At 37.8% G+C, this 55269-nt stretch carries 66 protein-coding genes, 1 tRNA gene and 1 rRNA gene (1 of these 68 only partly in view); 41 read left to right on the top strand and 27 right to left on the bottom strand.

The features are described from left to right. Nucleotides 1-199, bottom strand: the 5' end (the start) of a protein-coding gene (locus FB379_RS09050; protein WP_158640178.1) for an SMI1/KNR4 family protein. It extends 311 nt beyond the left edge of the window; the window shows 199 of its 510 coding nt (coding positions 1-199); the start codon lies at nt 197-199; the stop codon falls past the left edge of the window. 471 nt (nt 200-670) lie between these two features. Here FB379_RS09050 and FB379_RS09045 point away from each other — a divergent pair, with 471 nt between their 5' ends. Genes FB379_RS09045 through FB379_RS09035 form a run of 3 tightly spaced genes read left to right on the top strand, consistent with a single transcriptional unit; the run spans nt 671 to nt 3329 of the window. Further along, on the top strand, nt 671-1561 hold the full coding sequence (locus tag FB379_RS09045; RefSeq protein WP_063387097.1) for a DUF72 domain-containing protein: 891 nt from the start codon (nt 671-673) through the stop codon (nt 1559-1561). Then, nucleotides 1554-2963 (top strand): bifunctional metallophosphatase/5'-nucleotidase, encoded by a 1410-nt coding sequence (locus tag FB379_RS09040; protein WP_144597772.1) that lies wholly within the window; start codon nt 1554-1556, stop codon nt 2961-2963. Before FB379_RS09045 ends, FB379_RS09040 begins: the two co-directional genes overlap by 8 nt. A 57-nt stretch (nt 2964-3020) precedes the next feature. Further along, nucleotides 3021-3329, top strand: a complete 309-nt coding sequence (locus tag FB379_RS09035) for a YunC family protein (RefSeq protein WP_063387095.1) — start codon at nt 3021-3023, stop codon at nt 3327-3329. Nucleotides 3330-3581: 252 nt separating this feature from the next. Here the strand turns inward: FB379_RS09035 and FB379_RS09030 are convergent, their stop codons facing one another. Next, complete coding sequence (locus FB379_RS09030; protein WP_130157080.1) at nt 3582-4559, bottom strand: M23 family metallopeptidase; 978 nt, start codon at nt 4557-4559, stop codon at nt 3582-3584. Nucleotides 4560-4755: 196 nt separating this feature from the next. On the opposite strand from FB379_RS09030, the gene lipA reads away from it, so the two are divergent. Continuing rightward, a complete protein-coding gene (lipA, locus tag FB379_RS09025) occupies nt 4756-5652 on the top strand; it encodes a lipoyl synthase (RefSeq protein ID WP_063387093.1) in 897 nt (298 codons plus the stop codon). A gap of 93 nt (nt 5653-5745) precedes the next feature. Here lipA and FB379_RS09020 read toward each other — a convergent pair whose 3' ends face one another. Then, nucleotides 5746-6378 (bottom strand): YhcN/YlaJ family sporulation lipoprotein, encoded by a 633-nt coding sequence (locus FB379_RS09020; RefSeq protein ID WP_094245251.1) that lies wholly within the window; start codon nt 6376-6378, stop codon nt 5746-5748. Between the two features lie 114 nt (nt 6379-6492). Between FB379_RS09020 and FB379_RS09015 the strand changes: the two genes are divergently transcribed. Further along, complete coding sequence (locus FB379_RS09015; protein WP_063387091.1) at nt 6493-6768, top strand: YutD family protein; 276 nt, start codon at nt 6493-6495, stop codon at nt 6766-6768. Nucleotides 6769-6830: 62 nt separating this feature from the next. Here the strand turns inward: FB379_RS09015 and FB379_RS09010 are convergent, their stop codons facing one another. Next, nucleotides 6831-7112: a hypothetical protein gene (locus FB379_RS09010; RefSeq protein ID WP_063387090.1), complete on the bottom strand. Its 282-nt coding sequence runs from the start codon at nt 7110-7112 to the stop codon at nt 6831-6833. 58 nt (nt 7113-7170) lie between these two features. Further along, the gene (locus tag FB379_RS09005) at nt 7171-7437 is read right to left on the bottom strand and encodes a DUF3055 domain-containing protein (protein ID WP_063387089.1); all 267 of its coding nucleotides are present in this window, start codon (nt 7435-7437) and stop codon (nt 7171-7173) included. Nucleotides 7438-8020: 583 nt separating this feature from the next. Here FB379_RS09005 and hepT point away from each other — a divergent pair. Beyond that, the gene (gene hepT / locus FB379_RS09000; protein ID WP_094245252.1) at nt 8021-8458 is read left to right on the top strand and encodes a type VII toxin-antitoxin system HepT family RNase toxin; all 438 of its coding nucleotides are present in this window, start codon (nt 8021-8023) and stop codon (nt 8456-8458) included. 27 nt (nt 8459-8485) lie between these two features. Next, nucleotides 8486-9253, top strand: a complete 768-nt coding sequence (locus FB379_RS08995; protein WP_144597771.1) for a TIGR01457 family HAD-type hydrolase — start codon at nt 8486-8488, stop codon at nt 9251-9253. 50 nt (nt 9254-9303) lie between these two features. Here the strand turns inward: FB379_RS08995 and FB379_RS08990 are convergent, their stop codons facing one another. Further along, nucleotides 9304-9786: a phosphatidylglycerophosphatase A family protein gene (locus tag FB379_RS08990; protein WP_144597770.1), complete on the bottom strand. Its 483-nt coding sequence runs from the start codon at nt 9784-9786 to the stop codon at nt 9304-9306. Between the two features lie 213 nt (nt 9787-9999). Here FB379_RS08990 and yutH point away from each other — a divergent pair, with 213 nt between their 5' ends. From yutH to thrB, 5 genes are all read left to right on the top strand, one after another. Beyond that, nucleotides 10000-10983 carry a spore coat putative kinase YutH gene (gene yutH, locus FB379_RS08985; RefSeq protein WP_066249218.1) on the top strand — a complete coding sequence of 328 codons (984 nt, stop codon included), beginning with the start codon at nt 10000-10002 and terminating at the stop codon, nt 10981-10983. 138 nt (nt 10984-11121) lie between these two features. After that, nucleotides 11122-12081 carry a 2-hydroxyacid dehydrogenase gene (locus tag FB379_RS08980; RefSeq protein WP_066249221.1) on the top strand — a complete coding sequence of 320 codons (960 nt, stop codon included), beginning with the start codon at nt 11122-11124 and terminating at the stop codon, nt 12079-12081. Between the two features lie 147 nt (nt 12082-12228). Next, nucleotides 12229-13527: a homoserine dehydrogenase gene (locus FB379_RS08975; RefSeq protein ID WP_186439305.1), complete on the top strand. Its 1299-nt coding sequence runs from the start codon at nt 12229-12231 to the stop codon at nt 13525-13527. After that, nucleotides 13524-14585, top strand: coding sequence for a threonine synthase (gene thrC / locus FB379_RS08970; protein ID WP_063387082.1), 1062 nt, complete (start codon nt 13524-13526; stop codon nt 14583-14585). Before FB379_RS08975 ends, thrC begins: the two co-directional genes overlap by 4 nt. Then, complete coding sequence (gene thrB / locus FB379_RS08965; protein WP_063387081.1) at nt 14582-15502, top strand: homoserine kinase; 921 nt, start codon at nt 14582-14584, stop codon at nt 15500-15502. Before thrC ends, thrB begins: the two co-directional genes overlap by 4 nt. Nucleotides 15503-15535: 33 nt before the next feature. Here thrB and FB379_RS08960 read toward each other — a convergent pair whose 3' ends face one another. Beyond that, nucleotides 15536-15799: a NifU family protein gene (locus FB379_RS08960; protein ID WP_375338782.1), complete on the bottom strand. Its 264-nt coding sequence runs from the start codon at nt 15797-15799 to the stop codon at nt 15536-15538. A gap of 121 nt (nt 15800-15920) precedes the next feature. Here FB379_RS08960 and FB379_RS08955 point away from each other — a divergent pair, with 121 nt between their 5' ends. Further along, nucleotides 15921-16244 carry a YuzD family protein gene (locus tag FB379_RS08955; protein WP_066249224.1) on the top strand — a complete coding sequence of 108 codons (324 nt, stop codon included), beginning with the start codon at nt 15921-15923 and terminating at the stop codon, nt 16242-16244. Nucleotides 16245-16458: 214 nt separating this feature from the next. On the opposite strand, the gene FB379_RS08950 is transcribed toward FB379_RS08955, so the two are convergent. Further along, complete coding sequence (locus FB379_RS08950; protein WP_063387078.1) at nt 16459-17529, bottom strand: NAD(P)/FAD-dependent oxidoreductase; 1071 nt, start codon at nt 17527-17529, stop codon at nt 16459-16461. Between the two features lie 223 nt (nt 17530-17752). Between FB379_RS08950 and FB379_RS08945 the strand changes: the two genes are divergently transcribed. The 3 genes from FB379_RS08945 to FB379_RS08935 all read left to right on the top strand — a co-directional run bounded on the left by FB379_RS08945 (nt 17753) and on the right by FB379_RS08935 (nt 19639). Further along, nucleotides 17753-17989, top strand: coding sequence for a YuzB family protein (locus tag FB379_RS08945; protein WP_094245256.1), 237 nt, complete (start codon nt 17753-17755; stop codon nt 17987-17989). 351 nt (nt 17990-18340) lie between these two features. Then, nucleotides 18341-19213, top strand: coding sequence for a diaminopimelate epimerase (dapF, locus tag FB379_RS08940; protein WP_066249227.1), 873 nt, complete (start codon nt 18341-18343; stop codon nt 19211-19213). A gap of 63 nt (nt 19214-19276) precedes the next feature. Further along, nucleotides 19277-19639 (top strand): HesB/IscA family protein, encoded by a 363-nt coding sequence (locus FB379_RS08935; protein ID WP_063387075.1) that lies wholly within the window; start codon nt 19277-19279, stop codon nt 19637-19639. 784 nt (nt 19640-20423) lie between these two features. Here the strand turns inward: FB379_RS08935 and FB379_RS08930 are convergent. Then, nucleotides 20424-21416, bottom strand: a complete 993-nt coding sequence (locus tag FB379_RS08930) for an NAD(P)/FAD-dependent oxidoreductase (protein ID WP_063387074.1) — start codon at nt 21414-21416, stop codon at nt 20424-20426. A 284-nt stretch (nt 21417-21700) separates the two neighbouring features. Between FB379_RS08930 and FB379_RS08925 the strand changes: the two genes are divergently transcribed. The 4 genes from FB379_RS08925 (at nt 21701) to FB379_RS08910 (ending at nt 26488) form a co-directional block, all read left to right on the top strand. Further along, nucleotides 21701-22924 carry an NAD(P)/FAD-dependent oxidoreductase gene (locus tag FB379_RS08925; protein ID WP_186439306.1) on the top strand — a complete coding sequence of 408 codons (1224 nt, stop codon included), beginning with the start codon at nt 21701-21703 and terminating at the stop codon, nt 22922-22924. A gap of 826 nt (nt 22925-23750) precedes the next feature. Then, nucleotides 23751-24068: a YuiB family protein gene (locus FB379_RS08920; RefSeq protein WP_063387105.1), complete on the top strand. Its 318-nt coding sequence runs from the start codon at nt 23751-23753 to the stop codon at nt 24066-24068. A 218-nt stretch (nt 24069-24286) separates the two neighbouring features. After that, nucleotides 24287-24904: a 3D domain-containing protein gene (locus FB379_RS08915; RefSeq protein ID WP_063387072.1), complete on the top strand. Its 618-nt coding sequence runs from the start codon at nt 24287-24289 to the stop codon at nt 24902-24904. Between the two features lie 90 nt (nt 24905-24994). Further along, nucleotides 24995-26488, top strand: a complete 1494-nt coding sequence (locus FB379_RS08910; protein WP_063387071.1) for a leucyl aminopeptidase — start codon at nt 24995-24997, stop codon at nt 26486-26488. A 427-nt stretch (nt 26489-26915) separates the two neighbouring features. Here FB379_RS08910 and ald read toward each other — a convergent pair whose 3' ends face one another. Then, nucleotides 26916-28058, bottom strand: coding sequence for an alanine dehydrogenase (gene ald, locus FB379_RS08905; protein WP_063387070.1), 1143 nt, complete (start codon nt 28056-28058; stop codon nt 26916-26918). 277 nt (nt 28059-28335) lie between these two features. Between ald and FB379_RS08900 the strand changes: the two genes are divergently transcribed. The 3 genes from FB379_RS08900 (at nt 28336) to FB379_RS08890 (ending at nt 29475) form a co-directional block, all read left to right on the top strand. Next, a complete protein-coding gene (locus FB379_RS08900; protein WP_063387069.1) occupies nt 28336-28866 on the top strand; it encodes an HD domain-containing protein in 531 nt (176 codons plus the stop codon). Between the two features lie 63 nt (nt 28867-28929). Beyond that, on the top strand, nt 28930-29148 hold the full coding sequence (locus FB379_RS08895; protein WP_144597769.1) for a spore germination protein: 219 nt from the start codon (nt 28930-28932) through the stop codon (nt 29146-29148). Nucleotides 29149-29226: 78 nt separating this feature from the next. After that, entirely contained in the window at nt 29227-29475 is a 249-nt protein-coding gene (locus FB379_RS08890) for a YueH family protein (RefSeq protein WP_066249236.1), read from the top strand. A gap of 49 nt (nt 29476-29524) precedes the next feature. On the opposite strand, the gene FB379_RS08885 is transcribed toward FB379_RS08890, so the two are convergent. Continuing rightward, nucleotides 29525-29764, bottom strand: a complete 240-nt coding sequence (locus tag FB379_RS08885; RefSeq protein ID WP_232515690.1) for a helix-turn-helix domain-containing protein — start codon at nt 29762-29764, stop codon at nt 29525-29527. Nucleotides 29765-30103: 339 nt separating this feature from the next. Between FB379_RS08885 and FB379_RS08880 the strand changes: the two genes are divergently transcribed. The 5 genes from FB379_RS08880 (at nt 30104) to FB379_RS08860 (ending at nt 34529) form a co-directional block, all read left to right on the top strand. Continuing rightward, a complete protein-coding gene (locus FB379_RS08880) occupies nt 30104-30244 on the top strand; it encodes a DegQ family regulator (protein ID WP_063387066.1) in 141 nt (46 codons plus the stop codon). 117 nt (nt 30245-30361) lie between these two features. Then, the gene (locus FB379_RS08875; RefSeq protein WP_082829504.1) at nt 30362-31294 is read left to right on the top strand and encodes a polyprenyl synthetase family protein; all 933 of its coding nucleotides are present in this window, start codon (nt 30362-30364) and stop codon (nt 31292-31294) included. 16 nt (nt 31295-31310) lie between these two features. Beyond that, nucleotides 31311-31478, top strand: a complete 168-nt coding sequence (gene comX, locus FB379_RS08870) for a competence pheromone ComX (protein ID WP_082829505.1) — start codon at nt 31311-31313, stop codon at nt 31476-31478. A gap of 18 nt (nt 31479-31496) precedes the next feature. Next, nucleotides 31497-33824 (top strand): histidine kinase, encoded by a 2328-nt coding sequence (locus FB379_RS08865; protein WP_066249239.1) that lies wholly within the window; start codon nt 31497-31499, stop codon nt 33822-33824. 66 nt (nt 33825-33890) lie between these two features. After that, a complete protein-coding gene (locus FB379_RS08860; RefSeq protein WP_066249242.1) occupies nt 33891-34529 on the top strand; it encodes a response regulator transcription factor in 639 nt (212 codons plus the stop codon). Between the two features lie 43 nt (nt 34530-34572). On the opposite strand, the gene mnhG is transcribed toward FB379_RS08860, so the two are convergent. Genes mnhG through FB379_RS08825 form a run of 7 tightly spaced genes read right to left on the bottom strand, consistent with a single transcriptional unit; the run spans nt 34573 to nt 40336 of the window. Beyond that, nucleotides 34573-34938, bottom strand: coding sequence for a monovalent cation/H(+) antiporter subunit G (gene mnhG / locus FB379_RS08855; RefSeq protein WP_063387064.1), 366 nt, complete (start codon nt 34936-34938; stop codon nt 34573-34575). After that, complete coding sequence (locus FB379_RS08850) at nt 34919-35206, bottom strand: Na(+)/H(+) antiporter subunit F1 (protein WP_066249245.1); 288 nt, start codon at nt 35204-35206, stop codon at nt 34919-34921. The genes mnhG and FB379_RS08850 overlap by 20 nt, the downstream gene beginning before the upstream one ends. After that, entirely contained in the window at nt 35206-35682 is a 477-nt protein-coding gene (locus FB379_RS08845) for a Na+/H+ antiporter subunit E (RefSeq protein ID WP_066249246.1), read from the bottom strand. The genes FB379_RS08850 and FB379_RS08845 overlap by 1 nt, the downstream gene beginning before the upstream one ends. Nucleotides 35683-35687: 5 nt before the next feature. Continuing rightward, the gene (locus FB379_RS08840; RefSeq protein ID WP_130157061.1) at nt 35688-37172 is read right to left on the bottom strand and encodes a Na+/H+ antiporter subunit D; all 1485 of its coding nucleotides are present in this window, start codon (nt 37170-37172) and stop codon (nt 35688-35690) included. Further along, on the bottom strand, nt 37169-37507 hold the full coding sequence (locus tag FB379_RS08835; RefSeq protein ID WP_144597768.1) for a Na(+)/H(+) antiporter subunit C: 339 nt from the start codon (nt 37505-37507) through the stop codon (nt 37169-37171). Before FB379_RS08835 ends, FB379_RS08840 begins: the two co-directional genes overlap by 4 nt. Further along, on the bottom strand, nt 37507-37944 hold the full coding sequence (locus tag FB379_RS08830; protein ID WP_130157063.1) for a Na(+)/H(+) antiporter subunit B: 438 nt from the start codon (nt 37942-37944) through the stop codon (nt 37507-37509). The genes FB379_RS08835 and FB379_RS08830 overlap by 1 nt, the downstream gene beginning before the upstream one ends. Further along, a complete protein-coding gene (locus FB379_RS08825; RefSeq protein ID WP_144597767.1) occupies nt 37916-40336 on the bottom strand; it encodes a Na+/H+ antiporter subunit A in 2421 nt (806 codons plus the stop codon). Before FB379_RS08825 ends, FB379_RS08830 begins: the two co-directional genes overlap by 29 nt. A gap of 173 nt (nt 40337-40509) precedes the next feature. Between FB379_RS08825 and FB379_RS08820 the strand changes: the two genes are divergently transcribed. Beyond that, nucleotides 40510-40707, top strand: a complete 198-nt coding sequence (locus FB379_RS08820) for a hypothetical protein (RefSeq protein ID WP_066249259.1) — start codon at nt 40510-40512, stop codon at nt 40705-40707. Between the two features lie 130 nt (nt 40708-40837). Here FB379_RS08820 and FB379_RS08815 read toward each other — a convergent pair whose 3' ends face one another. Further along, complete coding sequence (locus FB379_RS08815; RefSeq protein WP_144597766.1) at nt 40838-41239, bottom strand: thiol-disulfide oxidoreductase DCC family protein; 402 nt, start codon at nt 41237-41239, stop codon at nt 40838-40840. Nucleotides 41240-41385: 146 nt separating this feature from the next. Between FB379_RS08815 and kapD the strand changes: the two genes are divergently transcribed. Next, nucleotides 41386-42006, top strand: coding sequence for a 3'-5' exonuclease KapD (gene kapD, locus FB379_RS08810; RefSeq protein ID WP_063387101.1), 621 nt, complete (start codon nt 41386-41388; stop codon nt 42004-42006). Between the two features lie 30 nt (nt 42007-42036). Here the strand turns inward: kapD and kapB are convergent, their stop codons facing one another. Further along, nucleotides 42037-42420, bottom strand: a complete 384-nt coding sequence (kapB, locus tag FB379_RS08805; RefSeq protein WP_063387055.1) for a kinase-associated lipoprotein KapB — start codon at nt 42418-42420, stop codon at nt 42037-42039. Between the two features lie 127 nt (nt 42421-42547). On the opposite strand from kapB, the gene FB379_RS08800 reads away from it, so the two are divergent. Then, nucleotides 42548-42745, top strand: a complete 198-nt coding sequence (locus FB379_RS08800; RefSeq protein WP_063387054.1) for a hypothetical protein — start codon at nt 42548-42550, stop codon at nt 42743-42745. A gap of 29 nt (nt 42746-42774) precedes the next feature. On the opposite strand, the gene FB379_RS08795 is transcribed toward FB379_RS08800, so the two are convergent. Continuing rightward, complete coding sequence (locus FB379_RS08795) at nt 42775-43941, bottom strand: MalY/PatB family protein (RefSeq protein WP_144597765.1); 1167 nt, start codon at nt 43939-43941, stop codon at nt 42775-42777. A gap of 75 nt (nt 43942-44016) precedes the next feature. On the opposite strand from FB379_RS08795, the gene FB379_RS08790 reads away from it, so the two are divergent. After that, a complete protein-coding gene (locus tag FB379_RS08790) occupies nt 44017-44280 on the top strand; it encodes a DUF1871 family protein (RefSeq protein WP_144597764.1) in 264 nt (87 codons plus the stop codon). Between the two features lie 14 nt (nt 44281-44294). Here the strand turns inward: FB379_RS08790 and FB379_RS08785 are convergent, their stop codons facing one another. After that, complete coding sequence (locus FB379_RS08785) at nt 44295-45095, bottom strand: alpha/beta fold hydrolase (protein ID WP_063387100.1); 801 nt, start codon at nt 45093-45095, stop codon at nt 44295-44297. Nucleotides 45096-45257: 162 nt separating this feature from the next. Here FB379_RS08785 and FB379_RS08780 point away from each other — a divergent pair, with 162 nt between their 5' ends. From FB379_RS08780 to yugI, 3 genes are all read left to right on the top strand, one after another. Continuing rightward, nucleotides 45258-45758 (top strand): Lrp/AsnC family transcriptional regulator, encoded by a 501-nt coding sequence (locus FB379_RS08780; protein ID WP_063387051.1) that lies wholly within the window; start codon nt 45258-45260, stop codon nt 45756-45758. Then, nucleotides 45755-46924, top strand: coding sequence for an aminotransferase (locus tag FB379_RS08775; protein ID WP_186439307.1), 1170 nt, complete (start codon nt 45755-45757; stop codon nt 46922-46924). The genes FB379_RS08780 and FB379_RS08775 overlap by 4 nt, the downstream gene beginning before the upstream one ends. A 128-nt stretch (nt 46925-47052) precedes the next feature. After that, nucleotides 47053-47418: a S1 domain-containing post-transcriptional regulator GSP13 gene (yugI, locus tag FB379_RS08770; protein ID WP_066249272.1), complete on the top strand. Its 366-nt coding sequence runs from the start codon at nt 47053-47055 to the stop codon at nt 47416-47418. Nucleotides 47419-47756: 338 nt separating this feature from the next. Here yugI and FB379_RS08765 read toward each other — a convergent pair whose 3' ends face one another. Continuing rightward, entirely contained in the window at nt 47757-47990 is a 234-nt protein-coding gene (locus FB379_RS08765) for a DUF378 domain-containing protein (protein WP_063387049.1), read from the bottom strand. Between the two features lie 179 nt (nt 47991-48169). Between FB379_RS08765 and FB379_RS08760 the strand changes: the two genes are divergently transcribed. Then, nucleotides 48170-49519 (top strand): glucose-6-phosphate isomerase, encoded by a 1350-nt coding sequence (locus FB379_RS08760; protein WP_063387048.1) that lies wholly within the window; start codon nt 48170-48172, stop codon nt 49517-49519. A gap of 513 nt (nt 49520-50032) precedes the next feature. After that, the gene (locus FB379_RS08755) at nt 50033-50434 is read left to right on the top strand and encodes a YugN-like family protein (protein WP_144597763.1); all 402 of its coding nucleotides are present in this window, start codon (nt 50033-50035) and stop codon (nt 50432-50434) included. Here the strand turns inward: FB379_RS08755 and FB379_RS08750 are convergent. After that, nucleotides 50431-51426 carry a potassium channel family protein gene (locus FB379_RS08750; protein WP_144597762.1) on the bottom strand — a complete coding sequence of 332 codons (996 nt, stop codon included), beginning with the start codon at nt 51424-51426 and terminating at the stop codon, nt 50431-50433. The two genes, FB379_RS08755 and FB379_RS08750, sit on opposite strands and share 4 nt — an antisense overlap. Beyond that, on the bottom strand, nt 51423-51677 hold the full coding sequence (locus tag FB379_RS08745) for a protein mistic (RefSeq protein ID WP_144597761.1): 255 nt from the start codon (nt 51675-51677) through the stop codon (nt 51423-51425). The genes FB379_RS08750 and FB379_RS08745 overlap by 4 nt, the downstream gene beginning before the upstream one ends. A gap of 263 nt (nt 51678-51940) precedes the next feature. Between FB379_RS08745 and FB379_RS08740 the strand changes: the two genes are divergently transcribed. Both FB379_RS08740 and FB379_RS08735 read left to right on the top strand, forming a co-directional pair. Further along, nucleotides 51941-52624 (top strand): zinc metallopeptidase, encoded by a 684-nt coding sequence (locus FB379_RS08740; RefSeq protein ID WP_144597760.1) that lies wholly within the window; start codon nt 51941-51943, stop codon nt 52622-52624. Nucleotides 52625-52704: 80 nt separating this feature from the next. Next, nucleotides 52705-53106: a secondary thiamine-phosphate synthase enzyme YjbQ gene (locus tag FB379_RS08735; RefSeq protein ID WP_063387043.1), complete on the top strand. Its 402-nt coding sequence runs from the start codon at nt 52705-52707 to the stop codon at nt 53104-53106. 7 nt (nt 53107-53113) lie between these two features. Here the strand turns inward: FB379_RS08735 and FB379_RS08730 are convergent, their stop codons facing one another. Further along, the gene (locus FB379_RS08730) at nt 53114-53917 is read right to left on the bottom strand and encodes a protein-glutamine gamma-glutamyltransferase (RefSeq protein ID WP_144597759.1); all 804 of its coding nucleotides are present in this window, start codon (nt 53915-53917) and stop codon (nt 53114-53116) included. A 204-nt stretch (nt 53918-54121) separates the two neighbouring features. Here FB379_RS08730 and FB379_RS08725 point away from each other — a divergent pair. Then, nucleotides 54122-54194: transfer RNA gene (locus FB379_RS08725), tRNA-Ala, on the top strand. 157 nt (nt 54195-54351) lie between these two features. On the opposite strand, the gene FB379_RS08720 is transcribed toward FB379_RS08725, so the two are convergent. Then, nucleotides 54352-54540 (bottom strand): hypothetical protein, encoded by a 189-nt coding sequence (locus FB379_RS08720; protein WP_144597758.1) that lies wholly within the window; start codon nt 54538-54540, stop codon nt 54352-54354. 656 nt (nt 54541-55196) lie between these two features. Between FB379_RS08720 and FB379_RS08715 the strand changes: the two genes are divergently transcribed. Then, nucleotides 55197-55269 (top strand): 16S ribosomal RNA (locus FB379_RS08715); the annotation flags it as partial.

Here is a 55269-nt window from a genome sequence, read left to right as displayed (position 1 = left end):
CATTACATATTTTCAGAAAGTCTTCATAGTCACTAGGAATATTAAAAGGCAGCTTCTTGATTTCTTCATCTGTTACAGGGGGATTGAAACGAAATTGTAGTTTTCCTAAAAATCCTTCTTCATTTTGAACAACCAGCATATTCTTTTCATCTAGTCTTTTATTCAAAGCATCTAAAGTCATTTTGATTCGTACTGACATGTTGTGGCTATCACTCCTTTTATCATTCATCCAGCAAGGACTAACAATCTTTCTGTGGAAATCCTTTTACAGTTGTATGAGGTTACTAAAATTGTAGAATACGGTGTATTTTATCATTTGGCCAAACTGTGCTCTTATATGTTTATTATACCATTTTCTGTAATTTTTCTATCTGAAGTAGTCCAATTGGCAGCATCAGCTTTTTCAAGTTGTAAATGATGAATCTGTGAATTATTTCCTGATCATAGATCCTTATAACATCTTTACTTTACCTGTTTCTTCGATCAGCAACTGTACAGGATGAGATATTTGAACTTTTTTGTTGCAAAACTCTTTATTTTTATTGTTGTTATAAATACAATGTCCAAAAATACTGCCAGCCTTTTATAACAAAAAAGTGCTTAAATCGTGAATCTTTTTCGATGCTGTATTATGATGAGTATATAAAGACTACATTGATAGGAGTAAGAAATGATTTACATAGGCTTGACAGGTTGGGGAGATCATGATTCTCTCTATCCATCCGGAACATCATCGAATGATAAATTAACGATTTATGCAGGACATTTTCCTGTTGTTGAGGTCGATTCCACTTTTTATTCGATACAGCCTGAGAAAAACGTTCGAAAATGGGTGAACGAGACGCCCAAAAATTTTCAATTCATTGTAAAGGCGTATAAAGGAATGACTGGACACGAAACAGGCTTAGGATCTTTCGAAAGCCGCTCAGAAATGTTCGCTGCTTTTTATAAAATGATTCAGCCCTTTCAAGAAGCGAATAAATTGGCAATGGTTCTTTTTCAATTTCCCCCTTGGTTTCACTGCAAAAGAGAAAATGTTGATTTCTTGCGATGGTGCAAAGAGCAAATGAAGGATGCCCCTTGTGCACTAGAATTTCGCCACCGCTCCTGGTTCCTTCCTACATATTATGAAAAAACGCTTCAATTCATGGAGAAGGAAGGGTGGATTCACACCATTTGTGATGAGCCGCAGGCAGGGGAAAATTCAGTTCCGACCGTATTATATTGCACGAATAGAGAAAAGACCTTGGTAAGATTTCATGGACGAAATGTTCATGGATGGCTGAGGCCAAAAGAAGGGAATTGGCGTGAAGTACGATATTTATATAGATATAATGAACAAGAGCTTGATGAATGGAAAGGACACATAAAAATGCTGAAAAAGCAAACTAAAGATCTCTATCTCATTTTCAACAACAACTCGGGCGGAGACGCGGCGGACAATGGAAAAGAACTGATGAAAAAGTTAGGAATTACATATCATGATTTAGCGCCAAGGCAGCTTGATTTATTTGAGTGTTTTGAAAAGTATCCGACTGAAGGAGAGAGCGACTTTGATTGAGACGGTTCATATATATCATACGAATGATCTGCACAGTCATTTTGAAAATTGGCCGAAAATCGTTCATTATCTAAAAACAAAAAAACATATTCATAAAAGTAAAAACGAAACTGTTTTTTTATTCGATATCGGCGATCACGTCGATCGCTTTCACCCAATTACTGAAGCGACCGGGGGAGTCGCAAATGTTGAGCTGCTGAATCATTTAACTCCAGATGCAATAACGATTGGAAATAATGAAGGAATTACTCTTCCTTTTGAAGCATTGGATCGGCTGTATAATCATGCACAATTCCCTGTCATTGTGTCTAATTTATTTTACTTAGACGGTACTAGACCAAAATGGGCAAAGCCTTATGTGATTAAACATTTACAAAATGGAGTCCGAATCGGTATTTTAGGCGTAACGGTTTGCTTTGAGCAATTTTACCGTCAGTTAGGGTGGATGATAACAGAACCGATGGCAAATATAAAAGAAACATTGGAGGAAATCCGGGGCAAAGCAGATGTTATCATTCTTTTATCACACCTTGGAATATCCGATGATGAATGGATTGCTCAACAATTTCCTGATATCGATGTTATATTAGGAGCCCATACACATCATGTGCTTGATCGTGGAAAGCATGTAGGCAATACGCTTTTGGCGGGAGCAGGAAAGTTTGGACAGTGGCTTGGACATATTGAACTTAAGATCGACTCTGCTCAAAAGAAGCTGGTAAATAAAAAAGCGGAGATTATTGAAACGAAAACGATTGAAAAAGAAGATGTTTTTACCATAAAGTGGCTTGATCAAAAAAAAGCTGAAAGTGCTCAAAAACTTAACGAAGCTGTTGTGGAATTAAAAGAAGAATTACGGATTGATTGGTTTTCAGATTCACCATTTGCAAAGCTGTTGGCTTCCGCTTTAAAAGAATGGTGCGATGGGGAAGTTTCCATGGTGAATGCCGGAGTATTGCTTGAATCGCTTCCGAAAGGACTCGTCACAAAAGGCGATTTGCACCGTATTTGTCCTCATCCGATTAATCCTTGTAAAATCATGGTTCAAGGCGATCAATTAAAAGAAGTTATTTTACAAGCACGGACAAAAGAAATGGAGCAATTGAAGCTTAAAGGATTAGGCTTCAGAGGCAAAGTAATGGGGCGTATGGTTTTTGACGGCATTGAAACGGTCATGGAAACGTTGGAAGATGGCAAGGAACATGTGAAAAAGATCTTTGTAAATGGAAAACATCTTGATCAAAATCATGTGTATGCAGTGGCAACTATTGATATGTTTACATTAGGTCCATTATATCCGCAATTAAGCCGTGTAAAGAATAAAATATACTTCATGCCTGAATTGCTAAGAGATGTACTTGCTTGGAAATTATCGAAACAGTTCCTGCAAATCCATCAATAAATTTTTGTCAACATCACCTTTCCTTTCATAAAGTGAAGTAGGGAAGGAGGGTATTTTATGGTATCTGTATCGCCGGTTAAAATTGGTGATCATCAATTTACCGCCATTACCATTCAGCTGCCAAAAACGAATTTCATGGCTGTTACAGCCGAAAAAGGTTATATTATGTGCGGTGCGCTTGATGTAGCCTTATTGAATGAAAAATTAAAAGAGAGAAAAATTATTGCCGGCCGCGCTGTCGGAGTGAGGACAATTGAGCAGCTTCTTGAAGCCCCATTGGAATCAGTCACAACAGAAGCGGAGGCAATTGGCATTAAAGCAGGGATGACAGGCAAAGAAGCACTATTGAAAATGGTAGAAAAATAAAAAACAACCATTATCTTTTTATAAAAGAATGATTATTGCTCATCTATAGTGTACAGATGAAAGAAGTTTCCAAAACGTACCATCTATGAATTTAAATAAGATGTATTCCTTAATGGATTTTTTTTCAACAGACATGAAAAAGTATTTTCTATCATTTGATCAGCGATATAGTCGCAAGTAATTGCCATTCAGTCGAGTAAAAAACATAAAATTGATTCATAAAGAGCCCGTTCCTGAGTTGGTGCGGGCTCTTTATTTTTTTTCTTTTTGCCATTCAAGCCGTTCCCATAGTTTTAAATGCGGATAAGGGTCAAAAGACCACTCGGTTTTACCGTTGTCTTTATACATCCCATAATGCAAGTGCGGCGGGAATTTGCCAGATGTTCCTGGAGGTCCGTAGCCGCTGCTTCCGACAGAACCGATGATTTGCCCCGGTTTTACGATTTGTCCAACGTGAATGTCTTTGGCAAAGCCGTTTAAATGTGCAAAATAATGGTACGTATTCTGAATGTCCCGAATACCGATTCTCCAGCCTCCATAGCGATTCCAGCCTTTCATTTCAACAATTCCGTAGCAAGTGGAACGAACCGGTACGCCATAATGTGCAAATATATCTGTGCCTTCATGAATTCTCCGGCCGCCCCATCCGCGCGCATCTCCCCATGTGTCACGGTAGCTGTAATCAGTTCTGACGGGAAGAGGAAAAGCATGCTCGTTTAATTGCAGATGCCCGAAATGTTTGAACAATTTCATATGACCTAAAATAATTCCGACCGTTTTATCACGGTGATAATAAGACCATAAACCAATTTTTAAATTTTCTATATCATTACCATATTTTGATAAAAAATGTGCAAAACTATATAAGACATCTTCATCATGATCCATTTGCGCTTTGCCGTCGCCGTTTCCATCCATTCCGATTCCCCCAAATAGCTGAATGCTAACCGGATTTTGGTCGTTCAAATTCGGATTGGCTGTCCCAGCCCATTTATCAGGAGGAATGTAAATGCCAATAACTCCTTTTTGTTTTGGGATATCATTTTTTATTTTTCTGACGTTTCGTTCGTATTGGTCGCACGCAGCCAATACATACCAAGGAATCTGGGTGATGGCTTCCACCTTTTTATACAGGCTCATTCGCAAATGATTTATTTGTTGTTCAGTTAATTGACTGGACGCATTGGCATGGCTGGAAAATAAAGATAAAAGTGCAGCCAATAATAACATTTTTCTGAGAACCACAATTGATAAACTCCTTTCCATCATGTCATGTCTTAGTGTAAGAAAAAAGTAAAGTTTCAATGGCTGGAAATTGAAGGAATATAAAATTCCTTTTTCTTGTCCAATATCTTTCCTTATGTTAAATTGACTATAGTGTATCATCTTTATTTTTTTAATGATTACATATTGGAGATGATGAAAAATGGCTCAAAAAGAAGAAAGTTTACGAAAACCTGAATGGCTTAAAATAAAATTAAATACAAACGAGAATTACACAGGGTTAAAAAAATTGATGCGCGAGCAAAAGCTTCATACGGTTTGTGAAGAAGCGAAATGCCCCAATATTCATGAATGCTGGGCAGTGAGAAGAACGGCAACATTTATGATTTTAGGAAGCGTTTGTACACGCGCATGCCGCTTCTGTGCAGTGAAAACAGGACTGCCAACCGAGCTTGATTGGCAAGAGCCGGAGCGTGTAGCGGATTCCGTCCGCATTATGAACTTAAAGCATGTTGTCATCACTGCAGTTGCCCGTGATGATTTGAAAGATGGCGGAGCAGCCGTTTTTGCTGAAACGGTTCGTGCTGTGCGCAAAAAAAATCCATTTACTACAATAGAAGTTCTTCCATCTGACATGGGCGGAGTGTACGAAAATTTAAAAACATTAATGGATGCTAAACCTGATATTTTAAACCATAATATTGAAACTGTTCGGCGCTTAACCCCAAGGGTTCGCGCTCGTGCAACCTATGAACGTTCTTTGGAGTTTTTGCGGAGAGCAAAAGAAATCAATCCGGATATTCCGACAAAATCAAGCATTATGATCGGGCTTGGGGAAACGAAAGAAGAAATTATCGAAGCGATGGATGACCTTCGTGCAAATCATGTTGACATCATCACAATCGGACAATATTTGCAGCCTACGAAAAAACATTTAAAAGTTCAAAAATTTTACCATCCAGATGAATTTGCAGAATTAAAAGAAATTGCTTTGTCAAAAGGATTCAGCCATTGCGAGGCAGGTCCGTTAGTCCGTTCGTCTTATCATGCTGATGAACAAGTAAATGAGGCAGCCAAACAGCGGCAGGCAAAAGCTTAAAGCCACAGAGCCGTCAAGAATTTCTTGACGGCCCGTTTTAATAAAAATAGGTAAATAACCTCTAAAAAATTCACCTATGCATCAACGTTTATTTCATTGATCTTTTATGTCGTGATCAATACTTTCGTTCATTTCTCCGAATCCTTCGCCATTTGCATTTTCACCAGCATTCAATTTTCTTCCTTGGGGAGACTTTAACATACGCTGAATGGTCTGGTTTAAATTGCGGTTAATATTTGGAGACTCTCCATCAAGAGTGCTGTATGATTCGATTTCTTTAAACAGATTAGGATTATCGGTTACATAAATATGAAAATAACGCGGAACAATGGATGCAGCTGTCTTTTTCACTTGGTCAGCTGTTTCAAATTTGTTGTTTGAATCGGTTTTATACGCTATAAGAACTTCTTCATCTGTTACGAGCGTAGCAGCATCATGAACATTGGGAAGCTGGACGGCAAGCCTTCCGATTACGTCTGCTAATTGTTCCCGATTGATGACAGGAGTTTTTACTGTGGCTTTCTCTATTCCGGCTGTTGGACTTTTTTGATGCCGGACATATCCAAAGCTGTCTGAATCTTTATTGCTGTTATAATTATCATTTCTTTCTGCCACGTTTACCGTATTCCCGTTTTCATTATATAGACCTTTTCCTTCTTGATCATATTGGCACCCGCTGGCTGCAAGCGCAGCTATGATAAAAGGAGTAAAAAGCCTTTTTTTCATTTCAGCACCTCCTTATAATTTTAGGATTGCCGCTTTTAAAAAATTGTTGTCAGGCAATTGATGGAGGGAAATCATTTGTTTATGATAAACATATGGAAGAGGGTGAATTTGTAAATGATCACAATTTTTAATCAAACATACGAGCTTATAAAAGATTTTAAAAATGGTTTTAATGAAGAGGCTTTTAAAGCAAGGTACAGTGAAATTTTAAACAAATATGATTATATTGTCGGCGATTGGGGATATAGCCAATTGCGGCTGAGAGGATTTTTTGATGATCAAAACCAAAAAGCAACACATGATACGAAAATCAGCTCATTAGATGAATATTTGTATGAATATTGCAATTTCGGCTGTGCTTATTTTGTATTAAAGAAAATAAAAAAATAAACGCCAGATGCAAAAACATCTGGGTGTGAAAAAGTAATCAGGACGGCATACAGCCGTCCTGATTACTTTATTTCATACGGGTCTTCTTCATTTTTATCAGGTTCATCATGAGGAGGATGACTGCCCGGAAATTGTCTCGGCAAATTCTGATGCAAGGATTTGAATTCATAGTTAAAACTGCTATATGGACGCTGACCTTCTTCCCAAGGTGTGCTTTTATTCTCCACAGGTTCATCCTTTCCCCGCGGAGCTCCGTAGGCGCCTTCCGGCATATCCTCCGGGATAATATAGTTTCGCATTGTTTCCACTACTGAAAAATCAGTATATTCATTTTGTTTGTCCATTTTGTTCACCTGTCCATGATTTTACCATTATCGTTCCTCATGGAAGGTAATTTATACATTAGACGATCTCATATAAAAACTCCCGAAGCTCTTTTGCGTCTTCATCATTTAATTGATAAACATCTTCTAAATACCCCGGTTCTTTAAGATCATCTTCCCCAATGATCGCAAACCGGTTGCTTTGCAAATTTAGTACAAGATATTTTCCGTAATAGCGGTCCGATTGAATAATGGCTAAATCAAAGCGTTGATTTTCTCCCATAAAGCTAACAAATCTTGTTTTTGTCTCGACGGTTTCATCATACAAAAAAAAGCGTTCGGCCATGGTTCATTACCTCCGTTTCTTATAATTGCATTGTAGCATAAGATGATGCATTCACAACGATTTATCGCAAATTTGTGAGAAAACTTACCTCTGTTTCGATTCGCATAGCGATTTTTCTGTTGAAATAGAAGCAAAATAACACAATTTTTTTATCAGCCCGCACATCTGCTGCCAATCAGCCATGATTTCTGTATTGAATGGAAAGTTAATTGGAGAAACATATCATGAATCGGCACGAAAGTCATATTCAAAATCCTCCTCTGCTTGTCATGAAAAATCGTCATCTGTAAAAGCAATTTTTTGTGCGCGTTTAGGAATTTCTTTATTAAATTGAAAAAATCTAAGCGGATCCTACCCGGCATGCAAGATGTATCAAACCGCGGAAAGCTTACGCCTGCTCAATCACGAAATCCAAATTTTAGAAACATCAGCTCTGTTTGCCAAAATCGATCCGTCTAACGAGAGGATTTTAGTGCTCTGCTTTAAAAAACTCAAAAGTGTGTAAAGTAGTAGGTAGTTCAAATGGTCGAGTATGGTAAAATAAAAAACGGATACAAAAACCTTAAGAAAGGAAAGAAATTATATGTATTTTGTGGACAGAAAAAAGATTGAAGATACTGTAAAATTTGTAGAAGATCTTGTATCCATGTTTGAAGGACATCAACAGTGGGAGTCTGATGTTGAAAAAAAAGCGTTGGAGCGGATTGCCCAATTGTTGATTGAGGCGATTTTAGATATCGGAAACGGAATTATTGACGGTTTTATTATGCGGGACCCGGGAAGCTATGAAGATATTATTGACATTTTAGAAGATGAATCTGTCGTTGACAGCAGGGATGCGGAAGGATTAAAAAAATTAATTTCCTACAGAAAAATGCTCGTTCAAGATTATTTAAACATACGGCATGAAGAACTGTATGATTCAATATCAACCCATTTACAAGTTTTGAGAAATTTTTGCCATCGTGTTCGAACCTACTTGGAAGATGAACTTGGACCAGTTACAGCTTTTAAGCCGTAATGGATTGATTGAAGGAGTGAAAAAAAATTGAAGAAATATAAAGGATATTTCATCGATTTAGACGGCACCATGTATCGGGGTACAGAAAAAATTGAAGAAGCTGAAGAATTTGTTAAAAAACTGAAGGAAAAAGGAATTTCGTACTTATTTATGACAAACAATTCTTCTAAAACTCCGAAGCAAGTAGCTGAAAAACTAATCAGTCTCGGCATTCCGGCGGAAGAGCATCAAATTTTAACTTCAAGCATTGCCACAGCCAATTTTATTTGGGAAAGAAAACAAAATGCTTCTATATATGTAATCGGTGAAGAGGGGCTGCGAAAGGCCTTGGAGGAAAAAGGTTTTCGCTTCGTCGATGAAAATCCGGATTTTGTCGTTGTGGGTATTGATCGAAACATCAATTATGAAAAGCTTGCCAAGGCCTGTTTAGCGGTTCGCGCAGGTGCAACATTTATTTCAACAAACGGGGATACTGCTCTGCCGACTGAGCGAGGACTGCTTCCAGGCAATGGCGCCATTACATCGGTCATTTCAGTATCTACAAATGTTCAGCCGATTTTTATCGGAAAACCTGAAAAAATTATTGTAGAGCAAGGGCTGAAAATGCTGAAAACGAAAAAAGAAGAAACGCTTCTTGTCGGAGATAATTACGAGACGGATATTAAGGCAGGTATCCAATCAGGGATGGACACCCTTCTTGTGCATACAGGCGTAACAACGAAAGAACACTTAAAACACAAAGAAATACAACCGACTTATACAGTGAATAACCTTTTGGAATGGCATGTGCTATGATGAAGCCTTTTTCTTTTCCAGCTGATTTCACAATAGGTGCTCCGCTGCCCCTACTGTGAATCAGTGGATCGATGGGCGAGCCGGCTTGAAGCTGCCGCTGCAATGGCTCCGACAATATCATCTAGAAAAGTATGACACTTACCTGTGCTTTTATCGTTTAAATGAGCAAGTATACCAGGCTTTTGTTTATCGATATAGCCATAGTTCGTAAACCCGATTGATCCGTAAATATTCACAATGGAAAATGCAAGAATTTCATCAATTCCATATAATCCTTCATCCGATTGGATGATCGATTGAAGAGGCTCCTGTAAATCCCCCTTTTCTGCTAGAACATCTAATTGAATTCCGGTTAAAATGGCATTTTGAACCTCTCTTTTCGAAAGAACTCTTTCCACGTTTTGCAAACAGTCTTCTTTTGTTAAGTTTGGATAATATTGCTGCTGTAAAAAATAGACGAGCTCTGCGATGTCATCCGGTGTAACTCCTCTATCTTTCAGCCATTTTCTTGCAGTTTGCTCTATTTTATCCATGTCGTTCACCCTATCTTTTACAAGTATATGAAAGTGCTGAAATCGGCTGTGACGCCGATTTCAATAAATTCTTGCTTAAATTTTCAAAAAGCATCAACATCTTTTTTATATTGTATACACAAAAGCTTTTCTACATGTTATAGTTTATGGCATTTTTTCATTATTTATATTGGGGTGTTTTTTTGAAAAATGGATTTATAGGGGGAATTAGGAATGAAAGAGCTTTTAAAAAAGCATTATGGAATAGATGTACTCGACTTTTTTTCAATTGGGCAATGGCAGGGGTTTAAAACAAAAAGAAATATCGGTTTTATTGCTGCTGTTTCACATATTGACCATAAGGAGCTTTATGAACTGTATGAAATGAGTCGTTATCTCCTTATGACTAACGAGAGAAAAGCTGCTTCGTTTTTATTAACTGTAAATGGGGATCTTACGGCAGAACATAATGGAACGCGCTACGCTGTGTTTCAAATACCTCAACAAACAAAGCGGCTTAATATAACTTCTCTCGGAAAAGAGCTGTCATTTTTTCACGAAGTTGGCAGAAGGCTGCCTTTTACTCCCGTTCATTCGAATCGAATTGGGCAATGGAGAAATTTATGGGCAAGGCGGATCGATCAAATGGAGCAATTTTGGAGTATTCAAATTGCTTCAAAGCCTCATCACGCCTTTGACAAGCTATTTATTGAATCCTTTCCATATTATTTAGGCTTAGGCGAAAATGCCATCCAATATTTAGCGGATACTGAGCTTGATGATCGACCATTGCCGGTTGATTCCGGCACCATATGTCATCAACGTTTTACGAGAGAAACATGGGAAAACGCATTTTCATTGCCTGTTGATTTCGTTTTTGATCATGGAGGAAGAGATATTGCTGAATGTTTAAGGTATGATTTTCTGACAGGAAGGCAAACAATTGATGAGCTTTTTTTGGCAGAATACGACCGAGCGTCTCCGTTATCCTCTTTTTTTTGGCGGTTAGTTTTTAGCAGGCTTTTGTTTCCTGTTCATTATTTTGAATGTGTTGAAAACTATTATCTTGCAGAGGAAGAAGAAAGGGATTCTCTGCAATTTCAAATGGAAAAAATTTTGCAAACATCTTCGCAGTATGAGCAATTTTTATCTTCGTTTTCATCTATGATATATTTGAGGAAAAAGCAAATTGTATTGCCGGCTTTGACATGGTTATAAAAGGTTCAGTCGCATTTTGTTGTGGTATCATAAAAAAGAAAGCAGCTAAAATCTTGCAGCTGTTTCGAACAAAGCATTGATTTTGTCATATCAATTCAAAACAATAGCTATTTATTAGAAGAAGGAGAAGATGAATCAGTGACCCAATATATTTTTGTAACAAGAAAACTGCCAGAAAACCTATTGGATCCTCTTCGTTCCATCGGAGTTGTCGACATGTGGGAGCAGGATTCTCCATGTCCGAGGTCTGTATTATTGGAAAAGGCAAAAAAAGCTGATGCTCTGCTTACAATGCTGTCAGACCGGGTGGATGAAGAACTGCTTCAAAAAGCCAAAAAATTAAAAATCGTTGCTAATTTAGCAGTCGGGTATGACAATATCGATCTCGAAGCGTCGAAAAAGTACGGCGTGACTGTAACTAATACACCGGATGTACTAACAGATACGACTGCCGATTTAACCTTTGCTTTGTTAATGGCAGCGGCAAGAAGATTGGTTGAAGCTGCGGAGTATGTAAAAGAAGGAAAATGGACAGGGTGGTCTCCATTTTTGTTGGCAGGAAGCGATATCCATCATAAAACGATTGGGATCGTTGGGATGGGGAAAATTGGAGAAGCTGTTGCGAGACGGGCAAAAGGATTTGATATGGAAATTTTGTATCATAATCGTTCAAAGAAACCGGAAGTGGAAAAAGAGCTTGGAGCGAAATACTGCACATTTGATGAATTGCTAGAGAAAGCCGATTTTGTCGTTAATTTAACACCATTAACAAATGAAACGAAAAACTTGTTTGACGAGGAAGCCTTTAAAAAAATGAAAACAAGTGCAATATTTGTTAATGCTGGCAGAGGAGCATCTGTTGATGAAAACGCTTTGTATAATGCTCTAAAAACTGGTGAAATCGCTGGTTGTGGATTGGATGTGTTTAAAGAAGAACCGATTGATTCCAATCATCCGCTTTTATCATTGAAACAAGTTGTAGCACTTCCGCATATCGGCAGCGCGAGTCGGGAAACCCGCATAAAAATGATCGAACTTTGCGTCGAAAATATTCAACGTGTGTTAACGGGCGAGAAACCGAAAACAGCCGTTGTTTAAACGCCCAAAAAGCGTTTACATATGCGGATGATGAAAATTTCTCTTGTAAAATCAGTCATTGAAATTTATAATGTCTTATAAAACAGTTAATGTCTTTTTACGGCAGACAATTGTCTATTATAAATAAACATAAGGGAGATGAATTGGTTGGAATCAATCTCAGTAGGACTGCTCGGTTTAGGCACCGTTGGTAGCGGAGTAGTAAAAATCATTGAAGACCACCAGGATAAGCTCATTCATTTAATCGGGTGCCCGGTGAAAGTAAAAAAAATTCTTGTTCAAAATACAAATAAAAAAAGAGACGTTCATGTAGAACCTTCCCAATTAACGACAAATGTTCATGAGGTAATAGAAGATCCGGATATTGACGTCATTATTGAGGTCATGGGGGGAATTGAGCAGACACGGGAATATTTGCTTGAAGCATTAAATCGGAAGAAGCATGTTGTGACGGCAAATAAAGATTTGATGGCAGTGTACGGAACTGAGTTGCTCAAAAAAGCGACGGATAACGGCTGCGATCTTTTTTATGAAGCAAGTGTCGCAGGCGGCATCCCGATTCTGCGTACATTGGTAGATGGATTGGCGTCAGACCGGATTACAAAAATGATGGGGATTGTTAACGGAACGACAAACTTTATTTTAACGAAAATGTCAAAATACGGAACCCCTTATGAAGAAGTGCTGAAGGAAGCGCAAAGATTAGGATATGCAGAAGCTGATCCGACTTCTGATGTAGAAGGCTTGGATGCAGCGAGAAAGATGGCGATTTTGGCAAGACTTGGATTTTCTATGGAAGTAGATTTAGAAGATGTGGAAGTAAAAGGGATAACGGATATTACACAAGAGGATATTGATTACAGTAAACGGCTCGGCTATACGATGAAATTAATCGGCATCGCCCATCGAAGCGGTGATAAAATTGAAGTTAGTGTACAGCCTGCACTGCTGCCCGATCATCATCCGTTAGCTTCCGTCCAAGATGAATATAATGCGGTTTATGTGTACGGCGAAGCAGTAGGGGAAACAATGTTTTACGGTCCTGGCGCAGGAAGCTTGCCAACTGCAACCGCTGTTGTTTCGGATTTAGTAGGCGTATTGAAAAACATGCGTCTAGGTGTAAATGGAAGAAGCGCCGTAGCCCCGCAATATCAGAAACAATTGAAGGCACCTGAAGAAATTTTTGCCCAATACTTTTTACGAATTCACGTAGAAGATCAAGTTGGAGCTTTTTCAAAAATTACATCCCTCTTTTCAGACAGAGGTGTAAGCTTTGAGAAAATTCTCCAATTACCTCTGAAAAATAAAGATTTAGCGGAAATTGTCATCGTTACCCATAAAGCATCGAAAAAAGATTTTGAGGAAATTTTAATGGAGCTCCGAGATTTGCAAGTTGTTAAGGAAGTTAAAAGTACGTATCGAGTAGAAGGGAACGGCTTATTATGAAATGGAATGGACTAATTGCAAAATATAAAGAATTTTTGCCAGTAACGGACAAAACACCGATGCTGACATTGAACGAAGGTAATACTCCTCTCATTCATTTAGAAAAATTATCTGAAAAATTAGGCGTTGAGCTGTATGTGAAAACAGAAGGAGCGAATCCTACCGGTTCATTTAAAGACCGCGGTATGGTGATGGCAGTTGCAAAAGCGGTGGAAGAAGGAAGCACAACTATAATGTGCGCTTCAACTGGAAATACGTCTGCAGCTGCTTCCGCATATGCGGCACGTGCAGGATTGCGTTCCATTGTTGTTATACCGAACGGAAAAATCGCTTTTGGAAAGCTTGCCCAAGCAGTTATGTACGGCGCAGAAATTTTTGCAATTGAAGGAAACTTCGATGATGCCTTAAAAATGGTTCGTGAAATTTGTGAAGAGCTGCCAATTACTCTTGTCAATTCTGTAAATCCTTACCGAATTGAAGGGCAAAAAACAGCGGCGTTTGAAATTTGTGAACAGCTGGGAAAAGCTCCGGATTATTTGGCGATTCCGGTTGGAAATGCTGGAAACATTACAGCATATTGGAAAGGATTTAAAGAGTTTAATGAGCGGCACCAAACAGGGCTTCCAAAAATGCACGGTTTTGAAGCGGAAGGCGCCGCAGCCATTGTAAAAAATCAAGTGATTGAAAATCCGGAAACAGTGGCAACTGCCATTCGAATTGGAAACCCAGCAAGCTGGGAATTTGCTGTCAATGCTGCCAATGAATCAGGCGGAAAGATCGATATGGTAACAGATGAAGAAATTTTGGATGCTTATCAATTAATTGCAAGAACGGAAGGCGTTTTTGCTGAACCTGCTTCAAGTGCATCTATTGCAGGAGTGATGAAAGATGTAAATTCGGGGAAAATCCCGAAAGGAAGCACAGTTGTAGCAGTATTGACCGGCAACGGATTAAAAGATCCGAATACTGCGATCGATGTGTCATCCATCCAGCCGATCGTGCTGCCTAATGAAAAGAAAGCTGTGATGGACCATCTCAAGGGAGATGGGCATGTATGAAAGAAGGAGACATGTTAAAAATTCAAGTTCCCGGAAGTACAGCCAATCTTGGCCCCGGTTTTGATTCTGTAGGGCTCGCTTTAAACCGCTATTTAACACTAGCCGTTACATTTGCGGAAAATTGGACATTTAAGCCGGTAAGTGAAGAAGTAGCAAACGTACCGGAAGGGAAAGAGAATTTAATTTATAAAGTCGCTTCCAAGCTAGCAGAAAAACATAGTGTTAATCTTCCTGCATGTTATGTGGAAATTTCAAGTGATATTCCGATGACAAGAGGACTCGGAAGCAGCGCGGCCGCCATTGCAGCAGGGATTGAGCTTTGCGATCGTGTTTGTAAACTGAATTTGAGCGATGAAGAAAAAATTCATTTTGCCAGCAAGTTTGAGGGACATCCGGATAATGCCGGAGCTTCTATAGTAGGCGGTCTAGTGGTCGGCTATTTAACAGATGACCACACATATTTTGTAAAAGTGGATAATCTGGATGTGGATATTATCGCGGTTATTCCGCCATATTATTTATATACGAAGGATTCTAGAGGCGTTTTGCCGAAGACATTTAAATTTCAGCAGTCGGTGAAAGCCAGTGCGATCAGCAATGTGCTTGTTGGGAGCATCATGAATAATAATTGGGAATTGGCAGGCCAAATGATGGAAATGGACATATTCCATCAACCGTATAGGGAAAGTCTAGTTCCTGAACTGTCAGCTGTTCGAAAGATAGGAAAAGAGCACGGTGTGTACGGGACTGTATTGAGCGGTGCAGGTCCAACGATATTGTGTTTTGCTCCAAAAGGCATGAGACACTCATTGCGTCCTAAACTAAAAGAGGCTTTTCCTCATTGTGAAGTAACACAGCTAGAAATTGATTATGAAGGGACAAAGTCTTGGTTTACTCATATTGAAAGCTTGATATAAAGAAACAAACCGGCTTTTCGCCGGTTTGTTTCATTAAAATACTTGTTCTACTTCTACGATGCCTGGAACTTCTTCCAGCAGAGCCCGCTCAATACCTGCTTTCAAAGTAATGGTAGAACTTGGGCAGCTCCCGCACGCACCTAAAAGGCGCAATTTCACAATGCCCTCTTCAACATCAACTAATTCGCAGTCTCCGCCGTCACGAAGCAAAAACGGGCGCAGCTTATCTAAAACTTCCTGTACTTGTTCTTTTATTTGAACATCTGACATACTATCGACTCCTTTCTTATCCATCATTATATTCAAAATGAGCGATAAAATCTATTTGTAAGTTTCAAATTCATTGTATCACATTTTTTTTAAATCTAATATGGATAATCTAGGAGATCATCATTTTATTAAATAGGAGAGAACAAACATGAGAAAACCGGTAGAAATTTGCGTTTATGGTGCAGAAAACTTATGTCCAAGCTGTGTAAATTCGCCTTCAGCAAAAGATACATTTGAATGGCTGGAAGCAGCACTGACTAGAAAATATCCAGATCAGCCATTTGACATCACATATATTGATATATATTGTCCTCCGGAAGATGAAGAGAAAAAGAAAATAGCCGATCAAATCGTGAAGGAAGAATATTTTTATCCCCTTGTTGTCATAAATGGAGTGGTAGTAGGAGAAGGAAATCCAAAGATAAAAAGGATTTTTCAAGAGATGGAAAAACATGGTTACCAACCTGTGTAAGAAAGAGTTTACTCGTCATCCAGAACTGTGAAAGAAAAAGTGCATTGTCGATTTCTTCAAGCCAAAAGAACAGATTCGCTAAAAAAAAAAAAAACGCTGCTTCGTTTTTTTGCATGCAAAATAATAGACAACTGTATTTCTCTTGATTTATATTTTCCAGTGAAAGAGTTCCGGAAAAAGAGAAGCCGGACGTACAAATGAACGCCCGGTTTTCTCATGCTCCACTATGATATTTATAAATCCAAAGAATTCCTGATTTTAAAAGACGTGGCACACGTCCAGTGAGTGCGCGATCTCCTACCATCCCAAAACCTGATTTTTTTCCGAGAGAACCGAGAACGCCTTTTAATTTGAACGGCGGCAGTTCCTCTGGAAGAGGTTCGTTGTTCCATTTTTTGAGCAATACTTGTACAATTTGTTCAGCCTGCGCTTCGGCAAGTTGAGCACTTGGTGCGTAAGGAAGGCTTGCACAGTCTCCAACAACATACACATGTTCATCTTGAGGAAGATGATGGTATTTTGTTAAAATAACCCGTCCTTGCCGGTCTTTTTCAACATTCAATTTCCTTACGACATAATTCGGTTGAATTCCTGCGGTCCAAACGACAACATCACAAGGAATCGGTTCATCATGGTTATAAACCATATTTGGCTCAACTTTTGTAATATTGGCGCTGTTGATTACTTCAACCCCGTGCTCTTCAAACCATGTTTGGACATATTTGCTTAATCGTTCCGGGAAGTTTGATAAGATCACTTTTCCGCGGTCAAACAGCTTGATTTTTAAATCGGATCTGCTTTCACGCAGTTCGCTTGCCAATTCAACGCCGCTCAATCCGGCTCCAACTATGCAGACTGTTGCACCTGCTCCTAAATTGTTCAGCTTTTGATACGTTTCACGTGATTGATCGATTGTTTGAATGCTGCAAGTGTATTTGTCAGCACCCGGAACATTATGATACTTGTCTTCGCATCCTAATCCGATGATAAGATCATCATACGTGATTGGAGATTGATCTTTTAAATGTACAAGCTTTTGTTCAAGGTCAATGTCCGTGACTTCACCGTAATGAACGTTCAATTTCGGGTGTTCTGGAAAGGCCACGCGCACGTGCTGATCTGAAATCGTTCCCGCAGCCAGCGCATAGTATTCCGTTTTTAAACAATGATAAGGGTTTTTATCCACTAATGTTATTTCGACACCATCCGGCAAGTTATTGGGAAGCAACTTGTGAAGAATTCTCATGCCGCCATAGCCGCCTCCGAGGAGCAGTAACTTTCTCATCGCGATTCCCCTTTTCCCTGCAAATGTTTACCCCAAAACTGTGACAATCGTAACAAATGCCACTAAAAGTATAACGAATTTATGTATAAATCACAACATACTTAAGGAAAAATAGCACAATTGTTATGGCAAAATGTTAAATGAGCCTTGAAGTTCAATGCTTTGACAATGAAGAAAAAAAGCATTATGATAGGCTACTGAGTATAGAAGGAGGACAATTCACGTGAAACCAATTATAGAGTTTTGTGTCAGCAACTTAGCAAACGGTTCACAAAAAGCATTAGAACAATTAGAAAAAGATCCTAATTTAGATATAGTTGAATACAGCTGCCTAGGGTATTGCGGCCAATGCTACGAATCGCTTTTTGCCCTCGTAAACGGAGAAGCGGTAGAAGGGGAAACGGCAGAAGAGCTAGTGAAAAATATTTATCAATTTTTAGAAGAAAATCCAATGTTTTAATAGAAAATAAAAGTGAATGATAAAATTAAAAGGGAGACAAGCTTTTGATTCTCCTTATTTTGATCCTGTCTCTAAATATTTCATTCGAGGTATGAGAGCATATTATAAAATGTAAGTATGAATCTCAATATTGTTTCTCAGTACGACGCTTGCCTTTGCGGATGAGTCTTTTTTTTACGTATGAGCAAGGTGTTTGAAGCGGCAGGCTGATGATATAAAAAATAAAAGCCCCTCTTATATTTCCCGAGGAGCTTTTATTTATATATGAAAACGGGGGATATTTTTATTGTCAACAAATTTTGAACGTTTTATACTTATAAAAACAAATTTTTTGTTGTTTTGGAGGAAAAGATGGAAACTTTTCAATTTACAAAAATGCATGGATTAGGAAACAGTTATATTTATGTAAATGGATTCGAAGAAACGCTTCCGGAGCATCTCCTGCCAGATATTGCGCGAAAAGTTGCGAACGTTCATACCGGCATCGGTTCAGATGGGCTAATATTAATTCTTCCATCTGAACGTGCGAATGTGAAAATGAGAATTTTCAACAGTGACGGTTCAGAAGGAAAAAACTGTGGAAACGGTTTGCGCTGTGTCGCAAAATATGTTTATGAGCATAACATAGTAAAAGAGAAAAAGTTTTTGATCGAAACACTTTCTGGCTTGGTTGAAGCCGAAGTCCATGAAGAAAATGGACGAGTATCAAGCGTCACAATTGATATGGGTCACCCTAAGCTGTTAAAAAAGGAAATACCGATGGCCGGAAACGGAGATGAAACAGCTATTGGTGAAATCATGGAATTTAACGGCTCGAAATATGAAGTCACAGCGGTTTCGATGGGAAATCCACACATCATCTTTTTTGTAGACGATATTGAGAAAGCTCCATTAACAACATTGGGACCGATTGTCGAAAAAGATGCAAGATTTCCAGAAGGGGTAAATGTAGAATTTGTCGAAATCGTCAACGACCATGAGCTTCATTTTCGAGTATGGGAAAGAGGTTCAGGTGTCACACAAGCTTGCGGCACCGGAGCATGTGCGGCAGTGGTCGCATCCGTATTAAACGAACAAACAACAAGAGGCAAAGAAACAGTTGTCCATCTTGCCGGCGGCGATTTATTTATTAAATGGACTGACGAGGGGAACATTTTGATGAAAGGACCTGCTGAAACGGTTTGCACGGGGACCTATTATTATGAATCCGGTTCAGAAATTTGAGAGTTTTTTTCTGAAAAGGTATACTAAAAGTGACTCAAAAATTAATGAAAAGGAGGATGGGTCATGTCTGAAATTGTTATGCTTACCGAAGCGGCAGCTTTTCAAATAAAAGATATGATGAGAGAAAATGAAGAAGAAGGCGCCTATTTGCGTATTGGTGTGAAAGGCGGCGGCTGCACTGGACTTTCATACGGCATCGGGTTTGAACAAGAAAAACAAGAAGATGATCACGAATTTGAACAATTCGGCATTCGGATTTTAGTGGATAAAGACAGCGCCCCTATATTAAAGGGAACAAAGATTGATTATAAACAATCGATGCTTGGTGGAGGATTCACGATAGACAACCCTAATGCGATTGCGTCTTGCGGCTGCGGCGCCTCCTTTAGAACTGCAACACACGCTGGAACACCGGAAGAGTGCTAAAAAAGATTCTTTCCTGAAGCCAAGCATAATGATCGCTTTATTCCTTAACTTTTTCTATACTCACAATAAAATATATCCTAATAAAGTGGAATCCAAAAAGAAAAAGTCTGCTTTATTAGGATATTTTTATGGGAAAAACGGCTAAATGCAACTTATTAAAAGTGATAGAGAATTAAATGAGGATATTTGCAGATCACAGATTTTCATCATGGAAGACCGTGCGAAAGACTATATGAATCACCGATGAAAGTTGAAAAAAGATAGGGCTGTCCGTTGAGTTCCTAAAATGAAGGATTTTGGAGCTACTGTGAAGGATAAAAATAAAGGAATAAAATTTGTAAATGTCCTTCATAGAGGCAATGAAGTCCAACAAGAAGCAATTGTATGTGTTGAATATCCGTCATAAAACTTTTGAAGAACTTAATGAAGAAAGAGAGCATAAGAAAAGTCATTTATAAAACTTCTGAAGGATATAAACAAAGGAAAAATGGTCTGTCCGATAAGCCCCTTCTTCTTGATGCAGTCTGGTTTCTTTAGAAAAGTACTTGACAAAAAGGCTGTCTCAAAAGGTCATAAAAAATGACCTTTTACGAGACAGCCTTTATTCTTTCCAATAAAATTTACTTTTGCTTGTTATTCCCGCTGTAAGGGAGCTGTTCAGAAAGTCAAATCCCCATTGAAAAACAAAAAATCATAAGCACCGATATATCAACGTTTCTAAAACATTAAAGAGGGGGTCAATAAGCCGAAAAAATGACTTATTAGACACCCACATCTTTTTTCATCAATTAAACATACTTGTGCTGTGCATTGGCTGAACTTTTGCGCTTGGGTCAATATAAGCTTTGGCATTGTTTACAGCTGTTGGACCTTCGCCAAACCCAGTCGCAATTAATTTTATTTTTCCTTCATAAGTACAGATGTCTCCGGCAGCATAAATTCCCGGAATATTTGTTTCCATTTTTGAGTTAACAACAATCGAATTTTTCTCAATTTCCAGCCCCCAGTTTTTGATAGGGCCTAAAGAGGAAACGAAGCCAAAATTGACAATTACTTCATCTACATCAATAATCTCTTTCCGATCTCCTTTTGCTTCTTCGACTACGACTTGTTCAATTCGATCCTTGCCGATAAGCTCAACAGGAACAAAAGGTGTTAATATATTTGCTTTAGAATTTTTTAATTGATTTACGCTATGCTCGTGCGCGCGAAATTTATCTCTTCGATGGACAACCGTTACTTTTTCTGCAATAGGCTCAAGCATTAACGCCCAGTCAACAGCTGAGTCGCCGCCTCCAAACAGGACGACCTTTTTGCCTGCAAAATAGTTTAAATCTTCTACAAAATAGTGCAGGTTTTTCCCTTCAAATTGCTCAGCATTTTCCAGCTGAAGTTTACGTGGTTGAAATGCGCCGTTTCCGGCAGTGATGATAATCGTTTTTGAATAATGTATTTCTGAATTTGTCGTTAACTTAAATGTCCCGTCACTTTGTTTTTCAACTTCCTGAACTTCCTGTTCAAGGCAGACGGTTGGATTGAATAAGGCAATTTGTTCTTTTAAATTATTGACTAATTCTTGAGCTCTAATTTTTGGAAACCCCGCTACATCATATATGTATTTTTCAGGATAAAGCGCTGTCAATTGCCCTCCTAATTGTGGAAGGCTTTCAATAATTTTAACGGAAGCCTGCCTCATTCCTCCGTAAAAAGCTGTGAACATCCCGACAGGTCCCCCGCCAATAATCGTTATATCGTAGACTTTGCTGTCCTCTTTCACAGACGATTCCCCCTCTTGTTAATCTTTATTAATCATATCATAAAAAAAAGATTGTAAAAATACAAAAATTCTGTCATTTAAAGATTTATAAAGTTGATCATTTAGCTTAAAAATAAACTTGAAAAGTTGGACACAAACGGATATCATGACTATAGGTAAAAAGATGTTAAATTTTATTGACAATTTTGCCCTTATAATTTTTTGTCCAAGAACGTGAATATTTTCACAAATTATGTGAAAAGTGAGTCTAGAATTGACCGCTTTAAAAATTACGGAAAAGGTTGGTGTGTCTTGTGAGAAATCCTAAAGTTGTTATTTTAGGTGCCGGTTATGGAGGATTAATGACCGTAACACGTCTACAAAAAATGGTGAGTGTGAACGAGGCTGATATTACACTTGTCAATAAGCATGATTATCATTATGAAACAACATGGCTGCATGAAGCATCTGCAGGCACCCTTCATCATGACCGATGCCGCTATCCAATTAAAGATGTAATTGATACAAACAAAGTAAACTTTGTGCAAGATTCTGTAAAATTAATTAAAACAGATGAGAAAAAAGTCATTCTTGAAAATGGCGAGCTTAACTATGATTACTTAGTAGTCGCTCTTGGGGCTCATCCGGAAACGTTTGGAATCCAAGGGTTAAAAGAATACGCTTTCACAATTTCCAACATTAATTCTGCTAGACAAATTAGAGAGCATATTGAATATCAATTTGCTACATACAATACAGAAGAAGAAAAAGATGATACACGTCTAACCATTGTAGTCGGAGGTGCAGGATTCACTGGAATTGAGTTTTTAGGCGAACTTGCCAACCGTGTTCCTGAGCTTTGCCGAGAGTATGATATTGACCCTAAAAAAGTCCGTATTATTTGTGTGGAAGCAGCACCGACAGCACTTCCAGGTTTCGATCCTGAACTTGTGGAGTACGCAGTCAATCAACTGCAGCGCAAAGGTGTTGAGTTTAGAATCGGCACAGCGATAAAAGAATGTACTGAACAAGGAATTATTGTTGGGAAAGACGATCAAACGGAAGAAATAAAAGCAGGCACTGTTATTTGGGCGGCTGGTGTGCGCGGAAACAGTGTAATTGAAGAATCTGGTTTTGAGGCAATGCGGGGCCGCGTAAAAGTAGAGAAAGACTTGCGCGCACCAGGACATGATGATGTGTTTATTATTGGAGACTGTTCATTAATTATTAATGAGGAAATCAATCGTCCATATCCGCCGACAGCGCAAATTGCAATGCAGCAGGGAGAAGTTTGCGCGAGAAATTTAGCTGCATTAATTCGCGGTAAAAAAGAACTCGAACCATTTAAGCCAGATATTAAAGGAACTGTTGCTTCTCTAGGAGAAGATGATGCAGTAGGTATTGCGTTAGGCAAAAAAATGGTCGGTACAAAAGCATCCTTCATGAAGAAAATGATTGATAACCGCGCGCTATATATGGTTGGCGGAGCAGGTCTCGTGTTGAAAAAAGGAAAATTCAAATTTTTTTAAGCTGAAGAAAAGAGCAAAGGCTTAAGGGCTTTTGCTCTTTTAAAATAATGTTTTATAAACATGAACAGCTTTTGTAATTTCTTTTAAAGCAGGAAAGTAAAATGTTTGGAGAAGGAGCCGCTCTGTATTTATTGAATTTTCGTAGTAATAAGCTTTTAAACAAATTAAATTAAAGAGCTCGCTATGCTGATTGCGATTAGAGGGTTCGATTCAGCATAAAATCGCCATGCAGATCTGCAATTATATAGTAGCCTGATGTATTTGGTCTGTCGGACAGCTATACCCGATATTTCCTTCAAAGTTCTTCGTTTTATTCTCAAGTTCTTGTGCTTCTTTTGTTTGTTTACACCGTCTTTTTTGTGCTTGAAGGAATGAAAGTTCTCTCTTAAATGTTGAAGCCAAATCCCTCTTTATGGTACAAGCACAAAAGCTTCTCACATGAGTAAAAAACAGACAAAGCACTGTACAATAGGACAATCTTTCTTAAAGGTGATTTTTGGCATTTTAAAACATTTGGGGAAACTTCCAGTTTTTTTTGTATAAATTTTGAACTGCTCAAAGGTTGGAGAGCCTACTGAGAACCTTTTTGTGTGCATGTCAAACTTGCTTTGCCGATTTATGCCATTAAATGAAATCTTGTACTTGATATATTGGAATAAATAGGTTAATAATTAAGGTAACAATTTATCGATTTGCTGCTTTAAAGATTTGGCACATGTAAGAAGATCTGGCAAATTAACAAAGGCTGGTCAAGTTTTTTCCTTATTAAACCACATAAAAACTTTTAATAATAATACGACAGTTTTCTGAGGGTGAGGACACGATGATGAACATACCGGTGCTGTTGATTTCCATGCTGCTGTTCTTAGTTTTATTTTTTGGAATCGGTTTTTTATTAAATATGCTTTTAAGAATGTCATGGATAATGGCGATACTTTATCCGTTAGTATGTATTTTTTTAATTGATGAAGTGAATTTTTTTGATTATTTCAAATCACCTAGCCGCTCATTTTCTCTGTTGGGGGAAAAAATCGCCTCTCTTGCCGTAGCAGACATTCTCATTTTAGGAAGCGGGATGGTAGGTGCGATCCTATCAGGGATTGTCATTCGAATGCTTCGAGCAAGAGGATATCAAATGTTTTAAGCTTTTCCGTATAATCGGAAGGCTTTTTTTATGTAAAAAAAACGCTTTTTTTTTAAAACAATGTTATTTGAGTGCCTACATTTTATTTTTAATTTATCGGAAAATTTATACATGTCGGAACGTATTGAAAAATACGCTCCTTTCAAAAGCTCCTCCAACGTATATTTTGTTTGCGATTTGGAAACAAATAGACGGTGAGAGGAGTGAAATTAGAAAAAATGAAGAGTATAAAAATGTGGACTAGAAGAATTATGATGAGTCTGTTGTTTATTGGGGCGTTTTTAACAACTTTTGAAACCATTTCAGGTGTGAAAGCAGATGAACTGACAAAATGGGTGATCAAACAATATAATCAAAGAGAAAATTCCCAACAAGCCGTTGCAAAAAATATTAATCATGCAAATCAAGGACAGACGATGGAAAAATCCATTGATTTATCAAAGTATCCAAAAAAAACAGTTGTGGCTACCGGATATACAGCCGGATATGAGTCGACAGGAAAACATCCTGGCCACCCTGAATATGGAATTACTTATTCAGGTGTTAAAGTAAAAAGGGATCATTTTTCCACTATAGCAGCAGATTTAAACGTTTTTCCGATCGGAACGATACTTTATGTACCCGGATATGGCTACGGAGTTGTTGCAGATAAAGGTGCTGCGATTAAAGGCAATCGGCTTGATTTGTATTATGAAACAGTAGAAGATGTTTACAATCAGTGGGGAAAGAAAAAAGTGGATGTTTATTTAGTTAAAAAAGGAAACGGAACGTTAACAGAAGAGGAATTAAAAAAATTAAACGAAAATAAAACGATGGAAGTTTTTAGACAACGGTAGCTTATCCCACAGGGATGGGCTTTATTTTTTGGTTTGAAAATAAAGCAAAGTTCTATTCGACCTCGTATAATAATTGAAGGAGGTGGAAAAATGTTTAAAGTACTAGACGGTTTAGAAGGGGAAAGTTTAATTGTTGGCCTTTTTAAGCAAAACGGAAATTTGTCAAAAGCTTTGCAGGAGCTGGATAAAAAATTGAACAATCAACTCACCAAGCTTATAAAATCAGGTGAAATTTCTTCTGCGAAAAACAGTGTCGCAAAACTATATACATTCGATGCTGAAAACGTAAAACGAATTTATTTTGTCGGGCTTGGGAAAGAAAAAGAATTCACGTTCCAAAAGGCAATGGAAGCTTTTGGGCATGCGTTTCAAGCTGTTCAACAAGATCAGAAAAAGATTGTAAGCGTACAGCTTTCTACCTTTATTGGAGGAGATGTGGAAGAGGTAGATGCAGCTCATGCACTAGCGGAAGCGTTTGCCCTTTCTACATACAAAATAAAAAACTATAAACAACGATCAAGCAGCAGCGAATCAAGCATTGAAGCTGTTCATGTTTTGACAGATGCAGATAAAGCGAAAATAAACGCAGCCTTAACTGCCGGTTATGTTTATGGAAGAGGAACAAATTCGGCAAGAACTCTTGTGAACATGCCTTCAAATTTATTAACTGCGACAGAACTCGCGAATTATTCCATCGAACTGGCCAAAAAATATTCTTTTGAGATCGAAATCCTTGAAAAAAAGGATATGGAGGAAATGGGCATGGGGGGGATATTGGCGGTAAATAAAGGCTCCAGTGAACCCCCTAAAATGATTGTGTTAAAATACCAAGGAAAAAAGATTTGGGACGATGCGATTGGTTTAGTCGGCAAGGGAATTACTTACGATACTGGGGGCTACTCGTTAAAACCTAGAGATGGGTTAGTAAACATGAAGACTGATATGGCAGGAGCAGCAGCCGTTTTAGGAGCGATGGAAATTATCGGTGAAATAAAACCGAAACAAAATGTTGTAGCCGTTATTCCGGCTACTGACAACATGATTGGCAGCGGAGCGATGAAACCGGATGATGTCATCGTGTCATTAAGCGGAAAAACAATTGAAATTTTAAATACAGATGCTGAAGGGCGTTTAGCTCTTGCAGATGGCATCACTTATGCAAAGCAGCATGGAGCGAAATACATTATCGATGTTGCCACTTTAACCGGTGGAGTTATTGTTGCTCTAGGAAAGCACACAACAGGTGCGATGACGAACAACGAAAAACTGTATGATCAGCTTTTGAAAGCGTCTGTTGAATGTAATGAAAGAATATGGAGATTGCCAATTTTTGAAGATGACCGTGAGCGGGTAAAAAACAGTAAAATGGCGGATTTGAATAATTCCCCTGGCCGGGAAGGACATGCGATAATGGGCGGTGCTTTTTTAGCAGAATTTGCTGAAGATACGCCGTGGGTTCATTTAGACATTGCCGGGACATCCACTACTGCTAAGAAAGGCCCTCTAGGACCTGAAGGAGCAACTGGTGTGATGACTCGAACATTGGCGGCCTTTGTGGAAAAATTCGTGCCGATTAAATCATGATGGAGTCATCCATCATTCGGTTGAACTATTGCAGATTAGGCTTTATGTCAGAAATGTTATTGCTGTTTCAGTTTTTCGGCAGGAGCCGCAATTCAATATAGGAGAGAGACGGAATCTATTTTGTAAAAAAGATGACCGCCATTCAGTATGCTTGAAAATCGTGGATTGATTTCTTTCTGACATGTATGTTGTCGGAAGCAACACCAAATTAGGATAATGTGTCGGCACATTCTGACTTAACAAATTGCTGCACATTTATCCTGATTTGGTCTGTATTGTGCACGATTAGCCCAGTACTTAACATGTCTATAAGTGCGCATTTTTTATTGCTTTTCAAAAGAGAGCGAAGGCTTTTTTTGCATTTTTGATAATAGATTCGCGGAGAACTGTTTTCCTTCTTTTAAGGTAAGTCGAAAATATATGTGTATTATGTGGCAGAATTCATATTTGCGAACTCTTTTTCAAAAACTTTTTCTACAGGAACATAATTGTACCCAAGATCGCGGGCGACTGCCTCATACGTTATTTCTTTGTTGGCAACGTTGACACCTAATTTGATCGCTTCGTTTTTGGCGATTACTTCTACTAACCCTTTGTTGGCTATTTGCAATGCATATGGAATGGTCGAATTAGTAAGGGCGAACGTAGATGTTCTCGGAACTGCTCCCGGCATATTCGCAACTGCGTAATGAAGGACTCCGTGCTTTACATATGTCGGATTGTCATGAGTGGTGACATGATCGCTCGTTTCAAAAATCCCGCCCTGGTCAATGGCAACATCAACGATGACTGATCCAGGTTTCATCGATTTTACCATTTCTTCAGTCACAAGCTTTGGCGCTTTTGCACCGGGGATTAAGACAGCACCGATGACTAAATCCGCTTCTTTTACTGCTTCGAAAATATTATAGGAGTTAGACATGAGCGTTTGAATGTCGTTGCCAAAAAGATCATCTAATTCCCGAAGACGCTTAGGACTTACGTCAAGGATCGTTACATGAGCTCCTAAACCGATAGCCATTTTTGCAGCATTTGTACCGACTACCCCGCCGCCGATGATGACGACCTTGCCGCGTTCAACGCCTGGAACACCGGATAATAGAATACCTTTTCCGCCGTACGGTTTTTGTAAAAATTGCGTTCCAACCAGTGTTGCCATACGACCGGCCACTTCGCTCATCGGTGTTAACAGGGGTAACGAATGACCGTCAGAAACTGTTTCGTAAGCGACCGCAATCACACCGGATTCCTTCAACTCTTTTGTCAGTTCAGGATTAGCTGCAAGGTGCAAGTAAGTAAACAGAATAAGACCATCACGGAAATATTTATATTCTTCTTGAAGCGGCTCCTTGACCTTCAACACCATATCTGCTTCCCAAACCTTGCTTGTATCATGAAGAATTTCGGCGCCTGCTTGAATATATTCTTCATCATGAATTCCGCTTCCAAGACCTGCACTTTCTTCTACGAGTACACGGTGACCTGCCTTGACTAATGAAACAACTCCAGCTGGTGTAATGGCTACACGATTTTCGTTATTTTTAATTTCCCGCGGTACACCAATTATCATTGCAATCCCTCCTGTATAGTATAATTTCGTTTTAATATTCCATATGTACCAACAATGAGTCGGAATTTTCATGTACCTGTCCATTTTATTGTTTCTTTTCCTGCTGGCAATCATTCATTGAATTTTTTGTTTTTATATCATATGCAAATCGGTGTATGTTTGTCTGCAGCTTTCAGCGAAACCGCCAGTATATTTGCATAAATTTTAAAATCCACTTCCGTTGCGAAAATTTCGAACATATGGTATCTTATACAGAAATATTTAGGAGGGATGAGCTGTGAAAAGGGTCACTTTAATGGAAGTCTTCACTCATCCAATTACACAAAAATATTTAAAACGATCTGGCATTGCTCACGCGATTAAAACGGCTGATCATGCTTTTCGTCTTGCGATAGCATTCAATGTAAATCCCGATCTTGCGACAAAGGCGGCTCTATTGCATGATATTGGCCATTATGAATGGTACACGGACGGTAAATGGGATTATGAAAAATATCGAAAAAATGATATTCATGCAATAAAAGGAGCGAACAGAGCGCATAAACTGCTGATAAGGCTTGGGGAAAAGCCTGAAGCAGCCAAGCAAATTGCTTTAGCTATTCTCCTTCATACGGATTCGTATTTGCCTGATGGTAATTTAAAGCAAAATCCTCTTCAGCGCATAGTTCGGCTTGCTGATGAATTGGATGAAGAACCAGGCGGAATGCATCATTACCGTCAAATTGACGAAAAGCTGGCTTTAAAGAAAATTAGGACTCTAGATAAAAAAGTTGAAAAATACTATTCTCAGTTAAAATCCATTGTATAAGCGAACAATTTAGGCGTTTGATCATACAATACTATAAACAAACAATGGAAGTGGTGGTTTCATTTGCCTTCTTTTGTAGGTTCAATTGAGATTAATGAAGTCGACTCAGGAATCATAAAAGTGGGTGACAGCTTTTCTATTTCTCCTAAAGCGAGTTTAAAATCTGCGCTTGGTTCAGGAGCTTTAAATGTTGGAGACTATGTAAAAACATTTGACGTTCGCAGCAAAACGAATGAACATTCGAAAAGTTTCTTTGATCAACCGATAATAGGGAATAGGTAAAATATTTTGCAAAACCTGAGATTGATTTTTCTTTCAACTCAGGTATTTTTTATATAGAGGGAAAAAAGGAGTGAAACAATGAAAGTACGAAAGGCAAATATAATACATAACGGTGAAGAGATCAGAAACGTCTATATTTATGAAAACAAAAAAGAGGAGTATATATTAGTTGCTGTACCGCAGCTTGAATGGTCCAAGATCATTAAATATGAAGAAATCAATGACAAAACAAGAGAACATTTACAAAATTCTATTGCAAAAAGATCGAATGAGAACATTGCCATTTCACTTTCTTCGAAAATTACTCAATGGATACAAGAAATGTAAATTTTCAAGAGGATTTGAGAAATATGTAACCTCTGCTGTCAGACGGAGGTTACATTAGATTGCTTTCTTTTCTCTCTACTAATTCTATGACATCATGTATGTCGACTTGTAATACGGAGCAAATTTTTGCAAGCTTATCTAGAGGAAGGCGCTTCGTTTTGTTGTGGCACATTTCCCATACAAGCGTATGGCGAATATCAGCTTGACGGGCAAGTTCTCGTTTGGTCATTCTTTTTTGTTTCAATAAATTGTCCAATTTAATATGTATAACATATTCTTTTTTTTCCACTATGTTCACCCTTATTTGTCATATCTTCTCGGGATTTAGAAAATATTCTATCAATGTTCTTTCGTTCATTCAACCCTCTTTTATCAAAATTTTCCTTCTTTTTTATATGAATTTAACAAATGGGGGAAAGAAGGAGTCCTTCTGTTATAAAAATCATGATCATGCAATCTTTATAATAAGTTTGCCATACATCGCAAAAAGACAAACACAATCACATTGCGTGTTTTTCGGTATCACGCATAAAATTTCAAATTAGTTTTTCGGTGAAAAATGATCGAAAATTCTATAAAATAAATATGAAAGATCGAAAAAAGGATCTTTTCAAGGGAGTGTGATACTTTGAATCATCAAGAAATCGAAAAAATCAACAAGATCTTCTTAATGCTTGAAAGGGAGTTAGACGAAACAAAAAAGGCGCTTGATAATATCAATAAGAGCATTGACAAATACGATAAATATCAATATACGAAAATTGTATAATGAGGCGACGACCAAATTTGGTCGCCTTTTTTATGATAATATATATAATTTATAGTATAATAATTGTAAAACATCCATAGATTTCAAGCTGAATATAAATCAGATCAAAAGGAGGGGATGGCATTAAAAAGTGAGTTATTATTAAACAAAGTTCAAGTGGCAATGTTTATGAAGGATGCGGTCGAAAGGTCTGTAGACTGGCTTTATTTGCGGAATCTTTTGCATCGTTTTATCGAATCTAAACAAACATTTCCTTTTGCAGAGCTTTGTTATTTGCATGCGAACGTATTCAACAGCGAAAATGATGAAGAAGAATTGTACAAGCTTATGGCAGCTGTTGAATTGCTCGTCCTAGCTTTTGATATGTTTGATGATTTGGAGGATCTGGACAACTTTACAGAACCGTGGATGGATATTGATAGAGGGGAAGCGATTAACAGCTCATCCTTTCTTTATACGTTAAGTTTATCGCATATCCATTCGCTGTCATCACCTTATCGTTCTGAGATCCTTGGTCTGTTTCTTGAATATGCTTTGCAGGCTATGAAAGGCCAGCATATTGATTTGGCAAATGCCGTGAAGACAGAAAAAGAATGTTTGCAAATGATGAGATGGAAATCAGGTTCCCTTACAGCTCTTGCAGCTGAAGCGGGTGTCATGTTTGCATGCGGGAAAAGATACGAGGAAGTTAAGGAATACGGGCACCAAGTAGGGATTGTCGGCCAGATTGAGAATGATTATAAAGGATTGTTTACTCCGCATAAACAGGACAGGAAGTTTTTGAAGCCTTCACTAGCATTACTTTATTTGCAAAGGAAATTTAATCAAACAAGCGTGGATATTTTACAATATGTGCACAGCGGAAAAGACTTTGACGAATACTTTGGAAGCATTGTAGCTTTTAAAGAAAAGCTGTTGGAAGCGGGAGTCACCCAATATTTAAATGTGATGAAACACATCGCGCTTAAGAAGGCTGAAACTTATATAAAAAAACTTCCGCTGCCTGCTGAAAAATTGGATGAACTATTAACAAATTTAATCAAAAAATAAAAAAGGAGAGATCAATATGCAAGAAATCGTAAATTTCTTAATCGAAAACCCTGATGTTTTGGAGAAAGTCGTGAATGGACAAGCTAGTTTGATTGGAGTTAAAGATTCTGATGAACTTTTAGGCATTATTACTGGACTTACAGACGGTTTAAAATTGTTGCCGCCTGCTGGATTTTGGAAATAGTTTAAAGGGTGAAAATATTTGGTTTTTAATAAGGTAAAAATCGTTGATTATGGATATAAACTTGCAGTATTTATAAGCTCGCTGTTTTTTATTGTTTATATTTTTCAAATCAACCTCTCGTATCCTTATTTAGGAACAAACATTGAAAAAACATCAAAGGGTCAATATTATATTAGAAATATTGACCCGAAAGCTTGGGCTGATCGAGCAGGACTAAAAATTGGGGATCAAGTATTAGAATTAAATGGAGTGCCTACTGAAAAGTTTTTTAGAGAGAGCAGTTTTTTTGTTTATCAAGAAGTAAAGAATTTAACAATCAAACGGGCAGATGGCAGTATATTTAAAATAAACGTTGAGGAAACATCATTAGATTTTCAAACATTTTTCATGATGATAATACCAATTATTCTTTTTCTTCTATCTATGTATTGCAGTTTTTTTGTCTATAGATCAAGTAAAAAATTAAAAATTTTATCCCCATATTTATTGAAATTTTTTCTATTATGTGTATCTCTTGCCTATTTATTTGCGACCAGTTCTGCCCGGGGAGATATTTTTTCCCAATATATGGTTGTTTTATTTTTTACTTTGACTCCAGTTATATATCTGCATTTTTTGTATCACTATTTTTATGAACATGGACAAGAATTATTTAATAAAAAAGTAATTATTTTTGGGTATTTTCTTGTAATTGTAAATTTTTTAATTGAATACATAAATAAACAACCGATAGATTTAGATATTAATTATAATTCGAAAGTGTTGAATCTAATCACCTTTCTCTTTTTATTGTTAATATCGTTTATAGTGAAAGTAAAAGGAATGAGAAAACTTAAACTTTCCGAGATATCTTTTACGATTAGAAATTTAATTATTACAAATGTACTTGCTTTTGCACCTTTTGTCCTATTATATGTCATTCCGTATATCATTTTAAAAGATGCTTTGTTCTCACCAGTGTTCCTGTCTTCATTTATGTTGTTAATACCTTTCGCCCTTGTGTATCAGTTTCTATCATCAAAGATATATGATATTGAGTTTATTCTAGGCAGAGTCAAATATTATGCTCTCCTTTCCATTTTGCCGACTATCTTTTTAGTGGCTTTTATCATACTGCTGAATGAACATAATCCCAAAATTTACCCTATTCAACTTTCAATTATTATATATATATTAATGATATGTGTTTTTTATTTTAAAGAAATTGTTGACTTCCGCTTCCGGTTTAAGCGGTTTTCGGAAAAATATAATTATCAGGACAGCATTTTGAAGTATACGTCAAGGATCCGGAAAGCAGGCAGTTTAAAACAGATGATGGCTGAGTTAAAATCGACCATTTTAGAGGTTTTGAAGGTCAGCCGTGCATACTGCCTTGTTGTTCATGAGAGTGGACGGATCGAAATGGTTGATGATGATGGGGATGGCGGTCTTTTAGAAATTGCCCCATACGAAAAAGATATTTTAAATGCTGTAACAGAAATAGGGAAAATTGTAGAATTTGATAAAGGGTTTGTGTTAACTGTCGGTGAAACGAATAGAAGGAAATATGTTATTATTTGCCTTTCTGTCATTAAAACGCCTAAACTGACTCGTGATGAAATTTCTTGGCTGAATTCCCTTGCTTTTTATACGAATGTAACTGTAGAAAACTTTTTGAAAATAGAAGAATTGATGGAAAGGCTTGAAAAAGCGGAAGAGGGAAACAGCAATCCTGCATGGCTCAAAAAACTGCTGTTTGCAATTGAAGAAAAGCAGCGCTCCAATTTGGCGAAAGATTTGCATGATTCTGTGCTGCAAGATTTGATTTCGTTAAAAAGGCAATGCGAATTGGTTCTGGAGGAATCTGGACAATATCCTGCTGCTACGATCGAAAAAATTCAGAGCATGAATCAAAACATTCTTGATATCATTCATATGACGAGGGAAACGTGTCAAGAGCTGCGTCCGCAAATTTTATATGACTTGGGACTCGTCAAGGCGGTATCAAAGCTAGTAGCGCAATACGAAGAACAGTGTAATTTTCAAATCCGCTTTAATACGGGGAATTTTAACAAGCAGCTTGATATAAACATGCAGCTTAATTTGTACCGGATCATTCAGGAGCTTTTATCAAATGCGCGCAAGCATTCGAACGCGAAGCAAATATTAATTATGCTCGTCAATATAAGAGAAAAAATTGTATTGCACTATGAAGATGATGGCGTAGGCATCGATGAAGAACTGTTGTATGCGAAAACAGAAAGCATGGGATTGTCCGGAATTAGAGAGAGGGTAAAAGCTTTGGATGGTGAAATGAAGATTGAGACTTCTCCGGGAAATGGATTTCGGGTCTTAATTGAAATTTAATCACATTCTTGACTTGGCTTTTGCCAAGTCATTTTACTGTAGATTTTGTCTAAAGAGGTGGAAAACATGATTCGTATTTTAGTGATTGACGATCATCCTGCTGTGAGAGAAGGGACAAAAGCGATATTGGAGACGGATTCTGAAGTTGAAGTGGATTGTCTGGAGCCTCCTTATACGGCTGAACTTATGAAGAAAATCGATTTTTTGCAATATGATGCAGTTCTTATGGATATGAATTTAGGTGACGTCAACGGGATTGAACTGGCAAAGCAAATAACATCTCAAGAACACCAATGCAAAGTCCTTCTTTATACTGGATATGATGTCAATGATTATATGGAAGAAGCGATTTCCTTAGGCATTCATGGAGTAATCAGCAAGACGGAGTCAAAAGAGAAAATATTATCTCACATTCGCCATGCGTTGCTTGGTGAGATTATTCTATCATTTGATTACGTAAAAAAATTGATTGAACGACAGACATTAAAGTCGCCATCTATGAAAGAAGCAAATGAGCCTTTAACAGATAGGGAAAAAATGATTTTAATGGAAGTCGAAAGAGGGTTAACAAATCAAGAAATAGCAGATAAGCTGCATTTAAGCAAAAGATCGATTGAATATAGTCTGACTTCCATTTTTAATAAGCTGCACGTCAGCTCTCGGACAGAAGCCGTATTAATTGCGAAGTCAGAAGGCATTCTTTAAATTAAGAAGTCCCGTCCAATTTGATTGCTATAAAAGATAAGGCTCATGAATGAACCTTATCCTTTGCTTTCTTTTTTTCTTTTAACTCATCAATTTTGCTGTTTTCCCATAGTTTCACTTTTGTATGGTAAGCTGCGCGGCTGATTAAATGTCCTGCTACAGGCGATGTTAAAAATATAAACAGGATTCCCAGCAAAACTCTTCCATTCATATGGTCTTCAAGCACCCAAAAATATAAGAACACCCCTAGTAAAATAGAGAGCACACCTAATGTCGCGCTTTTGGAAGCCGCATGGTTTCTCGTATATACATCTGGAAGCCTCAACACACCAATGGCGGAAATTAGGCTGAAAAAGGCTCCTTGGAGAATGAGATATCCGATCACAAACTTACTGATTGTTTCGATCATTTTCGATAATTTCTCCTTTCTCCAAGAATTTAGCAATCGATACTGTGCCGATAAAAGCTAAAATTCCAATTAATAAAATAATGTCCAAAAAAGCGCTTGTATCTAAAACAATCGACATGATCGCTGTGATCCCGACTAAGTTGATGCCGATCGCATCTAATGATATGGCGCGGTCTGGAACGGATGGGCCTTTGATGAGCCGAATCATCAATAAGAGAGAGGAAGCAGCGATAAGAGCCAAAGAAATCCAAATAATAAATTCAAACATTAACGGCTCACCTCCTTAATAGCTTTCTCAAAACTGCTTTTTATATCTTTTCTTGCTTGTTCGACATTCGCTATATCCACAGAATGGATATAAAGCGTTTTATTATCATCGGAAATATCAATAACAAATGTTCCTGGTGTTAAAGTAATGAGATTGGATAGAATCGTAATTTCCCAATCTTTTTCCAATTCTGTTTCAAAGGCAAAAATTCCAGGCTCCATTTTCAATTTTGGCGACAAAACGATTTTTAAAACAGCAATATTTGCAAGGACAAGCTCCTTCAAAAAGATGAACATGAGCTTTATGACAGCGGCAATATTGTACAGATAAAATCGTCTTGGAAAAAAGCGGCGCAGCGCGAAAAGAATAATAATGCCTAAAAGATATCCGATAAAAAATGTGATGAATGAGTAGTCATCCTGCAAAAGCATCCATGTAATGGCAATCATAAAATTTAACAGTATTTGAAAGGCCATGTGATCTACTCCTTTAATACGGCTTCAATATAAAGATCAGGAGAAAGAAGAACCTGTTCCGCCTGTTTGATGTATGAAGAGATAAATTCTGTGCCAAGCCCGTAAAATAATGAGAGAGCAAGCAAGAAAGCAGCCGGAACGTAAAGACTTTTTACTTGACTGGTTTCCAGAACTTGCGGAATTTTTTCCTCTCCCCAAAAACCGTTAATAAATATTTTCATCACAGAATATAGGACTAAAAGGCTTGAAAGCAAGACTGCGAAAGCTAATACAAATTCACCTTGCTCAAATCCCCCTTGGACTATTTTCAGTTTCCCGATAAAACCGCTTAATGGTGGAATGCCGGCTAAAGCTAATGCGGCGATAAAAAACATCCACCCAAGTGTTGGGTATTTTTTTATTAGTCCACTGAATTTATCAAGGTTTGTTGTTCCAGTGATCGAAAAGACGATTCCGACCAAAAGGAACAGCAACCCTTTAATAATCATATCGTGGATCATGTAATAAACAGATCCTTCTAAACCTGATTCGGTCATTGTGGACACTCCGAATAAAATGACACCAACGCCTGTCAAAATGTTGTATATCACGATCTGTTTAATATCCGAGAAGCTAATGGCGCCAATAACGCCAAATATGATCGTAAGCACCGCTAGCCATGCGATAAACGTATGAGTAAATGCAATGTCCTGCAAAAAAATAAGCGTAAACACTCTTGTGATCGAATAGACTCCAACTTTTGTCAAAAGAGCACCAAATAGAGCCGTAACAGCTGCTGGCGGAGCCTGATAGGAGCCGGGCATCCAGAAAAAAAGCGGGAAAATGGCTCCTTTCAATCCGAATACAATTAAATACATGATGGAGATGGCCGCGATGATGCCGGATGAGCCTAATTCTGCGACTCGCAGGCTCAAGTCAGCCATGTTTAATGTACCTGTTACAGCATATAGAAATGCAACGGATATGACAAATAAAGCCGATGAAATAACATTTACTAAAATGTATTTAATAGTTTCTCTTAATTGCGGCTTTGAATTTCCGTGAACAATTAAAAAATAAGAAGACATGAGCATAACTTCATAGAACACAAACAGATTGAAAAGATCTCCTGTCAGAAAAGCACCGGACACTCCGGTCAATAAAAACATGACGCCGGAATAGTAGAAAAATTTGCTTCGATTATAATCTACTATTTTGTAGGAAAATAGCAAACAGGCAAAAACAATAATGTTTGCCGTTAAAACAAGCAGAATCGCGTACATATCGGCTACAAGAACAATCCCAAACGGCGCTTTCCAATCTCCGACTTCAAGGGAAATGATTCCGTTTGTATGAACATAGTGAACAAGGAAAACGGAAATGCCGATATTTATAACAGAAGAAACAGCGCTTAAATATTTTTGCACTTTCTCTTGTTTATTGAAAAAAATAAGCAATACTGCAGTTATCATAGGAATAATTATCGGTAAAATAATGATATTGTTATTCATTTCTGATCATTTCCCCTCAATTGATCCATATCGTCTGTTCCAAGTTCTTGATAAGATCTGTAGGCTAACACTAAAAAGAAGGCTGTTACTCCAAAGCTAATGACAATTGCAGTTAATATAAGTGCTTGCGGCAAAGGGTCTACATAAGAAGCTGCGTGTTCATCTAGCAGCGGAACAGTTCCTCTTTTCAGTCCCCCCATCGTTAAAATGAGGAGATGAGCTCCGTGACTCAAAAGACCTGTTCCAATAATGATCCGCAATAAACTTTTTGAAAGCATTAAATATGTAGCTGTCATAAACAAAATTCCTGCAACAATGGAAGTTACAATCTCCATTATTCCGTCTCTCCAATCGTTTGAATAATCGTCATTGTCACGCCAACAACAACAAAATATACACCGAGATCAAAAATGACAGCAGTCGCAAGATGCGTATCGCCTAAAACCGGTATGTGAACGTGGCCATGTGTATGAGAAAGGAATGGAACTCCGAAAAGAAAGGAGCCGATCCCCGATAAAATCGCAATCAATAATCCGAACGCCGCCACTTTAACATAATTAATGGGCAAAATCGCTTTCACGGTTTTGACATCAAAAGCGATCAATAATAAAACGATTGCTCCTGATGTGATGAGCCCGCCGATAAACCCGCCTCCAGGGGCATTATGGCCAGCGAAAAATAAATGGAACGAAAAAATGATCACGATAAAAAGCACGATTTTTGTAATTGTTTGCAAAATAAGATCATTCGTTTTTAAACCCGTTTTCTTCAACGTCTTTCCCTCCTGTGCGAAGGCGAATCATACTGTAGACAGCAAGCGCTGCGATTGCCAAAACAGTTATTTCAAACAGCGTGTCAAAGCCGCGGAAATCGACTAGTATAACGTTGACGACATTGTATCCGCCGCCCAAGCTATAGCTCGTTTCCAGAAAGTATTCCGCGATCGTTTTTCCAGTGCGTTCGCTGCTTGCGGAAATGGCCAGCAGCGTTACAATCCCCCCGACGCCTGCTGAAATTATAAAATTCACTAGGCGGAATCTTCGAGTTTTATCTTTTTTCTGCAGCTCAGGTAAGAAATAAAAAGCAAGCAAAAACAAGGCAGTTGATACCGTTTCAATAACTAGCTGCGTTAAGGCTAAATCCGGCGCTCTAAATAAAACGAAAAACAGTGCGAGTGAATACCCGACGGAGCTAAGTGCAATAATGGCTGTCAATCTGGATCTTGCCAAAACAGCTGTGATTGAACCGGCTATCATAACAATCGACAGGATCAATTCATAAATTCCGACAGGTGCAGCATCATCCGCAGCAAAAGAGATTGATTGCTTGATGATCATTGTCGCTCCAACTGCCATGATCATAAATGCAAAAATATAGACGAGATAGTCGCGAATAAATCCAGTCATATAAAAGCTTGTCAGCCGGTTGGAAGTTTTGCCTGCCGTTTTTAAAGAATGATCATATAATTGATTGAGCGTCATCCTTTTCGGCTGCAGATCGTAAACTCTTTTCCATTTTGACGCTGTCAAGTATAGGAATATTCCAAGTATCACTACGCCAACTGTCATCCAAAATTCCGCAGTAAAGCCGTGCCAATGTGAAATATGAATGTGAAAATGTTCTCCATCCTTCAACAAGCTAGGCATGACAGATTTCATTGCCGGTTCGATTAAGCTGTAAGCAAGCAAGTTTGGAAAAAATCCAAAAATAACAACAAGGGATGCCAGCACAATAGGCGGAATCAGCATTCCGATCGGCGCCTCGTGGGGCTTTTTAGGCAGATTTTCCAGCTGCAATTTTCCAGCAAATGTTTTAAAAACAAATATCATGCTGTAAATAAATGTAAAAATACTGCCGATCCATGCGAGCACTGGAAGTAAAAACCCCCATGTTTCTGTTTGAAATACATCCATGTTCAATACTCGAATCATACCGGTAAAAAACATTTCCTTGCTTAAAAATCCATTAAATGGTGGAAGACCTGCCATAGAAAACGCGCCGATTAAACCGATCGTAAAGGTAATGGGCATAAGGGACATGAGTCCGCCAAGCTTTCTAATATCTCGAGTGCCTGTCTCATGATCAACAATGCCTGCAACCATAAATAGGCTGCCTTTAAATGTCGCATGGTTAATCAAATGGAAAATCGCTGCTAAAATCGCAACTGAATAAAATTCAAAATGATCAAACAAGAGGGCGGCGGAGCCGACACCTAAAAGGGACATAATCATGCCGAGCTGGCTGACAGTTGAAAAGGCTAACATCGCTTTTAAATCTGTTTGTTTCACCGCATGGAAGGATCCCCAGAATAAGGTGAAAATTCCGAAAAGTGAAACGATCCAAAACCATTCGGCACTTCCTGCAAATACAGGTGTGAATCGAGCAACTAAATAAATGCCTGCTTTCACCATCGTTGCTGAGTGGAGATACGCACTGACTGGCGTTGGTGCTTCCATCGCATCAGGCAGCCAAATGTAAAAAGGAAATTGGGCGGATTTTGTAAATGCTCCCAATAAGAGCAGAATAAGGGCTGGGATAAATAATCCATTGTCGGCGATACTGCTGCTTTGGGCAATTGTTTCACGAATGCTGAATGTTCCAGTCATGATGTAGAGCAATATAAATCCGCCAAGCATGGAAAGCCCGCCGAAAACAGTAATAAGCATCGATTTTAGCGCCCCGTAACGTGATCTTTCCCGATAATGCCAATAGCCAATTAATAGAAAAGAAGAAAAGCTGGTAATTTCCCAAAAAGTATATAAAACAATAGTATTATCAGTTAAGACTACTCCAAGCATTGCCCCCATAAACATCAACAAATAAACGTAAAACGCATTCAGCTGTTCTTTTTCCTTCGACAAATAGTAGATCGAATAAAGAACAACGAGAGATCCGATACCGGTAATGAGCAAAGCAAACAGAAGGCTGAGTCCGTCCACATAAACAGCAAAATCAATTCCTAATGATGGAATCCATTTAACAGTTTGTACGATACCTTCTTTATACTTAACTCCCGGCAAAAATTGAAGAAAAAATATGAATAAACATATAGGAAGGGGAAGCACAAACCATCCAGTATGTATTTTCCGAAATGTCTTATATAGGAATGGTACCATGAAAGCAAATAGAAATGGAAATAATATAGCCCAATGCAGAAATGTCATGTAAACCCTCCTTACCCAATGTTTTGGACTAGCTGTATTTTATTGTTCTCAATATTTTTTGCATATATAGCTTTTTAAATTTCAAGTTCATAAGACCACAAATATCGTATCAAAAAAATCATAAAATGTATATTTTTTTGTGAAATTTCCCACCTTGAAAATGAGGTGGTATGATGACAAAAAAGGTAATGACAGCCATTTTAATTTTTATCTTATTATTCAGCATTTCATGGTATTTGCATGAACAAACGAAACAGACGTATGTACATCCATCATATGAGTGGACGCCAATCAATACTTTTTCCAAAAATATGAAGGGAGAAACGTTTGCACCAAGAGAATACATTCGTGTCATCAATTACTTAGAATGAAATGCCAAAAATATTTAAGCAAATACAAGTAAAATCGAGTTTTTTAAAGAAAATTGGCGATTGCCCAGTTTCTTTCTTTACAGAAAGAAAAATTTATGAGATGAACAGGCAGTTTTAAAAATTCCTCGGATTATTGTAAAAAACGTTTTTTTATGTTTTCACTAGGAAGGATGCATTTGTTTTTTTGACCGAACCATTTATATCGGTTTTTAGCAATGATCTGATAAATAAAATCGCGAATTGGTTTCGGGATGATGATGAATCCGTAAAATATTTTCAAAAACCCGCTTAAGTGTTTGGCGATATGTAAAGCAGCAGTGGATTTTGTATAACAGCGATTCCCATCCGATAATACGAGCGAATCAAAAGATTCAGTCGAAAGGCCGAATTGCTGTAATAATTCCTTTCCCTTGCTTGATTGCAGCGGTGCGAATATAAAAATTTCATCTGGATCGTGCGAAATGATGAAATTTACGGTCGAATCGCAAAAATTGCACATGCCGTCGAAAAGAATGATTTTTTTTGGCTTCATCGATATTCACTCCTTTCTTCTATTTTATAATAAAAAATTCATAAAAAATTTTTTATTTTCCGAAATGGAAGATATTTATTCTTGTTAAATGATATAATGAAGTAACGGTGTTTTCGGAGCAGTGATTCATAAGGGGGGAGGATAACGTGGAGGCCAAGAAGCAGTTATTTATTGATTTTGAATTTACAATGGCTGAGAACAAAATGAATCCGGAAGGCTTTTTTCCGGAAATTATCGAAGCGGGTGTCGTAAAGGTAGAAAGGGGAAAAATTAAAGAGACGTTTTCCACATTTGTAAAACCTAGATTTTTTCCAAAATTAACAGAACGATGTAAGCGTTTTTTGGAAATTACCCAAGAACAAGTTGATAACGGTCTATCGTTTTCCGAATTGGTTCATCTTCTTCGCAAGCTTTCTTTTGGGGAAGAAACAATGATCGTGACATGGGGCAACATGGACATGAAAGTTCTTCGCCATAATTGCAAAGAGCATGGACTGCCATTTCCAATAGCAGGTACGGAGATCGATTTATCAATGGAATATAAAAAATTTTTTGGCGACCGCAATCAAACAGGATTGTGGAAAGCTGTGGAGGAATACGGCAAAAAAGGAATCGGCAAGCATCATCGTGCACTTGACGATGCGTTAACAACTTTTAATATTTTTAAGCTGATTGAAAAAGATAAGCAATATCTTTTGAAACCAAAGCCGCTGACAATTGGTGAACGAATAGATTTAACAAAATTATGGCAAAAGCAAGCGACATGAAAAGGCCAGCTGCAATTTGTAGTGGCCTTTTCATAATGCTTTAAAATATTCTCTCTCTAATCGATTCAAGTTTTCAAGAGAACGCAATGCCCAATCGCTTCCATCTTCCTCAAGCTCCTTCTTTAAAGCAGCGGAAGCTTCTTTCAGAGAAGTTTCGTAATCAGGAATTTCCCCGTTATAATGGTGAACCATTTTTTTTGGAATATTTGCTTGTTCATTGAAGGAAAGTGCTTTGCGTTCATGAAAGAACGGAACATCTGCTTGTTTCGGCTGGTGCAAATCCCCTTGCATCGGATGTTTTAAAACCGCTTTTACTCTTACTAAATAATGATTCTCCCGAATTTCGGTAACTTCCCCGATATATTTACCGGTTTTATAAATGCCTGTAACGATATCCCCGACTTTTATGTCCAAAGTTTTCCCCTCCAGCAATTGTAATGTTTTCACCTATTGTACACTTTTATTTTCAGAGCAGATGGCATGATAAAGCAAAATTTTGCTATAGTAAAAGATAGAATGGATTTGAAAGGTCGTGATGATCATGGAATGGCTTCTAAATTTTATTCTATATTTTCCGGAAAATAAAATTGAATATTTATATGGTTTTTTGCAAATGGTTCCGTTTATCATTTTAGCTGTAGTTGCGATCATTTTTTTTAAAAAAATATCCCGCAAGGAAGAAGAAAAAGCGAATGAGCTGCTGAAAAAGCTTTCAGAAAATGAGAAAAAAAGAAGCTGAAACCGGGAGGCGATGCCTCCCAACGAATGTTAAGAAAGAGCCGTTTTTAGTCTCTTTAATCCATCTAGGACCATCTGCCGCGGACAGCCGATATTCATCCGCACAAAACCTTCTCCAGCCTTGCCGTATTTACTGCCCAGTTCCAATGCTAATTTTCCTTTTTCAAGCAGCTGTTTTTTTAATTGTTGTTCAGTCATATTTAATGAACGGCAATCAAGCCAAATTAAATACGTAGAATCAGGATGGATTACGTTTATACTTTTTAAATGCTCCCCAATATATTGTTCGACAAGTTTTACGTTTTCTTCAAGGTAAAGGAGAAGTGAATCCAGCCATTCATGTCCGTTATTGTAGGCTGCTTCCATTGCCGTAATGCCAAAAATATTTAAAGAAAAATGCCCCTGGTTTCTTTTCACTTGTTTAAATTTACCTAATATTTTCCTATCAGGAATGATCACTGCTGAAGCTTGAAGGCCGGCAAGATTAAATGTTTTGCTTGGCGCAATAGCTGTAATGGAATTTTGAGCAAATGATTCACTGATGGAAGCAAAAGGGGTGTGCTTATTGCCGAACAGCAAAATATCTGAATGAATTTCATCTGAAAAAACAAACACGCCGTTTTCTAAGCACAATTCGCCGATTTTTGCAAGCTCCTCTTTTGTCCATACTCTTCCGCTCGGGTTTTGCGGGTTGCAAAGAATCAGCATTTTGACGGATGGATCTGCCAGCTTTTCCGCCAAATCTTCAAAATCGATAGAATAACGCCCGTCTTTTAAAACTAATTCATTCTCCACAACAATGCGTTTATTATACTTCACCATGTCAAAAAAAGGCTTGTATACCGGGGGCTGAATCACAATCCGATCCCCCTCTTCCGTTAATGCTTGGATGGCTATGCTCATTGCTTCCACTACGCCTGAACAAAAATCAAGTGAATCGGCTGAAATTTCCCATCCATGTCTTGTTTTTAGCCAATTTTGAACCGATTTTTTTGTTTTGGAGGCGACGCCAGTATAGCCGTACACACCGTGTTCGACTCGTTCTTTCAAAGCCGCTATGACCGCATCGGGAGATTTGAAATCCATATCAGCTACCCACATTGGCAAAACATCTTCATGTCCGAACAATTCTTTTGTGAAATCCCATTTGTAAGATTGTGTTCCTTTTCTTTTTATTACTTGATCAAAATCACTCATCTTCTCACCTCAATACCAATGTATATGTGCTAAAATACAATTGCAAACATTTTGTACCAATTTGGGGGAAGCGATATGGAACAAAAAGAGGCAAATTTATTTATGATTGAACTGTTAAGTGAATGGGATCCGCTCCAACTGGGCAATGATGCTTACGAAATGGAAATAATTGATTGTATTCAAGCCGTTCATACAATTGATCACCCTTTACAGTTGGCTAGGAAGATTCAGTCAATTTACGAATTCTCTTTTGAAGAGGTTATACCTTTAAAGGAATGTGAAAAAATCGCCAAAAAACTATTGGCGATTAAAAAAAATGTGTCATGCCAATTATTGTAAAAACACTTGCCTATTTAGCCGAAACAAAAATCAAAAATGTGATTACTAACATGATATGGCCGCTCTTCAGGCACTAAATGGCCTGTTTGTTTAAAAGAGACAAAACGAGAGATGGGCAAATCTTTCTGAAGCTGGTATCCGACTTCGATTGGAACGATTTTATCTTCTTCCCCCCATACTAATAAGCATGGAATTTCAATCGTTTTTAAGTCTTGTGAGGAAAGATCTCCTTCACGTTCACGAATCATTCGGGTCAATGCTCTGAAAATTTTATCGTCATAAAACGGTTCGCTATATCCGTATATCATGTCTTCGTTAATGAGCGATTGGTCGTGCACGACGCTGCATAAGCTTTTCCATACGCCTTGCCTGATAAATTGTCTTTTAACGTAAAGGTAAAAATACGGGAGATATGAACAAAATATGAGAGAGGAAGGCATCTTTTGCATATAACCAGAGCTGCAAATGAGCACAATTTTTTTAAACAAATCAGGTTTTTGCTTAGCTGCATATAAAGAAATTTGTCCGCCCATGGAATGGCCGACAATTACAGCCTGTTTGATTTGCAGACGTTCTAAAAGCTCTATAACCGCTTTTGCCATGTTGTGATAGGAATAGAAAAACTTCGTTGCTTTTTCGGATTTCCCAAATGGGGGAAGATCAATGGCTATAATGGAAAAGTGCTTTTTTAATAAAGGGATTAATTTTCTGTAGCTGAAGGTGGAGGATAAAAATCCATGAATCAGCACTATCGTATCTGTTTGTTGTGGATGATGATAATATTCGTAATATATATTTGTTCCTAATATTTTCATCTTGTGATGGATTTCCTTTAAAAGCAATGCTTATTTCTCCTTTCAGTAATTTTGTACCGTTAGTTTATCCATCAATTTAAAAAATTTTCTGGCATAGTGATGTAAAAATTCTGGAACGTGATATAATTATCTGAAGATTCCATTTTAGGGGGATTTACAAAAATGAAATTGACTGAAAAGGAAACAGAAATTTTAGAAATTTTGGAGGAAGACAGCCGCTTAACACCTGAAACAATTGCAAAAATGATTGGACTTTCTGAGGAAGAGACAAAGAAATTGATTTCAGGTTTAGAAGAGAAAAAAATCATCGTGAATTATGCGACAACCATTGATTGGAAAAAGGTAGACGGGCATGAAGGCGTAACAGCCATGATCGATGTAAAGGTGGCTCCAAAAAGAGGCGTAGGGTTTGATGAAATTGCTGAACGCATTTATCGATTTAACGAGGTTAAATCGGTTTATTTAATGTCAGGCGCTTATGATCTTTCTGTCGTGATTGAAGGAAAAACAATGAATGATATAGCCCGTTTTGTATCGGAGAAGCTGTCAACGCTTGAATCCGTTTTATCTACAACAACACATTTTATTTTGAAAAAATATAAACATGACGGAATCATTTTTGATCACGAAGATAAAGATAAAAGAATCGTGGTGTCACCATGAAAATGAAGACGTTAAATTCATATTTGTCAGAAACTGTCATAAATATGAAGCCATCAGGCATCCGCAAGTTTTTTGACCTAGCTGCCAATATGGAAGGCGTTATTTCACTTGGTGTAGGAGAGCCTGATTTTGTCACTCCATGGAATGTACGCGAAGCCTGCATTCTTTCCTTGGAACAAGGATTTACGTCTTATACAGCAAACGCTGGATTGTATGAGCTTCGCGAAAAAATCAGCGAGTATTTGTTCAAACGTTTTGATTTACAGTACGATCCGGCTGAAGAAATTATTGTAACAGTTGGTGCGAGTCAAGCGATCGATATAGCTTTCCGGTCTATTATTAATAGCGGGGATGAAGTATTAATAATAGAACCTTGCTTTGTTTCATATGCGCCTCTGGTCACTCTCGCGGGAGGGAAGCCTGTCAGCGTATCTACCTTTGGAGAAGAAGAATTTAAAGTCAATCCGGAAATTTTGGAAAAATATATTACAAGTAAGACAAAAGCCATTATGATTTGTACGCCAAACAACCCGACAGGAACGGTTTTATCGAAGAAAGAGCTGGAAGCAGTTGCACAAATTGCTAAGCGATATGACTTGCTGGTAGTGGCTGATGAGATTTATGCTGAGCTCTGTTATGAAGATGAATACGTAAGCATGCCGAGTATTGAAGGTATGAAGGAACGGACAATTCTTATTTCCGGCTTTTCTAAAGGCTTTGCCATGACAGGATGGCGGCTTGGGTATATAGCTGCTGACCGAGTTTTTGCGCGTGCAATGTTGAAGGTTCATCAATATTCGATCATGTGCGCGCCGACAATGGCCCAATACGCTGCATTAGAAGCATTGGAAAATGATGAAGATGTTTTATACATGCGGAAAAGCTATCAAAGAAGAAGAAACTACATTGTTCAGTCATTAAATGAAGCCGGTTTATTTTGCCATATGCCGGGCGGTGCCTTTTATGCTTTTCCAAGCATTAAAAGCACCGGATTGTCTTCCGAGGAATTTGCGGAGAGATTGCTTTTAGAAGAAAAAGTAGCAGTAGTCCCCGGCAATGTTTTTGGCCAAAGCGGAGAAGGATATATTCGTTGTTCATACGCATCATCTATGGAGCAGCTTCAAGAAGCGATGAAAAGGATCAAACGATTTGTACAATCTTTATAATGCTTTTATTGCCTGGCCTAATATGAGGCCAGGTTTTTTTATTTATTTTTGCTCAAATGAGTACATTGTGTTATAATTGATCACCGCATATTCGTTTTAAGCAGAAATTATGAATTAGGAGTGTTTAAATGGCTAATCAATATCCTATCGGGGCTGTTTTAGTTGGTAAAGTGACAGGAATCCAGCCGTACGGTGCATTTGTAGCATTGGATGAAGAAACGCAAGGTCTAGTGCATATTTCGGAAATTGCCCACGGATATGTAAAAGATGTCCGGGATTACTTAAAGATCGGCGATGAAGTAAATGTAAAAATTCTTTCGGTTGATCATGAATCGGGAAAGATCAGCTTATCCATTAAGGCAGTGGAAGAAAAATCAAAACCAATTGCTAAACAAAAAACAGAAAGCGAAGCGTCAAGAGGCTTTAATACATTGCGTGAAAAGCTGCAGGAATGGATTGAACAATCAAAACACGAAAATATTATAAAAAAATAAAGACATACGCATCGCTGTCATGGCGGAATTTTACGGAAACGTTATTGTAGAACACGAATTTGCTTTTTAATACTTATTCCTGTTACAAAGACTGCTATCGAACTTTGCCCGGACATTCTTTTAAAGATTTATCGAATGTCATTTCGGTTATAGAAGTTCGAAAAGCGGCAATCCTTCAAGCTGCGCTAATGAAAAAAACCGGCAATTATGCCGGTTTATTTGAACCCTACTTTTCGGTTCTGTCGATTTTAGAAAAAAATTATAGAAGGTTTTTTTACAGAAAATTATGTCGATTTTTTAAGCTCCGAATTTTGATCTCATTGAAATGCTTGTTGTCTTTATCTTGTTTCCGTCTTAGGCTCATTACGGGCAAATTCTGCATCAGGTTTAAATAAGAGAGCAAGATTAATGAGACCGGCAATACCGACTATACCATAAATGATTCTAGATAAAGCAGCATTTTGGCCGCCAAAAATAGCTGCCACAAGATCAAATTGAAAAAATCCGATAAGACCCCAGTTCAGGGCTCCGATTATTGTAAAAAGCAGTGCAATCCGCTGTAAAGTGCTCATGTTGCTACCTCCTTTAAGTTGAATTTTTCCTTATTAACTTGTATCAAAATGAAAAATTTATACATCTGATAGCAGGAATAATGAGCCTGTTCTGTTTATTGTTTTCTTGATTTCGACAAATATTTTCGATAAAGTGGAAGACATGGCAGATAAATTTTTAGAGATGGAGGAATTGGCTTATGGCACATGTACGTTTTGATTACTCTAAAGCTTTATCTTTTTTTAGTGAGCAAGAATTTACATATTATCAAGATTTTGTAAAGGTTGCCCATCATTCCTTGCATGAAAAATCAGGTCAAGGAAGTGATTTTTTAGGCTGGATCGATTTGCCGCAAGATTATGACAAGGAGGAATTTGCACGGATTCAACAATGTGCCGAAAAAATCCGTTCGGATTCTGATGTATTGCTTGTCATCGGAATCGGAGGTTCTTATTTAGGTGCTCGAGCTGCAATTGAAATGTTGAACCATTCATTTTTTAATGCTCTTTCAAAAAGCCAAAGAAAAGCGCCGCAAATTATTTTTGTCGGAAACAATATAAGTTCTACATATATCCAAGATGTTATTGATTTTATAAAAGAAAAAGATTTTTCCATTAATGTCATTTCTAAATCTGGAACAACGACAGAACCAGCGATAGCGTTCCGAATTTTCCGTAAATTATTAGAGGATAAATATGGAAGAGAAGAAGCGAAAAAACGTATTTATGCTACGACAGATAAAGCGCGCGGAGCCCTCAAAACACTCGCAAATGAAGAAGGATATGAATCATTTATTATCCCGGATGATGTCGGCGGACGATATTCTGTTCTAACTGCTGTCGGGCTTCTTCCAATTGCGGTAAGCGGAGTGGATATTGAAGAGATTATGAAGGGCGCTCAAGATGCAAGAAGAGATTTTTCTTCTTCCGAGCTAATGGAGAATCCAGCTTACCAGTATGCCGTTGCGCGCAATATTCTTTATAATAAAGGGAAAACAATTGAAATGCTCATCAATTATGAGCCGGCTCTTCAATATTTTGCGGAATGGTGGAAGCAGCTTTTCGGAGAAAGTGAAGGAAAAGATTTGAAAGGTATTTTCCCTGCTTCAGCCAACTTTTCGACAGATCTGCATTCGTTAGGACAATATGTGCAAGAAGGGCGCCGGGACATATTTGAAACGATCTTACATGTAGAGAAGGTACGGCATGACATAACGATTGAAGAAGATGAAAGCAACCTGGACGGATTAAATTATTTAGCCGGAAAATCTGTTGATTTTGTCAATAAAAAAGCATTTGAAGGGACTCTCTTAGCTCATACTGACGGGGGCGTACCGAACCTCATTGTTTCCATTCCTGAATTAAACGCTTATACATTCGGATATCTCGTTTATTTCTTTGAAAAAGCTTGTGCAATGAGCGGTTATTTACTTGGCGTTAACCCGTTTGACCAGCCAGGCGTAGAAGCATACAAAATCAACATGTTCGCTCTTTTAGGCAAACCGGGCTTTGAAGAGAAAAAAGCTGAGCTTGAAAAACGCTTGAAATAAAAGGGAATCATGTAAAAAAGAACGGCAATTTGTTGCTGAATTTTCCTTTGCCAAGCAGACAGAATTTGATTAAGCAGCAGCTGTAGCTATTTCTAGCTACAGCTGTTTTATTTTTGTCTATCTGCTGCCCGCTTCCGACAATTGGAATGCAATGTTGCTCTTTTATTCCTTTATTTAGAAAAATAAATACACAATTTGCTCTTCATCGCAATATTTTTGACTGTCACGTTATATCCCTTCCATTAACAGAAGCCCTTTAACTTTTATCTGTCCGCTGTAAGAGCGTGGAGAATATTATTGGGAAGAGGGATCCGCATAGTTAGAGCAAAATTCGAAATAAAAAACCAATTTTTTAACTTAAAATAATGACTTTCCATCAAACGAAAAATTCGCTCGAATATTTGCCGAATGCAAAAATCGCCATTTTCCATAAAGCTTGAAGAGCATCTTTCATGACTACTTTTTCACCATTGGGTAAACATAATAAAAAATGAGCAGGAAGGTGTTTAAGTTATGATTGAAATTTCTTCATCTTTGGAAGGAAAACAATATCCTTTATACGATTTAGAACTGGAATTAAAACAGTTAGGATACACAATTGGAGGGAATTGGGATTATGATCACGGTTATTTTGATTATCTGATGGATGATGACGACGGATACCACTTTTTAAGAATACCGTTTCGTGCTGTCGACGGGCAATTGGATGCACATAATGCAACGGTAAGACTCGGCCGGCCTTTTATTTTAACCCACAAATATAAAGAGGGACTTGACGATCATGCGGCAATTGGAAACTTCCAAGCCTCCTTTAATCAGTTTTCCGAACCGGCGGAAAAAGATGCCGATGTTTTAGAGCCTTATGTTCAATTAGGAGAGACACTAATTCAAGAGCTTGAAAAAAGATTAAATTAGTTTTTTAAAGCTATTAAACAATCGTGTTGAACGACTGTAAAATTGTGGGGAGGGTTTAGAAAAATCTCTTCCCCTCTTTTGATGCCAAAAAGAATGATGCCATTGGAAAACAGGTCATTATGTAATTGCTGAAAATTTTTCCCGATGTCCTGGTCTGTTGGAGATTCAATTGTTAAGCGGGCGCCGTATGCTTTCCCGAGCTCTAATATAACATTCGAAAATCCATTCTGAAATAAGAAGCTGTTTAAAAAGACTTGACCAACCACCTGGAAAGATTGAATAATCTCATCAGCTCCCGCCCGTTTGGCATTCAATGTTTGTGTTTTTGTCATCATTTCGCAAATGGTGTACACGGACGGATTTGACGCTTTTACCGTAATTAATACTAAAATCGTGAGCATGTCGGCTTCCAATTCGTTTCTATGTTGATCAGCTGTTATGAAGACAGCTTTTGCCTCTTTAATGTTTGCTTTATTTAAAATTTGATCATCGGCAGGATTTCCTTTAATAAAGTGTATGTTTTCATCAATATAAGGTGCCTCAGATAATGTTTGGTCGATAAGAACAATAGGGCAGTAAAATTTTATAATACGCAGTGTTTCAATAATCTCCTTTGTTTTTTCATTCCAGCCAATTAATAAAAAATGGTTTTTCCCTTTGAAAGGAATTTCCCCGTCAATATAGGCATTTTGCCTTTTTACAGCAGCAGCTGATAAATTCGTAAAATAGGATGTTAAAAATGCTACTCCGGTCAAAATTAGTATCATTCCGAATGTACGTCCCAAAAAAGTTTTTGGAACGAAATCGCCATAACCGGTTGTAGACATTGTTACAAGAGCCCACCATATGCCTTCAAAAGGTGTAGGAAACTCATTCGGTTCTATGTAAGAAATCATCGTGCCAAACAAAATTAAAATCATTAACACAATAACAGACATTCGGATAAAAACCGGCCACCTTAAATATTGAATCCAAAGCTTTGTCGATTTCATGATTTACTTCCTTTCGTTTCGGCAAGAAAAGAGAAAATTTCTGTAATAATTGTATTGATTTTTTTGGAAACGGCCTCTTTTCCGTATGCATCGACCGCGCGTTTAATCGCCTTGATGGTTTGATCTTCAAATTCTATAACGCTTACATCTTCTTCTGATTCATTGTACAGCTCGATAAATACATCTAACGCATCGTTCATGTTATCAATTGCGGTACTCAGTTGTTTTTTCTCTTCATTATTAAGTTTCATCTCAACACCCCTGTATTAGTATGTGCAAATTCTTTTTTGAAAATGAAACTTTTCGTATACAAATGCGTATGAATATGTTGGACAGCTGAATTCATAATTATGGGGTGATTTTACAGTAAAGCTGAATGAAATGGTTCATGTCATCGTAGAATAGTAAAGACATGTGTCAGTTCTTTTACGTTGATACAAAATTCTGTACAAATTCCTTCAAAAATTGTTATATTATTGTTAACTATAAAAAATAGAACGGGAGGTTTTTCAAAATGCTTTTTCATCCGATGGACATTCTGGTGTTCATTGCCTTCGGAATATCTATTTGGGCGCAATTCCGTGTGAAAGGGAATTTTGCTAAGTATTCCGATGTGATCGCTTCGAGTCATTTAACAGGGGCAGAAGTTGCGCGGAGAATTTTGGATCAAAACGGACTTTATGACGTTCCAGTCGAGCCTGTTCACGGGCAGCTGACAGACCACTACGATCCGATTCATCGGGTTGTGCGGTTATCAGAGCCGGTTTATTACGGAAATTCGATTGCGGCCGTCTCCGTCGCGGCGCATGAGTGCGGACACGCAATTCAACATAAAGAACGGTATGGTGCTCTTGTGTTAAGACATAAAATGTTTCCAGTTGTCAATCTTACATCGGGAATTGCTCCGATTTTGCTTATTGCCGGGTTTTTATTACACAGCTTAAACTTGTTAGGGCTTGGGATTATCTTTTTCTCCGCTGCAGTTGCATTTCAGTTGATCACATTGCCTGTTGAGTTTAATGCGAGCTCTAGAGCAAAAGCTATTTTAGTAAGCGACGGCTTTATCCGAAACGAAGAAGAGCACGGAGTCAATAAAGTATTAAATGCAGCGGCTTTAACGTATGTTGCGGCAGCTTTAATATCTCTATTTGAACTTCTGAAATTCGTGATGATTTTCTTCCAATCTCAAGAAGAATAAAAATTGGAAAAGGGGCTTATTCGTATAATAGGCCCCTTGTCATTTTAGAAAAAGCGCAAGGCTAAGAGGCGGTGTTTATCATGTTAAAAAAATTTATATTACAGACGAGCCGGCGTGATGAAATGATTGACATTACAATGTCAATTCAACAGTTTGTACATGAATCAGCCGTTTCAGAAGGGATAGTTGTGGTATACTGTCCGCACACGACAGCAGGCATTACGATCAATGAAAATGCTGATCCTGACGTAAAGCGGGATATGATTCGCCGTTTCGATGAGCTGTACCCATGGGAGAATCCGCTTGACCGGCATTTTGAAGGGAATACTGCTGCTCATATGAAAGCAAGTACTGTCGGAGCATCCCAGCACGTTATCATCTTGGAAGGAAATTTGCTGCTTGGGACATGGCAAGGCATTTATTTTTGCGAGTTTGACGGACCTAGAAAACGGACATATTATGCAAAAATTTTAAAAGGATAGGTTTTAGTTAAAATGTATAAAAAGTTTGCCCGATTCTAGCCGAAATTCGTTTATTTTTATTTTCACGAATATAGTTTTGATAAGTTGATAGGTACTTGTAATTCGGTCTTGTAACTTGATCTTTTAAATAAGCCGATTCAACCGCTTGTCTTTTTCGATATCGATTTAACGTTTCGATGACGCCTTTTGCATCACGAATTCCGATTCCGTGACCGTAATACAGATTATTGCCGAGATGAATCGCATTTACCCCCCGCCACTGTGGTGTTTCCGGGTTAAAATCCGGGTTGTTGAAATAAACGCAGTCTCCTGGGACAAAATCAGTCGTAACGGTCGTTCGGACTCCGAGGTCTTTGTCGTAATGCCAGTCATATAAAACAAGATCTGCAAATAAATAATTAAAAGCTTTTTCTCCTATTGAATCAAGAGCAGCTTTATAGAACACAATGACTATAGCTGTTGCACATTCAAATGCATATTTATTTCCATTTATAAAAATGTCCTCTATTCCTTTTGCCGGAGTCACATCTTTTTTTAACAAAAACGCCCCTTTACTGCTCAGCTGCCAGAAGCGATCATGACAGTATGAATTTTCAAATGTCGCAAATTGCGCTTTGCTTTTTAAAAGGTCGAGCGAAGCTTCGATCGTTTTTCTCCTGAATAAAATTTCAAACTTTAATTCATTTAAGGATTCATAGCGATAAACTTTGTGGCTGTTTGCCATCCAATCAATAATTTCCCGATCTTTTGCATCTGAAAAAAATTCTTTTAATTCATTAGCTGTAATAGGCCTATTTTGAATTGAAATCATTTATCGTTCCCCCCTCTGTAGCCATCGTATGATTTTGATAAGTAATTGGTCCATGTAAATTCTGATATATCTTTGAAAAGAGCGTTACCGCATCAACTTTTTTACAGGAGAAAAACCTCTTATGAAATTTCGTCATTTGTATAAATTTATACTTGTATTGGAAAAATCATCACGCTATAATATTGTCTGTGACAAATGAAAAACGGGGCATTAGCTCAGTTGGGAGAGCGTCGTGCTGGCAGCGCGAAGGTCAGGGGTTCGAGCCCCCTATGCTCCATTTAAAAAACCCTTGTTGACCAAGGGTTTTATTATTTCTTCATAAAAAATGAGTTTTTTGTGATAATATTCGTCTTCAATGAAAAGATGAAGGAAAAAGCTTTTCCGTAAAGATTGTATAAATCTCTGTAAAGATTGTATAAATCTACTGATTGAATTTATAAATATATTTTGTGATAAAAAAAGTTTGTAAAAAATGCAAATATAAATCCGAGTGGAAACGAAAAAATGACGGACCAACCGTTCACTTTTCCGCTTTCTTCGCTTATTCTTATAGCTTCTTTATATCCATATGCAAAATGGAAAATGGATAAAAAATAAGCAATAATTAAGAAAGCCAGATCCATTTTTATCCCTCCCGCTTTTGTCTCTCTAAATTTTATATATTCATGCTTGTCCATTTTTAATACAAAAAAATAAATGCTATGGCTGCATCAGCATTCTGCTTTTATTTGTACTTGGCTGCATCGCGTCTTTTTTTAAGTTGAGGAAAACTATTGTCTCGATCGATAAATTGCTTCACAGTGTCATGTTTCAATCCGGTGAAATCGTGTTTATGAAAACGGTGATGCTGACAAATGCTTGACATCGATTTTCCTTTGGCTCGTTAGATAGAAATTTTAGCGGATCACAAACAGTAAGAGGTGCTTAACAATGCGTTTGTTTGTGGTAAAATATGTTCTAACAGATAATTATTTGAATGAGTATGCTTTCGTCTACTAAATCAATTTTTGTCTAACGACTATCAAAAATAAATCTTTTTTTATAAAAATTTATATTGCAATTAGTGGTTAATGGTGATAGAATATCAAATGTCGTTAAGATCAATGAGACATTAGTCATGAATAAAAAATTACTTTTTAAAAAAACTCTTGACATTTTGCTCTGAATAGTTGTATATTAAAAAAGTCGCTGTAAAAATACGGCGGAAAATGATCTTTGAAAACTGAACAAAACGAAAAGCGTGCCTGTTGATTCTAAAAGAGCATTTGGTGACAAACTTTTTTTGGAGAGTTTGATCCTGGCTCAGGACGAACGCTGGCGGCGTGCCTAATACATGCAAGTCGAGCGGACCG

This window comes from Aeribacillus composti (genome assembly GCF_007827555.1).
Taxonomy (GTDB): domain Bacteria; phylum Bacillota; class Bacilli; order Bacillales; family Aeribacillaceae; genus Aeribacillus; species Aeribacillus composti.
Note: the sequence above shows the minus strand (reverse complement) of the source record. Positions and strands in the feature narration are given on the sequence as shown.

What these genes read in the sequence shown, in the direction of transcription:
- FB379_RS09005 (WP_063387089.1), bottom strand. Translation starts at nt 7,437, where the DNA reads ATGGCCGAACGCTTTTTTTTGTATGATGAAACCGTCGAGACAAAAACA.
- FB379_RS09035 (WP_063387095.1), top strand. Translation starts at nt 3,021, where the DNA reads ATGGTATCTGTATCGCCGGTTAAAATTGGTGATCATCAATTTACCGCC.
- FB379_RS08850 (WP_066249245.1), bottom strand. Translation starts at nt 35,206, where the DNA reads ATGTTTGAATTTATTATTTGGATTTCTTTGGCTCTTATCGCTGCTTCC.
- FB379_RS08785 (WP_063387100.1), bottom strand. Translation starts at nt 45,095, where the DNA reads ATGAAAATATTAGGAACAAATATATATTACGAATATTATCATCATCCA.
- FB379_RS08875 (WP_082829504.1), top strand. Translation starts at nt 30,362, where the DNA reads ATGGCATTAAAAAGTGAGTTATTATTAAACAAAGTTCAAGTGGCAATG.
- FB379_RS08815 (WP_144597766.1), bottom strand. Translation starts at nt 41,239, where the DNA reads ATGAAGCCAAAAAAAATCATTCTTTTCGACGGCATGTGCAATTTTTGC.
- FB379_RS08740 (WP_144597760.1), top strand. Translation starts at nt 51,941, where the DNA reads ATGCTTTTTCATCCGATGGACATTCTGGTGTTCATTGCCTTCGGAATA.
- FB379_RS08990 (WP_144597770.1), bottom strand. Translation starts at nt 9,786, where the DNA reads ATGGATAAAATAGAGCAAACTGCAAGAAAATGGCTGAAAGATAGAGGA.
- FB379_RS08790 (WP_144597764.1), top strand. Translation starts at nt 44,017, where the DNA reads ATGGAACAAAAAGAGGCAAATTTATTTATGATTGAACTGTTAAGTGAA.
- mnhG (WP_063387064.1), bottom strand. Translation starts at nt 34,938, where the DNA reads ATGATCGAAACAATCAGTAAGTTTGTGATCGGATATCTCATTCTCCAA.
- FB379_RS08795 (WP_144597765.1), bottom strand. Translation starts at nt 43,941, where the DNA reads ATGAGTGATTTTGATCAAGTAATAAAAAGAAAAGGAACACAATCTTAC.
- FB379_RS08840 (WP_130157061.1), bottom strand. Translation starts at nt 37,172, where the DNA reads ATGAATAACAATATCATTATTTTACCGATAATTATTCCTATGATAACT.
- FB379_RS08910 (WP_063387071.1), top strand. Translation starts at nt 24,995, where the DNA reads ATGTTTAAAGTACTAGACGGTTTAGAAGGGGAAAGTTTAATTGTTGGC.
- FB379_RS09020 (WP_094245251.1), bottom strand. Translation starts at nt 6,378, where the DNA reads ATGAAAAAAAGGCTTTTTACTCCTTTTATCATAGCTGCGCTTGCAGCC.
- hepT (WP_094245252.1), top strand. Translation starts at nt 8,021, where the DNA reads ATGTATTTTGTGGACAGAAAAAAGATTGAAGATACTGTAAAATTTGTA.
- FB379_RS08935 (WP_063387075.1), top strand. Translation starts at nt 19,277, where the DNA reads ATGTCTGAAATTGTTATGCTTACCGAAGCGGCAGCTTTTCAAATAAAA.
- FB379_RS08735 (WP_063387043.1), top strand. Translation starts at nt 52,705, where the DNA reads ATGTTAAAAAAATTTATATTACAGACGAGCCGGCGTGATGAAATGATT.
- FB379_RS08950 (WP_063387078.1), bottom strand. Translation starts at nt 17,529, where the DNA reads ATGAGAAAGTTACTGCTCCTCGGAGGCGGCTATGGCGGCATGAGAATT.
- FB379_RS08765 (WP_063387049.1), bottom strand. Translation starts at nt 47,990, where the DNA reads ATGAGCACTTTACAGCGGATTGCACTGCTTTTTACAATAATCGGAGCC.
- FB379_RS08775 (WP_186439307.1), top strand. Translation starts at nt 45,755, where the DNA reads ATGAAAATGAAGACGTTAAATTCATATTTGTCAGAAACTGTCATAAAT.
- yutH (WP_066249218.1), top strand. Translation starts at nt 10,000, where the DNA reads ATGAAAGAGCTTTTAAAAAAGCATTATGGAATAGATGTACTCGACTTT.
- thrB (WP_063387081.1), top strand. Translation starts at nt 14,582, where the DNA reads ATGAAAGAAGGAGACATGTTAAAAATTCAAGTTCCCGGAAGTACAGCC.
- FB379_RS08755 (WP_144597763.1), top strand. Translation starts at nt 50,033, where the DNA reads ATGATTGAAATTTCTTCATCTTTGGAAGGAAAACAATATCCTTTATAC.
- FB379_RS08720 (WP_144597758.1), bottom strand. Translation starts at nt 54,540, where the DNA reads ATGGATCTGGCTTTCTTAATTATTGCTTATTTTTTATCCATTTTCCAT.
- FB379_RS08835 (WP_144597768.1), bottom strand. Translation starts at nt 37,507, where the DNA reads ATGGAGATTGTAACTTCCATTGTTGCAGGAATTTTGTTTATGACAGCT.
- FB379_RS08920 (WP_063387105.1), top strand. Translation starts at nt 23,751, where the DNA reads ATGAACATACCGGTGCTGTTGATTTCCATGCTGCTGTTCTTAGTTTTA.
- FB379_RS08845 (WP_066249246.1), bottom strand. Translation starts at nt 35,682, where the DNA reads ATGGCCTTTCAAATACTGTTAAATTTTATGATTGCCATTACATGGATG.
- FB379_RS08860 (WP_066249242.1), top strand. Translation starts at nt 33,891, where the DNA reads ATGATTCGTATTTTAGTGATTGACGATCATCCTGCTGTGAGAGAAGGG.
- FB379_RS09010 (WP_063387090.1), bottom strand. Translation starts at nt 7,112, where the DNA reads ATGGACAAACAAAATGAATATACTGATTTTTCAGTAGTGGAAACAATG.
- FB379_RS08820 (WP_066249259.1), top strand. Translation starts at nt 40,510, where the DNA reads ATGACAAAAAAGGTAATGACAGCCATTTTAATTTTTATCTTATTATTC.
- yugI (WP_066249272.1), top strand. Translation starts at nt 47,053, where the DNA reads ATGGCTAATCAATATCCTATCGGGGCTGTTTTAGTTGGTAAAGTGACA.
- FB379_RS08800 (WP_063387054.1), top strand. Translation starts at nt 42,548, where the DNA reads ATGGAATGGCTTCTAAATTTTATTCTATATTTTCCGGAAAATAAAATT.
- thrC (WP_063387082.1), top strand. Translation starts at nt 13,524, where the DNA reads ATGAAATGGAATGGACTAATTGCAAAATATAAAGAATTTTTGCCAGTA.
- lipA (WP_063387093.1), top strand. Translation starts at nt 4,756, where the DNA reads ATGGCTCAAAAAGAAGAAAGTTTACGAAAACCTGAATGGCTTAAAATA.
- FB379_RS08890 (WP_066249236.1), top strand. Translation starts at nt 29,227, where the DNA reads ATGAAAGTACGAAAGGCAAATATAATACATAACGGTGAAGAGATCAGA.
- FB379_RS08750 (WP_144597762.1), bottom strand. Translation starts at nt 51,426, where the DNA reads ATGAAATCGACAAAGCTTTGGATTCAATATTTAAGGTGGCCGGTTTTT.
- dapF (WP_066249227.1), top strand. Translation starts at nt 18,341, where the DNA reads ATGGAAACTTTTCAATTTACAAAAATGCATGGATTAGGAAACAGTTAT.
- FB379_RS08960 (WP_375338782.1), bottom strand. Translation starts at nt 15,799, where the DNA reads ATGATGGATAAGAAAGGAGTCGATAGTATGTCAGATGTTCAAATAAAA.
- FB379_RS09015 (WP_063387091.1), top strand. Translation starts at nt 6,493, where the DNA reads ATGATCACAATTTTTAATCAAACATACGAGCTTATAAAAGATTTTAAA.
- FB379_RS09045 (WP_063387097.1), top strand. Translation starts at nt 671, where the DNA reads ATGATTTACATAGGCTTGACAGGTTGGGGAGATCATGATTCTCTCTAT.
- FB379_RS09030 (WP_130157080.1), bottom strand. Translation starts at nt 4,559, where the DNA reads ATGTTATTATTGGCTGCACTTTTATCTTTATTTTCCAGCCATGCCAAT.
- FB379_RS08760 (WP_063387048.1), top strand. Translation starts at nt 48,170, where the DNA reads ATGGCACATGTACGTTTTGATTACTCTAAAGCTTTATCTTTTTTTAGT.
- FB379_RS08730 (WP_144597759.1), bottom strand. Translation starts at nt 53,917, where the DNA reads ATGATTTCAATTCAAAATAGGCCTATTACAGCTAATGAATTAAAAGAA.
- FB379_RS08915 (WP_063387072.1), top strand. Translation starts at nt 24,287, where the DNA reads ATGAAGAGTATAAAAATGTGGACTAGAAGAATTATGATGAGTCTGTTG.
- FB379_RS08955 (WP_066249224.1), top strand. Translation starts at nt 15,921, where the DNA reads ATGAGAAAACCGGTAGAAATTTGCGTTTATGGTGCAGAAAACTTATGT.
- ald (WP_063387070.1), bottom strand. Translation starts at nt 28,058, where the DNA reads ATGATAATTGGTGTACCGCGGGAAATTAAAAATAACGAAAATCGTGTA.
- comX (WP_082829505.1), top strand. Translation starts at nt 31,311, where the DNA reads ATGCAAGAAATCGTAAATTTCTTAATCGAAAACCCTGATGTTTTGGAG.
- FB379_RS08825 (WP_144597767.1), bottom strand. Translation starts at nt 40,336, where the DNA reads ATGACATTTCTGCATTGGGCTATATTATTTCCATTTCTATTTGCTTTC.
- FB379_RS08745 (WP_144597761.1), bottom strand. Translation starts at nt 51,677, where the DNA reads ATGAAACTTAATAATGAAGAGAAAAAACAACTGAGTACCGCAATTGAT.
- FB379_RS08780 (WP_063387051.1), top strand. Translation starts at nt 45,258, where the DNA reads ATGAAATTGACTGAAAAGGAAACAGAAATTTTAGAAATTTTGGAGGAA.